A 57,198-nucleotide genomic window follows, 5' to 3' on the forward strand; every position below is an offset into this window, starting at 1 on the left:
GCGCGTGTGGGGTTGCGGGTGACGTCGGGGCAGCGGCGGCGGTGTTTCGGCCTGTTGCGTTCGGCTGGTGACGTGTGGGCGTGTGTGTTGGAGGTCGACGGGTGGCGGCGTCGCCGCCGTGACGCGCCGCTGGTGGGTTATCAGGAGTTGTGTCGGGAGCTGTCGGTGTCGGGGCCGGGCACGTTCGGGGAGTTGGATTCGACGGGTGCCCGGTCGGTGTTGCGCCGGTTCTCCGACGCGTGGTTCGCGGCGGCGAAACGCCGCAAGGCGGGTGACGTGTCGGCGGGGTTCCCGCGCCGGCGGCGGGGGTTGATGCCGGTGCGCTGGTATCACCGCACGTTCACCCTCGACGGTGCTCGGGTGCGGATCCCGACCGCGAGAGGCACCGCGCCGTTGTGGGTGCGGCTGGCGCGCACTCTTCCCTACCCGGTCGAGCAGGTCCGGTCGGTCACGCTGTTGTGTGAGGGCGGCCGGCTGTTCCTCGATATCACTGCTGAAGTGCCGGTGGCGACGTATCGGGCCGGTGAGGGACCGGACCCGGCCAGGGTGGCCGGGGTGGATCTGGGGATCATCCACCCGTACGCGGTGGCGGGTCCGGACGGTGCGGGGTTGTTGGTGTCGGGGCGGGCGATCCGCGCGGAACACCGCATGCACCTCGCGGACACCAAAGCTCGGCGCCGTGCCGTCGCGCGGCGGGCGCCGAAACCGGGGCAGAAGGGGTCACGGCGGTGGCGTCAGTACCGGCGTCGGACGCGGCTAATCGAGGCCGGCACCGGCGGCGGGTGCGTCAGGCCCAACACGAGGCCGCCCGCCAGGTCGTGTCCTGGGCGGTACGCCACCGGGTGGGTGTGCTGCACGTGGGTGACCCGCGCGGCGTGCTCGACCTACCGGCCGGGCGGCGGCACAACCTGCGGCTGCGGCAGTGGCAGATCGGCCGGCTCCTACAGGTCCTCACCGACAAAGCTGTCCTGGCCGGCATCACCGTCCACCTCGTCGACGAGCGTGGCAGCTCCTCGACCTGCCCGGCCTGCCGGCGGCGGGTACCGAAACCCCGCGGCCGGACCCTGTCCTGCCCACACTGCACGTTTTCCGGGCACCGCGACCTCGTCGCGGCCGCCACCATCGCCACCCGCACCCCGGGCGGCGGAACCACCACCCCCACACCCGCTCGGGTGCCCGGGGTGGTCACGCACCGTCGAGCCGGCCGACACCTCCCCGGTGCCGGTCGGTCCCGACGTGACCCCCGCCGCCCAAGCAGGGCGACGCGAGGATCAGTTGGCCCGCGGAGGCCCGCCCCACCACCTTCAGGTGGGGAGTCGCTCGCCCCAAAGGCGAGGATCCACAACACCCACCGCACACCCGGTGAACGTTAGTGGACACCGCACTAGGACCCTCGCCGCCGGTGGCCGCATACGTCGGGGAGCGTACGGATGTACCCGGCCTGGCGTACCGCGAAGGCCGCTCCACGTCGGATGGCACGCCGCCCGCGCGCTGACACCATGACTGGCCGATGGACGCGTGTACCGGCTCGCCCGGCCGTGTCCGGCCATAAGGGAGGGCGGAATGGGACCGAATCGGATCAGCGAGGCGGACGGCGCCGCACCGCCGCGGGCGGCGGATGCCCCGGGTCGGCGCTGGGGCTGGGGCTGGTGGGGCATCGTCTTCGTGGTCGCCTTCGTCGCCAGCATCGTCGCCGGCAGCGCCCTGAAGGTGGGAGCGAGCCTCTACCTGCCCGACGCCTCGGTCGCGCAGCTGCGTGACTTCTACGCCACGAGCGCCGTGGCGGTGCTGGTCCAGTCGGCGTTGCAGATCCTGGCGGCGGCCGCGCTGTACCGGTTCGGGTGGCCGCTGCGCGCCGCCCTGCGGGCGGAAGGAACCCGTGCCGGTGCAGTGCTGGGTTGGGGGACCGCGATCACGGCGGGGTCGCTGCTCGCCTCGGTGGTGTGCGGGCTGGTTCTGCTGCTGGTCGCGGCGCGGGCCGGCGACATGACCGTCTCCGGTCTCGGCCGGGCCGCGCTGGTGCTCGGCGGTGCGGCGCACCTGCTCGGCGCCGGCCTCCTGATCACCGCGGCCTCGGCGGTCGCGCGGCGTTCCCACCAGCGGCCGCGCTGGGTGTTCGCCTATGGAAGGGTGGTGGGACCGCTGGTGGCGGCCTCCGCCCTCTCGATCCTGGTGCCGCCGCTCGTCCGGCCTGAGCCGGCGTTCCGGCTCCTCGCGGCCGTCTGGCTCGTCGGCGTGGGCATCGGCGTCCTGCGGAGGGCCTTCGACGAAGTGGGGCAGGACGTGCCGGCGTAGCGCCTAGGCTGGCGGGAGGAGGTGGGAGCGGTGGCTGCTGGCGGTCCGGACCGGTCGACGGCGAGGCGGAAGCGCCTGCTCCTGGCCGGCCTGCTGGCCGTGGTGGGGCTGATCCTGCTGCTGCTGGGCCTCACCGTCGCCAACGGCGCCGTCGCGGGCGTCGAGGTCGTGCTGGCCCTGCTGCTCCTGATCGGCAGCTACGCGATCCAGTACGCGGCCCGCCGCGACACCCTCTACCGCGAGGGGCGGCGGCGGTGAGCGGGTCGGACCCGGAACCCCGCTAGGCTGGCCGGCGTGGATCAGGAAGACCGGATTGCGCTGTTCCTCGACTACGAGAACCTGGCGCTGGGTGTACGCGACCATCATGGCGGCCGGGCGTTCGACTTCCGCCCGATCGCCGACGCTCTCGCCGAGCGCGGCCGGGTGGTGGTGCGCCGCGCCTACGCGGACTGGTCGTACTTCGACGAGGACCGGCGGATGCTCACCCGGTCGCACGTCGAGCTCATCGAGATACCGCAGCGGATGGGCGCCTCCCGGAAGAACGCGGCGGACATCAAGATGGCCGTCGACGCCGTCGAGCTGGCCTTCGAGCGGGGCTACATCTCCACGTTCGTGATCTGCACGGGGGACAGCGACTTCACGCCGCTGGTGCACAAGCTCCGCGAGCTCAACAAGCGGGTGATCGGCGTCGGTGTGGAGAACTCCACCTCGGCGCTGCTCCCGCCGGCCTGCGACGAGTTCCTCTTCTACGACCGCCTCGAAGGGGTCGACGTGCCGCCCGCGGCCGGCCGCCGGGGTCGGGCGGCCCGCACGGTCGAGCCCGGGACGCCGCCGCCGGCAGAGCCGCGGGCCGAGGTGCCGGCCGAGGTCGCGCCGGCCGGGGAGGAGCCCGCGCGGGACGTCGACACGCTCGCCGTCCTGGTGGCCCAGACCGTGGCCGGCATGCAGGGCAGCTCCAGCGGCGAGGTGACCGCCTCCGGCCTGAAGCGCACCCTGCTTCGCAAGGACCCGACGTTCAGCGAGTCCGACTACGGCTTCCGCACCTTCGGGGAGCTGCTGCGTCATCTGGCGGGGCACAACGTCATCGAGCTGGCCGCGGGACCCGCCAAGGGCGACCCGGAGGTGTCGCTGCCCGAGCGGGGCGACCGGGAGGTGGCCTTCGCGCTGCTGCGGTCCGTGGTGGTGGACCTGGCCGGTGAGGGCGGCGCGGTGGCGTTGTCCGGGCTGAAGGACCAGCTCCGCCGGGCGCGGCCCGACTTCAGCGAGAAGAAGCTCGGCTACCGCAGCTTCCTCCAGTTCTGCAAGGCGGCCGCCACGAGCGGCGCCGTGGCGCTGCGGTGGAGCCCGGAGGCCGAGGACTACCTGCTCACCCCGCACACCCCCTGACGAGCCGGGTCGCCCCGTTCAGGTCCGGCGGCACAGCAGCGGGTCCAGCACCGGCAGCCGGAGCGGATCCAGGCAGATGCCCGCCAGGGCGGGTTCGCTCGGGGACGGCGAGCCGGTCGGGGTCGCGGTGGGGCTCGCGGTCGGGGCGACGGCCGGGGGCGGGCTCCCGGTCGGGCTGACCACCGGCGGAGGGGCCGACGGCGCGGGCGCCGGGGGCGTCGTGGCGCGGGACGGCGCCGGCAGCGCGATCGGCTCCGTGCCGACCCGGACCGAGGGCCCGGCGACCGCCGGCCGCCGGCCGCCGTCGGCCGGCCGGGGGAGTCGGGCGGGCTCGCCGGCGGGCGACCGGGTCGGGCCGGGCTGGTCGGGCGTGCGGAGGACCGGGTCCGGTGCCAGGTCGTCGGGGACCGCGGCGGGACCCTTCGTGGTCGCACCCGCCGGGTGTACGGGCCCGGCCGTCGCCGGCCAGGTGCCCGCGGCCGCCACCCCGAGGAGCACCGCGACCGCCACGGCTCCGGCCGCGACCAGGCGTTCCGGACGTCGCCGTTCCGTCGGGGCGTCCGCGACACCGAGCGGTCGCGGCGGCCGCGGCCGGGCGGCGCGGTGCGCGGCCAGCAGCGCGTCGAGCTGGGTGCCGACCGCGTCGCGGGTCCCGGTGGCGGTGGCGTACGCGAGGGTGAGGTAGAAGCGGAAGTTCGCCGCGCCGGTGACCGGCACCCGTAGCCCGGCCGGGCGCCGGCCGTCACCGGGGTGCAGCAGGGTGACCGGCAGGTCGGGGTGGTGCCCGAGGCCGAGCAGGTCACCGTGGGCCCACTCGCGCCGGCCGGCCGGCCCGGCGAAGGCGACCCGCCGGTCGGTCACCACGGCGGCGCCGGTGTCGACCACCCGCATGCCCGCCGGGAGCGCGCCGTCGGCCGGATCGAGCAGGTCAGCGGTCAGCGCCGGGTCCGGCGCGGGGAGCCCGGGCACGTGCCGGGCCGCCGCCTCGACCAGCTCGACGACCGGCACGATCCGGTAGACCACCTCGCCGTCGTCGAGCTCGACCGGCAGCTCGGTGCCGGGGAGGGTGCACCCGTGGAACCCGGTCGCCTCGATCCGGAGCCGCTCCAGGTGCTCGGTGCGTCGGCGCCACGTCCGGGCCGCCGCCTCGTACGCGCGCCGCCGGCGTTCGTTCTGGCGCCGCGCCCATGCAATCTGCCGTCCCAGCTCCGGGTGACGCCCGGCCGGGGTGGACCGTCTCGTCGTCACACCCGGTACAACGGCCTCCACGCAGGGTGGACACGTGAGGGCGGCTATCGTCCGCTTTGGTGGCGGTACGTCCATGCGAGAATCGGCGCATGCCGCAGATCGTCCAGTTGCTGGCCTCGCCGGTGCACCGCTACGTGGGACGACCGGCCGACGGCCCGGCCCCGGCGCCGCCGGGCGAACTGGTGGAGGAGGTCCGGATCCGGGCCGGCCTGGGCATCGTCGGCGACCGCTACTTCGGCCGGCCGGCGCACCGGGAGGCGAGCGTGACCTTGATCGCGCAGGAGTCGCTGCCCGCCGGCGCCGACCTCACCCAGGTCCGGCGCAACGTGCTGACCCACGGCATCGCCGTGGACGAGCTGGTCGGCCTGGTGCTCACCCTGGATTCCGGCGCCGGGCCGGTCCGCCTGCGGATCCACCGGGCCGCCCCGCCCTGCGCCTGGCTGGACGTCACCGTCGCGCCGGGCACCTGGAAGGCGCTGCGCGGCCGGGGCGGCGTCCGCTGCGCCCCGCTCACCGACGGCGTCCTGCGGGTCGGGCCGGTCGAGGTGAGCGTCGACTCCTGAGGCGGTCCGGGAACTTTCCGGCCCCGCCGGCCGACCAACGTGCGACCGTCCGGTCGGCGGCGGGGTGACGAGGGGGACGGCGGGATGAACCGAGCGAGGCCGGCGCCCGTACCGTCGATCATGACGGTGGTGGACTGGCGGGCCGGTCGCGGATGAGCCCCGAGGCCGACGACGAGCAGGTGACCCGGTGGGCGCACCGGGCCGGCCGGGGCGACCAGCAGGCCGCCGCCGCGTTCGTCCGGGCCCTCCAGGGCCCGGTGTGGCGGTTCCTCGCGCACCTGGCCGGCCCCGCCGAGGCCGACGACCTGACCCAGGAGACGTTCCTGCGCGCGCTGCGCGGCCTGCCCGGTTTCGCCGGCCGGTCGGCGGCCCGTACCTGGGTGTTCACGATCGCCCGCCGGGTCGCCGTGGACCACGTGCGGGCCGCGACGGCGCGCCCCCGGGTGGCCGCGCTGCCCGACTGGCAGGCCGCCGCCGAGGCGGCCGGGGCGGTCACCCCGGGCGGGGACGAGGCCGTGACCCTGCGCGGGCTGATCGCCGGGCTCGCCCCGGAGCGGCGGGAGGCGTTCGTCGCCACCCAGGTGCTCGGCCTCTCCTACGCCGAGGCCGCGGAGGTGTGCGGCTGCCCGGTCGGCACCATCCGGTCCCGGGTCGCCCGGGCCCGCGAGGACCTGGTCGCGGCCTGGCAGGGCGACGCCCGGCCGGCCCGGGGCAGCCGGGTGGTCTGACCGCGGTCCGGCCGGTCAGGCGGCCCGCCGGTCGCGGGCCTGCGCGGCGTACGGCGTGGGCGGCACCACCCGCAGCCGGGCGGGCTCGGCCGGCTCCTCGGTGCGCAGCGACCAGCGCGACCCGGACGACCGCTGCCGGGGCGGCGTGCCGCCCGGACGCCACCGGGGCCGGGCGAGCAGCACCATGACCAGCCAGCCGACCAGCAGGAAGGCGTGGCTGACCAGCCGCTGCACCGCCACCTGCCCGGTGATCAGGTCGTTCACCGACAGCAGCAGGAGGGTGGCGACGAAGGCGCTGAGCATCGGCAGCAGCCCCGCCGGGGCGGAGCGCCGCAGCGCCACGTAGAGGAAGCCGGCGCCCACGGCCACGTTCCAGGCGGCCGACTCGTGCCACAGGTGCTGGCCGGAGGCGTGCGCGTGGTCGATCACGGCCTCCCGGCCGACCTGGGCCAGGCCGAGCACGAGCTGCACGGCGCCGAGCAGCCCGAGCACCCCGCGCAGCCCGAGCGCCGCGCGCTCCCACCGCCCGGGCCGGGCCGGCGGCGCCGCGGCGAGCACCGCGTCGACCAGGTCGGGCACCGGCGGGGCGACCTGGGTCCGGGCCCGCCGGGTCACCGCGACGGCCGACTCGAACCAGCCCCGGCAGCCGGCGCAGCCCGCCAGGTGCGCCTCGGCCGCCGCGCTCTCCGACCGGGTCGCCTCGCCGTCCAGTTCCGCCGACAGGATCTCCCGCCACTGCTCACACGCCATGTACAGGTAGTCGTCCGCACCGGCCGCCTGGTTCCCGGGCCCGGGCTGACCCGTCGCTCGGAGCACGAAGTACGCGGCGGACAGCCGGAGCCGTTCACGAGACGGCCCCCTTCTCGGAGCCCTGGGAATCCAGGAAGAGTCCGAGGGCCTCGACGACGAGGCGGTGGTCGTCGAGTTGGGGCAGGCCGGAGACGGTGACGGTGCCGACCGGGCCGGTGCCCCTGAGGATGATCGGGAAGCAGCCGCCGTGCGCGGCGTACCGGGCCGCGTCGAGGTGGGATTGTTCCTCGAAGGTGGTGCCCCGGTCGCGGTAGGTCTGGCCCACGAGGTAGGAGCTGTGTCCGAACCGGCGGACGACGCGGATCTTGCGTTCGATCCAGTCGTCGTTGTCGGCGGAGGTGCCGGGCAGTGCGTAGTGGAAGAGTTGGTGGTCGCCGAGGCGAATGTCGACGGTGACAGCGTGGCCGCGCTCTCTGGCCAGCCCGACCAGGCGAGTTCCCAGGGCCCAGGCGTCGTCATGGTCAAAGCGGTCGAACTGGAGGCGTTCTTCCTGCTCCCGAAGCTCCGTCATCACGGCGTACCGTTCCCTTCCTCGATCGTCAGAACGATCTAAGCAGAGGAAGAACCGGCGAGCGGAACCTTCATCGCCTGGTGACGGTGTCACGGGCAACGTCTTCGCCAACCCACGCCACGTGCGGTCACGGCAGGGATTTGCCGTCGGGGAGTCCCGGCTGGCCGTTTTACGGCAAATCTCCCCGGTCCGGCGCCGGTCGCGGGCAAGATGAGCTGGATTCGCCAGCGATACGGTGAGCGGGGGTCGGCCGTGAACGACGGATTGGTGACCAGGCGGAGCGCCCACGACGTGGGAGAGACAATCTCTGCGCTGCGGGCTGAGGCGGAACGCGTGGGGGCTGCGGTGGCGGCGGTGGTCGACCATGCGGCGGCCGTGCGCAAGGCCGGGCTCGCCCGACGGTACGGACTGGGCGAGGATCAGCGCGCACCGCTGAACGCCCCGACCAAGATCGCCTCCGCGGTCGACGGCCGCTGAGCACGGCCGAATATTCAGCGGCGCACTCTCCTGCCGCCGACAACGGGCGGACCCCGACGACCCGGCCAGCGGGGCGCGGGTCAGGCGCTGCCCCCAAGCGGGTGGGGGCACTATCGTTCTGACGTGCACATCCGTTTCGACGTCCCAGCCGATCCGGCCTACCCAGGCCGCGTGGCCGCTGCGCTCAGCAGTGTTCGACTGCGCAAGTACGGTTATATCGGCGGGGTGCTGGCGGCGGTAGGGGCAATCGGTTTCGCCCTCTCGCAGGCGTTCGCCCGGGGGGACCGGCTCTCACCGCTGTGCTTGGCGCTGGTCCTGGGTGGCGTGCTGTCCATGCTGTACTCACCGTGGGTGCGGTGGCGCGCCCGGCGCCGCTCCAGTCGCTACGCTGTCGAGGGCGCCTACGACATCACCGACGACAACATCATGATGCGCAGCGGCTCGGAGTCCGGCGGCATCGCCTGGGACGGGGTCGCTCAGGTCAGGGACACCCCTGAGTTCTGGATCGTGTACGTCGGCCGGATGCCGGCCACCGTGATCCCCCGCCGCTTGATGTCCACAGACGACGCTGAGACGCTGCGAGCCTGGATGGCAGAACGCGGGCTGCTCCAGCCTCGGTGAACTCATCACCGCCGGGCACTAGATTCACTCCATGTACTCGACGCAGGTATCCCAACTCGTCAAGGCGCCGCGCTCAGCCGTCTATCGGGCACTGCTGGACCCGGCCGCGGTCGCCAGGTGGCGAGTGCCGACCGGGATGAGCGGCCACGTGCACGAGTTCGACGCGCGCGAGGGCGGGTCGTTGCGCGTCTCGCTCACCTACGAGGCGCCGGACAATACCGGCAAGTCGACGGCACACACGGACAGCTACCACGGCCACTTCGTCAAGATCGTGCCCGACCGGCAGGTGGTCGAGGTCGTCGAGTTCGAGACCGACGATCCGGCGCTCGGCGGCGCGATGACCATGACCACGACGCTCACCGACGTGGACGGCGGCACCGAAGTCGTCGTCGTCCATGAAGGCATCCCGGACGCGGTCCCGGCCGAGGACAACGAGATGGGTACGCGCATGGCCCTGGCGAACCTCGCCAGACTCGTCGAACTGGGCTAGCGCGGCCCGGTCACACCGATGGTCGGTCGTCGCCCAGGCCGTGTGCCATCGTTGGCCTCCGGTCCCCGGCACCGTGGCGGTGCCCGGGGGAGGGAGGGAACGGCCATGGGGGAGGGCTCGTCGGGGCCGCTGAGCGGCATCCTCGTGGCGGACTTCTCCCGGATCCTGGCCGGGCCGTACGCGACCATGCTCCTCGCCGACCTGGGCGCCGACGTGGTCAAGGTGGAGGCGCCGGGCGGCGACGACACCCGGACCTGGCAGCCCCCGGTGCGCGACGGGGCCTCGACCTACTACCTCGGCGTCAACCGCAACAAGCGGTCGCTGGTGCTCGACCTCGCCGATCCCGACGACGCGGTGCTGGCCCGCCGCCTCGCCGCCCGGGCCGACGTCATGATCCAGAACTTCCGGCCGGGCGCGCTGCGCCGCTTCGGCCTCGACCACGACACCGTGACGGCCGCCAACCCGCGCCTGGTGTACGCCTCGATCAGCGGGTTCGGCGCGGCCGGCGGCGCGGACCTGCCCGGCTACGACCTCATGGTGCAGGCGGCGTCCGGGCTCATGAGCCTGACCGGGGCGGCGGACGGCCCGCCGTACAAGGCCGGGGTGGCGGTCTTCGACGTGATCGCCGGGCTGCACGCGGCGGTCGGGATCCTGGCCGCGCTGCACCACCGGGCGGCCACCGGCGCCGGGCAGCACGTCGAGGTGGACCTGCTCTCGTCGGCCCTGTCCGGGCTGGTCAACCACGCCAGCGCGCACGTCGCCGCCGGCGTGGTGCCGCACCGGATGGGCAACGCCCACCCGAGCATCGTGCCGTACGAGCCGCTGCCCACGGCCGACGGCGAACTCGTGGTGATCGCCGCCAACGACGGCCAGTTCCGCACGCTGTGTCAGGTGCTCGGCCTGCCCGGGCTGCCCGACGACCCCCGGTTCCGGCGCAACCAGGACCGGACCGCGCACCGCGAGGCGCTGCGGCCGATGCTGGTGGCCGCCCTGGCCCGGAAGACCAGTGCCGAGTGGTTCCGCGAGCTGCGCGCGGCGGGCGTGCCGTGCAGCCCGATCAACACGGTGGCCGACGGGGTGGCCCTGGCCGCCGGGCTCGGGCTCGACCCGGTCGTCACGGCCGGCGGCGTGCCGGGGGTGCGCCACCCGATCGGGCTGTCGGCCGCCCCACCCCGCTACGACCTGCCGCCGCCCGGGTTGGACGAGCACGGCGCGGAGCTGCGCGCCTGGCTGGCCGGGTGAGGGGTCAGCGTCCCGCGGCGGCCAGCAGGTCGTCGACCAGCCCGGTGGCGGTCTGCGCCGCGGCCGCGGCGTCCGGGCGGCCGGCGCTGCCGTAGAGGCCCTCCACGACCAGCCAGATCCGGTCGGCGAGCCGGCCCGGGTCGGCCACGTCCAGCCGGGCCACCAGGGCGTCGATCTCGGCGCGGGTGTCGCGCAGGTAGTCCCGGGCCACCCGGCCGGGCTCCCCGGCGTCGCCGGGAAACTCCGCGAGGAAGAGGCGGAACGCGCAGCCGCGGAAGTCGACGGCGGTGGCGGTGGCGGCGATCTCCGCGACCAGCGCCCGCAGCCGCGTCGCCGGGTCGTCGGGCAGCCGCTCGGCCGCCGCGGCGCCGGCCCGCTCGCGCTCGCGCCGGCACGCCCGCAGATAGGCGGCCACCAGGTCGTCCTTGCTCGGGAAGTGCGTGTAGAGCAGGTTCTTGCCGCAGCCGGCGGCGTCGATGACCTGGTTCATCCCGACGGCCCGGACGCCGTGGCGGTAGAACAGCTCGCCGGCCGTGCGCAGGATCCGCTCCCGGCTGCCCGGCGCCGCGGTGCGGGCCATCGGTCCTCCTTCGCTCGTCTGTGGCGAGGATAACGGACCGATCGGTCCGACGACGATTGACCGGTTGCCGACCGGAGGCGCAGTATCGGACCACTCAGTCCCGGACCGATCGGTCCGACAATGTTCCCAGGAGGCAGCGATGCGCGACGCGGTCATCGTCGAGGCGGTACGGACCCCGGTGGGTCGGGCGAAGCGGGGCGGGGCGTACCTCGACGTGCACCCGGTGGACCTGCACGCGCACGCGCTGCGCAGCCTGGTCGCCCGGGTGCCGGGGCTGGACCCGGTCGAGATCGACGACGTCATCGGCGGCGCCGTCGCCCAGGTCGGCGAGCAGAGCACCAACACCACCCGGCTCGCCGCGCTCGCCGCCGGCTTCCCCGAGTCGGTGCCCGGCGTGACCGTGGACCGGCAGTGCGGCAGCAGCCAACAGGCCCTCAACTTCGCCGCCCAGGGCCTGGTCGCCGGGGCGTACGACATCGTGGTCGCCTCCGGCGTCGAGTCGATGAGCCGGGTGCCGATCGGCAGCGCCGCCGTGGTCGACGGCGTCCGCACCGACTTCGCGGGGCCCACCGTCGCCGCGCGCTACCCGGGCGGGCTCGTCCCGCAGGGCGTCGCCGCCGAGCTGATCGCCCGCAAGTGGGGTCTGTCCCGCACCCGACTCGACGAGTACGCCGCCACCAGCCACCACCGGGCCGCCGAGGCGTGGCGGCAGGGGCGGTTCGCCGGCCAGGTCACCCCGCTGCCCGGCGTCGACCTCGCCATGGACGAGACCATCCGGCCCGGGACCACGGTGGCCCGCCTCGCCGACCTGCCGCCGGCGTTCGCCTCCGACGCCTGGACCGCCCGCTTCGGCGAGCTGGACTGGAAGGTCACCGCCGGCAACTCCAGCCCGCTCAACGACGGCGCGGCGGCGCTGCTGCTCACCACCGGCGAGACCGCCCGCCGCCGGGGCTGGCGGCCCCGGGCCCGGATCCACACGGCCACCGTGGTCGGCGACGACCCGATCATGATGCTCACCGGCATCATCCCGGCCACCGCCAAGGTGCTCGCCCGGGCCGGCCTCGCCATCGGCGACATCGACGCGTTCGAGGTCAACGAGGCGTTCTCGTCGGTCGTGCTGGCCTGGCTGGCCGAGACCGGCGCGGACCCGGCGAAGGTGAACGTCGACGGCGGCGCCATCGCCATCGGCCACCGGCTCGGGGCCAGCGGCGCCCGGCTCGCCACCACCCTGCTGCACGTCCTCGAACGCACCGGCGGGCGCTACGGCCTGCAGACCATGTGCGAGGCCGGCGGCACCGCCAACGCCACGATCATCGAACGCCTCGACGGCTGAGCGGCCGGGCGCGGTCGGCGCCCATTTGACGATCTATCCGCCCTAGAGGGCGGATATTCCCTCCACGCTGCGCGCGGAACGCGCGGCCTCTGGGCGGATTCCTGCTTCACGGCGCTGCGCCGGCACGCGTGCCGGTCTTACCTGCGCTCCACAGGCGTTTAGGCTCTCGGCGCGTCCCGCCGCGAGGATGTTCTTGGCCGCGTTGACATCCCGGTCGTGGACTGCACCGCACGGGCAGGTCCACGACCGGACCTTCAACGGCTTGGGTCCGTCCAGCCGGCCGCATGCCCAGCAGGTCTGCGAGGTAGGCGTAAATCGGTCGATCTTGGCGAAGGCCCGTCCGGCGCGGACGGCCTTGTACTCCAGCATGCCAACGAACTGCGACCAGCCGGCGTCGTGCACCGACTTCGCCAGTCGGGTCCGGCCGAGGCCCACGACGCACAGGTCCTCGACGTACACCGCTTGGTTGTCGCGGATGATCGTCGTGGAGAGCTTGTGCTGCCAGTCCCGCCGGGAATCGGCCACGCGCGCATGCGCGCGGGCCACCTTCACGACGGCCTTGGTGCGATTCGCGCTGCCCCGTTGCTTGCGGGACAGGTTCTGCTGCAATCGGCGCAGCTTGCGCGCCGCGCGGCGCAGGAACTTCGGCGCCGCGACCTTCGTGCCGTTGGACAAGACCGCGAAGTGGGTCAGCCCCAGGTCGATACCCACCTCGGTGCCAGCCGGGGGTAGCGGCTGGTCGGGGGCGGCCACCACGAACGAGGCAAAGTACCGCCCGGCGGCATCCTTGATGATCGTGACCGAGGTGGGCTCTGCCGGCAGCGACCGCGACCACCGCACCACCAGGTCGCCAATTCTCGGCAACCGCAGCCGATCGTTGTCCAGCACCTTGAATCGGGCGTTGGCGGTGAACCGGATGGCCTGCCGGTTGTCCTTGCGTGAACGAAACCGGGGCGGAGCGACCTTACGACCCTTGCGCTTGCCGGCGATCGAGGCGAAGAAGTTGCTGTACGCGGCGTTCAGATCCGCGAGGGCTTGCTGGAGCACGACCGCCGACACCTCACCCAACCACGCCCTCTCTGGGCAGCGCTTGACCTCGGTGATCAATCGCTTGGACAGTTCGCCGTCGGAGACGTACGGCAGCCCGGCCCCCCGGGCTTCCTCCCGTACGCGCAGCCCGTCGTTGAACACCACACGCGCACCCGAACGCCCGAGCCAGCGCCTCCTGCTGGGCGGGCGTCGGGTAGACGCGATAGTTGTAACGCAGCCGCACAGTGGACAGCTTGCCATCGACCTATGACACGGATTGCGGGCCTTCGGAGCGGCAGGCACGGAGCTAGTCCTGCACGCCCATTTGGTATTCGTGACCAAGTTTCGGCAGCGCGCCCGAGAATCGCGGAGAAGGTAGCGCCCCTTCAGGTTGCCGAGGCCGGTGTTGAAGACGGGCTCGCACGGTGGCGAGCTTCCCGGTCCGGGTGCCGGAGGTGACGAAGGCCCGCCACTGGTCGTCGCTCATCCGCTGCACCATGCGCCCGTTTTGTCCCACCACCCCGACGCCCCCGGCCGGCGCCCGCTCCCAGCCAGTTCACAGCCGCGTGCCCTGTCCGGCCGGTCGGGCCCGGCATACCCTGGACCGGCTCGTCACCCCCTCTGACCTGGGAGATCACACGGTGTCGTACCCCATCACTGCTGGACCGGCAGGTCCGGTTCCGCCGCGCCGGCGGCCCTGGCCGCGGTGGGCCCGGTGGTGCGTGGCGGCCGGCACCACCCTCATGACGCTGAGCGGCGTGGCGCTGGGCGGCAGCGCCTACCTGCTGCACGCGGCGACCGGCGAGGTCACCCAGCAGAACCTCCTGGGTGCCGCCGCCGCGCCCGCCGAGCAGCACCGGATGATCACCGGGGCGAAGAACATCCTGCTCGTCGGCGTCGACACCCGCGCCAACCAGGACCCGAGCCAGCTCACCCGCGCGGACTCGATCATCCTGCTGCACATCCCGGCCGACCACACCGAGGCGTACCTGGTCTCGCTGCCCCGGGACTCGCTGGTCACCATCCCCGCCTACGACAACGGGGCCACGCCGTTCCGCGGCGGGCAGAACAAGATCAACGCTGCCTTCGCGTTCGGCAGCAGGGGGCTGACCGGCTCCGCGGCGCTCTCGCACGGCTTCGAACTGCTGGCGCTGACCGTCCGCGACCTGACCGGCATCACCCCTGACGCCGGCGGGACCATCGATTTCGAGGGCTTCAAGAAGATCGTCCAGGTGCTCGGCCACGTCTGCATGTACGTCGACGAGACCACCACCTCGATCCACGTCGGGCACGACGCCGCCGGCAAGCCCGCCGCGCCGTACGTGATCAACCCGGACGGCACGGTCAACCACCGCATCCCCGGCGTCACCCCGAACGTCTACACGAAGGGACAGCACTGCCTCGATCCCGCCCAGGCGCTGGACTTCGTCCGGCAGCGGGACCTGCTGGCCAACCACGACTTCGACTACGGGCGGCAGCGCCACCAGCAGCAGTTCGTCAAGGCCGTGCTCGCCCAGGTGGTCAGCCAGGGACTGGACTCGCCGACGAAACTGCCCGGGCTGCTGTCGGCGGTCGGGCGGACCATGACTGTGGACGACGGCGGCAACCCGCTCGCCGACTGGGGGTTCGCCATGCGCGGTGTCCATCCCGACGTCATCACCACGCTCAAGACCAACGGCGGCACCTTCAACAGCCGTACCGTTCCGGGGGTCGGCAGCGCCGAGATCCTCAGCCCGACCAGCGTGCAACTGCTGCACGCGGTACGCGACGACACGGTCGCCGCGTTCGTCGCGGCCCATCCGACCTGGGTGGCCGACTCCGGCCCGACCCCCGCCGACCACTGACACCGGCGGGAGCGGGAAGCCTGCCCGGTACTCTGGCGATCATGGGGCGGCCGTGCTGCGCGGGCTGCTGGAGCGGTGCGACCGCGATGGCAGCCTGGTCCGGCTGAACGTGCTGCATGACGGCCCTTCGGTGGCCGTCAGCTGAGCTGCTCGGCCAGTGCGACGATGATGCCCTCCGGCCCGCGGACGTAGCAGAGCCGGTAGATGTCCTCGTACCGCGCCACCTCGCCGACGAGTTCGGCGCCGTGGGTCCGCAGGCGGGCGACGACGTCGTCGATGTCGTCGACGGCGAACATGATGTTGCGGATGCCCAGCGTGTTCGGCGGTGCGACGGACGGCTCCGCGCTGACCGCCGCCGGCGAGCGGAACTCCGTCAGCTCAAGCTTGCTGTGGCCGTCGGGGGTCCGCATCATGGCCATGTCGACCCGGACATCGTCGAGCCCCACGACACGGTCCACCCACCGTCCCTCGACCGGCGCCCTGCCCTCCAGCTCCATGCCGAGTTCGACGAAGAACGCCACCGCAGCCTCAAGGTCGTCGACGACGATGCCGACGTGGTCCATCCGCTGAATCGTCACGTCCGCGAGCATAATGACGGCCTCGTACGGATCACCGTCCGAGTGCGTCCCGGGCGGCGGCGGAACTGGCGGGCATCACCCGGCCCGCAGTGGCCGAGACGGCGTTACGCACCTCGTCCGCCAGTCGCGCTGAGCTGCCACCCGCCGCTCGCAGCTGCTCCAGGCCCATCCGGCCGAGGACTGCGGCAGCGACGAGGTAGCCGGCGGTCAGCCCGGACGCGGCCAGCCGCCGAGGCAGAAACGACTCCAGCATGCGCAGCGCAGTCGTCGAGGCCGCCCCGACGCCCAGCACAAGACAGCCTCCGGCCGTAGCCAACAGTGCGAGGCCGACTCCTGCGGGCAGGGCGGCATCGGCGAGTTGTTGGCGAACCTCCCGCACCTCCTCGCGGACCACGTCGGCCACGTCCGCCGCCAGACGATCAGTGGGACTGGCCGTGGCCCGGGCCCGTCCTGGCAGGTCTGCCGCCTCTTCCGTCATCGCTCATTCCTCTCCCGCGCGACCAAGCGGCACCCGCATACCCTCAGGCTCTCCCGACACACCCGAGGTCCGGGTGCTGCCCGAACAACCCTCGGCGGGTGGCTGCGGCGTGACGCGGGCGTGACGGCGGGGCGACGGCCGCGCGGGACCCTCGGCGGCGTGAGCAGCTTCCCGGGCAGCCCGCGTACCCTCCGCGGCGCCATCATCGCCGTGGACCCGCTGGGGCCGCTGTCCCGGGTGGTGGTGTTCCAGTACAACCCGGACCAGGTGCAGCGCACCATCGCACCCCGCTCCGGCGGGGAGTCCGGGCAGCGTGCCGCCGACGCGCACCGGGCCTGGGGCGCGCCCACCGAGACGATCACCATGACGGTCGACGTCGACGCCGCCGACCAGTTGGAGACCGGCGATCCGGTCGCCGCCACCGTGGGCGTCCTGCCCCAGCTGTCGGTGCTGGAGATGCTCCTGCACCCGGGCAGCGTCCGGGTGATCGCCAACTCGGTGCTGCTGGCCGCCGGGACCATCGAGATCCTGCCGGTGGAGCTGCCCATGGCGGTGCTGGTCTGGGGGCCGGCCCGGGTGGTGCCGGTGCGGATCACCCAGCTCGGCGTCACCGAGCAGGCGTTCAACCCGGCGCTCAGCCCGATCCGGGCCACCGTGGACGTCTCCGCCCAGGTGCTCACCTACGACGACCTGTCGCTGACCGACGTCGGCTACGGGCTCTACCTCGCGCACCTGGTCGCCAAGGAGGTCCTCGCCGTGGTGGGCGCGGTCTCCGGTGCCGTCGACGCCGTCACCGACCTGGCCGGAGCGTGAGATGACCGGGCGCTACGACTCCGTACCCGTCGCCGGAACGACCGTGCCCGACGGCGCCGGCGGCCTCCGCGAGGTGCGCTACCTGCGGCGGCGGCCGCTGCCGGAGCTGCGCGACGTGCGGGCCGCCGCCACCCACCGGGTGACCGCCTCCGACCGGCTCGACCTGGTCAGCCACCGTTACCTCGGCGACGCCACCGCCTGGTGGCGGATCGCCGACGCCAACGGGGCGCTCGACCCGGATGCGCTGACCGGCCCGGACGCCGAGGGCGAGCTGATCGTCATCCCGCTGCCGGGGGTGTGACGTGCTGCTCGGGTCCGGGCTGCGGCTCACCGTCCTGGCGGGACGGACCGTGCCGCTGCCGCTGTCGGTGGACCTGGCCCAGCGGTGGCGCTCCACCCGGGTCACCGAGAGCGACGCCGAGCGCAGCGCCTTCTCGCTGGTCTTCGACGCCGGTCGGGCCGGGCCGCTCGCCGCCGTGGACAGCCCGTTCGGGCCCACCGGGCCGCTGGTCCCGTTCGCCCGGGTGGTGCTGGTGCTCACCTTCGGCGTGGTGCCGGTGGTGCTCTTCGACGGGATCGTCACCGAGACCCGGCTCGACCCGGGCACCGGCGCCGGGCGGGCCACCTTCACGGTCACCGGGGAGGACGTGGGCAACCTGCTCGACCGCGAGGACCGCGACGTCGAGCATCCCGCCCTCGACGACTACCTGACCGTGCTGAAGATCCTCGCGCCGTACGCGGCGCGCGGCATCCTGCCGAAGGCGCTGCCCGCCCCGGTCACCGACCCGCCGCTGCCCATCGACCGGATCCCCACCCAGCACGGCACCGACCTGGAACACCTGGCCGAACTGGCCGAGCGGCACGGCTACGTCACCTACGTCGACCCCGGCCCGGTGCCCGGAATCAGCTCGTTCTACTGGGGACCGCCGGTGCGGCTCGGCCTGCCGCAGCCCGCGCTCGCCGTCGACCTGGGCTCGGACAGCAACGTGCGGGAGGTCTCCTTCCGTACCGAGGCGACCCGGCCGGCCACCGTCACCGGGGCGGTGCACGACCGGCGGACCGGGGTCACCCTGCCGGTCGCCGCGGTGGCCAGCACCCGGCCGCCGCTGGCCGCCGTGCCGTTCGCGCTGGCCAACGCCGGGGACGTGCGGCGGCGGCGGCTGCGCGAGGGCAGCAGCGACGCGGTCTCCGCCTTCGCCCGCGCGCAGAGCGAGGTGGACCGCGGCGCCGACGCGCTGGTCGCCGAGGGCACCGCCGACGGCGCCCGGTACGGGGCGGTGCTGCGCCCCCGCGGCCTGGTCGGCATGCGCGGCGCCGGCTGGAGCCACGACGGCCTCTGGTACGTCCGCCAGGTGGAGCACGACCTCGCCCACGGCAGCTACCGGGTCGGCTTCACCCTCTCCCGGGACGGCCACGGCTCGGTCACCCCCGCGCTGCCCCGGAGCCCACTGTGACCACCCGGGAGGAGCCGCGATGACCCGGCAGTTCTTCGGCGTCTACCGGGGAAAGGTGGAGCAGAACCTGGACCCGATGCTGCGCGGGCGGGTGCAGGTCTCCGTCCCGAAGGTGCTCGGCGACGGCCGGCTGGCCTGGGCCGAACCGTGCGTGCCCTACGCCGGCAACGGCGTCGGCGGTTTCAACCTGCCGCCGGTGGGCGCCGCCGCCTGGGTGGCGTTCGAGGGCGGCAGCCCCGACTACCCGGTCCTGCTGGGCTGCTACTGGCAGGTCGGCGAGTCGCCCGCGCCCGGGCTGCCGCAGCAGCGGGTGTTCCAGTCCGACTCGGTCAGCGTCACGGTCAGCGACCTGCCCATGGTGGGCGGGCTGACCATCGAGGTCGGGCCGCCGGCCGTGCTGATCCCGCTCAAGGTGGTGCTCGGCCCGGGCGGGATCGAACTGTCCACCGGCGCCACCAAGGTCGTCCTCGACGGCGTTCGGGTCTCGGTCAACGACGGCGCGCTGGAGGTGATGTGATGCCCGCACCCCTCGTCCACCAGGGCGCCGTGGTGATCTGCGCGCACGGAGGCCAGGCCATGCCCACCGTGCCCAACCCCCGGGTACGCGTCGGCGGGCAGGCCACCGTGCTGCTCGCCGCACCGTGGACGGTGGCGGCCTGCCCGTTCCCGCCGGTCTCCGGCGGCCCCTGCGTGACCAGCGTGTGGAGCGTCGGCAGCGTCCGTGTCCGCTCGATGGGCCAGCCCCTCGTGCTGGCCTCCGGCCTGGCCACCTGCGCGCCGACCGGCGTGCCCCTGGCGGTTACCGCCAGCCAGTTCCGGGCGGTGGCCACGTGATCCCCGGCCGGCACGTCGGCTTCCCGCTGCGCGTCGGCGGCCGGGGCCGCACCGCCCTGGTCGGCGACGAGGACTACCTGCGCGGCCTGGTCGAGGCGGTGCTGTTCACCCGCCCCGGCGAACGGGTCAACCGGCCCGACTTCGGCAGCGGCGTCGACCGGCTGGTCTTCGCCCCGGCCGGCGACGAGATGGCGCACGCCACCCGGGCGCTGGTGCACGGCGCCCTGCAACGCTGGCTCGGCGACCTCGTGCAGATCGACGACGTACGGGTCGAGGCGGTTGACGCCCAGTTGCGGGTGACCGTCAGCTACGTGCCGCTGGTCGCCGGGGCGGCCGTCGGCGAGCGGCGCACCCTCACCGTCGTGGGCGGCGCCCCGTGACCGCGCCGCTGCTCGACCGGGACGCCCGCCGGGCGCTCGTCGAGGGGGAGAGCGCCCTCGACGGGATCGACCACGTCGAGGTGCTGTCGAATCGGCCCGGCACTCCGGGCCACGTGCCCGGCGCACCCCGCCAGCGCACCCTCCTCGTGCACCTGATGCGCGGCCCGGTCCCCGCCGACCTCGACGCCGGCCGGGTCCGCGTCCTCGGCGGGGTGCGCGTCGACCCGCGGGTCAACCCGGTGCGGGTGCTCTGGGCGTACCCGGCGAGCGTGGTGGCGGCCGGACCGCCGCCGGGAGTGACCGCGGCCGACCGGACCCTGGTGACCGGGGCGGTGCCGGCGCCCGCGCGCGGCCGGGTGCTGGTGGTGCGCACCTCCTCCAGCGGGGACTGGTCCAGCTACCTGCTCGCCCTCACCGGCCCGGGCGGCGAGGGCCTCCCGGCCGGCTTCGACGAGCCCCTGTCCACGTGCCCGTTCGCCTTCGCCGTCGACTGCCCCGACGAGCTGGACTGCCGGCCCGACGACGGCTGTCCGCCGGTGCCCGCCACCACGCCCGCCCTGGACTACCTGGCCCGCGACTACGCCGGCCTGCGCACCCGGCTGCTCGACCGGCTCGCCGTGCTGCTGCCCGGCTGGACCGACCGCAACGCGGCCGACCCGCTGGTCACCCTCGCCGAGCTGTTCGCGTACGTGGGGGACCGGCTCACCTACCGGCAGGACGCGATCGCCGCCGAGGCGCACCTGGCCACCGCGCGGCTGCGCCCGTCGGTGCGCCGGCACGCCCGGCTGCTCGACTACCGGATGCACGACGGCTCCGCCGCCCGGACCTGGCTGGCGTTCCGCACGGCCGCGCCGCTGACCCTGCCGGCGCGTACCCCGGTCGCCGGGGCCGAGGACCCGCTGCCGCCGGACGCGGGCGTGGCGGAGGCGGTGGACGCCGGCGCCACCGTCTTCGAGACCGTCGCCGCGGTGGCGCTGCGCCCGGCCCGCAACCAGCTCGACCTGCACGCCTGGGGCGACCCCGACGCCTGCCTGCCGGCCGGCGCGACCAGCGGCTGGCTGCGCCACCCGGCCGGCGCCGACCCGCAGTTGCGCGCCGGTGACGTGCTCGTCCTCGCGCCGGTCGACGAGACCGGCGCCGTGGTCGGCGACGAGGCGCGCCGGCAGGCCGTCCGGCTCGACCGCGACCCGGTCACCCGCGCCGACCCGCTCGCCCCCGCCGGCACGGTCGTCCGCGAGCTGCACTGGGCCGCCGAGGACGCCCTGGCGGTTCCGCTGCCCGTGGCCCGCCGGGCCGCCGACGGCACGGCCGCCCCGGCCGCCGCCGCGCTCGCCAACGTCGCGCTCGCCGAGCACGCCGCCGCGCTGCCCCCGCGCGGGCTGCTCCCGCCGCAGGCCCCCGCCGACGGCCCGTACCAGCCCCGGCTGCCCACCGGGCGGCACCCGGTGGCCTGGACGGACGTGGTCGTGGACGGGCGCAGCGCCGCCGCCGCGCTGCGGCCTGACCCGCGCCGCGCGCTGCCCGCCGTGCTGCTCGACGACGGCAGCCGCACCTGGACGCCGGTGCCCGACCTGCTGGCCAGCGGCCGGCTGGACCCGCACGTGGTGGCCGAACCGGAAACCACCGGCGTGCTGCGGCTGCGCACCGGCGACGGGATCAACGGCCGGCGCCCGGCGCCCGGCGTCACGCTCACCGCCTGGCCCCGGGTTGGCGGCGGCACCGCCGGCAACGTCGGCGCGGACGTGCTCACCCTGCTGCTGCCCACAGCCGCGTGGTCGGTGCCGGCCGGGGTGAGCGTCAGCAATCCGCTGCCGGCCACCGGCGGCGTCGACCCCGAGCCGGTCGACGAGGTGAAGGAGCTGGCCCCGTACGCGTTCCGCACCCAGCTCCGCGCGGTCACCAGCGCCGACCACGCCGCCGCAGCCGAGGAGAACCCGGGCGTGCAGCGCGCGGTGGCCCGCCGCCGCTGGACCGGTTCCTGGTACGCCCAGGAGGTCACCCTCGACCCGGTGGCCCGCCGGGCCGACGACCCCGCGCTCGCCGCCGAGGTGGCCGCCCTGCTGGACGTACGCCGGCTGGCCGGCACCGACGTGGAGCTGGCGCCGCCCGCGCACGTCCCGCTGGAGATCGTCCTCGGCATCTGCGTCGCCGACGGCCACCTCGCCGCCGACGTGGAACGCCGGCTGCGCGCCGAACTGTCCGTCCGGGTGCTGCCCGACGGCCGGCTCGGCTTCTTCCACCCCGACCGGCTCACCTTCGGCCAGTCCCTCTACGTCTCCGACCTGGTCGCCGCCGTCATGGCCGTGCCCGGCGTCGGCTACGTCGAGGTGGCCGACGACGACGCCACCGGCCTGCGGTTCCGCCGGCTCGGCCGGCCACCCGCCGGGGAGGTGGCCCGCGGCCGGATCGACGCCGCCGCCCGCGAGGTGCTGCGCGCCGACAGCGACCCGAGCAACCCGGAGTACGGCCGGGTCGCCTTCCACCTGCGCGGTGGCGCGTGAGCTGCGGGTGCGGCGGCGGGTGCGGGTGCGACCCGCTGCACCCGCCCGCGCCCGAGGTGACCAACCCGCCCGGTCAGCCCGCCCTGGCCTGGCGGGTCTCCCCGCACAGCCACGCCCTCGCGCGGATGCGGGCCGCGCTAGCCGACCCGGGCCTGCCGGCCGGCGTGCGGGCGGCGGCCGGGCAGGACGCCGACGACCCGATGCTGGCGCTGCTCGACGCCGCGGCCGTGATGACCGACGTGGTCTCCTTCTACACCGAGCGGATCGCGCAGGAGGCGTACCTGCGCACGGCCACCGAGCTGACCTCGGTGCGGCACCTCGCCGGCATGATCGGCTACCAGCCGCGCCCCGGCGTCGCCGCCGCCGTCGACATCGCCTTCGACGTGGAGGACGCGCCGGGCGCGCCGTCGCAGGTGGACGTGCCCGCCGGCACCCCGGTGCAGTCGGTGCCCGGGCAGGGCGAGCTGCCGCAGACCTTCGAGACCGGCGCCGACCTGCGCGCGTACGCGGCGTGGAACGCGATCCCCGGCGCCACGGCCGGGCCGCAGGAAATCGACTTCGCCACCGACGAGATCTGGCTGCGCGGCACCGCCCTCGGCCTGCGAGCCGGCGACGGGGTGCTCGTGGTCGGCGCGGAACGCCGCCGCTACGGGCGGACCCCCGCGCACAGCCGGGCCGCCGGCGACCGGCGGCGCGACGACGAGCGCTGGGACTTCCGCGTCGTCACCGCCGTCGAGGAAGGACCGCCCGGCCTGGCCGGCTGGACCCGGCTGGCCCTCGCTGAGCGGATCGGCTGGCGGCGGTCGACGCCGCTCACCGCCGAGGAGGACGTGCAGGTGCACGCCTTCGCCACCCGGACCAACCTGTTCGGCTGGAACGCCCCGATGGCCGGCCTGCTCGCCGGGAACGACCCCCCGCCGCCCGGCATCACCAACGGCGAGTGGGACGACATCGACAACCCGTTCCCGCCCGGCGACCCGGCCCCCGGCGACCCGGCCCCCGCCGACGTGGTCGAGGTCGACGGCGACCACCCCCGGATCGTGCCCGGCTCCTGGCTGCTGCTCGAACGCCCCGACTACCGCGAGCTGTACGCCGTCGAGGCGGCCGACCCGGCCGGCGACTCCCGGTTCGGGATCAGCGGCCGGACCACCCGGCTGCGCGTCGACATCACCGAGAACCTGGACACCTTCGGCCGCCGGGACACCCTGGTGCGCGGCGAGTCCCGACCGCTGCCGGCAGCCGAGCGGCCCCTCGTGGAGCCGGTCGGCGGCCGGCGGCTCACCCTTGTCGCCACCGACCCGCCGCTGCCCGCCGGCCGCCGGGTGGTGGTCACCGGGTTCCCGCCCGGCGGCCCGCCCGCCGACCCGCTCGTCGCGGCGGCCACCGCGCCGCCGCTGGCCGAGACCGCGGTGGTGCTGGCCTGCGCGGTCGCCGCCGACGGCCGGAGCATGACCGTCGACCTGGACCGCGACCTCACCCTTCACTACGATCCGCGCGGCCTGCGGGTGCGCGGCAACGTCGCGCCGGCCAGCCACGGCGAGACCGTCGTCCAGCCACTCGGCAGCGGCGACCCCACCCTCGCCTTCCAGCGGATGCGCACCCGGCGCGGCCCGCTCACCCACCTCCGCGACGACAGCCCCGCCGGCGCCCGCAGCACCCTCGAGGTCCGGGTCGACGGCGTGCGCTGGGACCCGGTGCCCGCGCTGGACACCGCCGGTCCGCGCGACCGGGTGCACACCGAGCGGCTCGACGACGAGGGCCTGGCCACGGTCACCACCGGCGACGGCCGGCACGGCGCCCGCCTGCCCGGCGGCGTGGAGAACGTGGTGGCCACCTACCGGGTCGGGGTCGGCGGCGCCGGGGCGGTCCGGGCCGGCCAGCTCAGCATCCTGCCCCGCCGCCCGTACGGGGTGCGCGCCGCCGGCAACCCCGCCCCGGCCCGGGACTGGGCCGACCCGGAGCAGCTCGACGCGGCGCGGGCGCACGCCCCGCTGCGGATCCGCACCCTGGACCGGGCCGTCTCGGTGGCCGACCACGAGGACTTCGCGGCCGGCTTCGCCGGGGTCACCCTGGCCCGCGCCGACGACGTCTGGGACGGCCGGGAGCAGGTGGTCGTCGTCTCCGCGCTCGGCGCCGCCGCCGGCGGCGGGGCTGCCCCGGCCGGGCCGGAACTGCTCGCCGCGCTGCGCGCCGCCCTGGTGGCCGCCCGGGACCCCGGCACCCGGCTCGCCGTGCTCGCCGGCGAGACCGTCCCGTTCGGACTGCACGTCGATCTCGCGCACGACCCGGCGTACCCGCGCGCCGACGTGGAGGCCGCCGTGCGGGCCGCCCTCGCGGCCGCGTACACGCCGCCGGCGCTGGGCTTCGCCACCGGCGTGGTGGCCTCCCGGGCCCTGGTCACCGTCCGGGCCGTGCCCGGGGTACGCGCCTGCACCCTGCCCCGGCTCGCCGCGCCGCCCGGCGGCGCCGCCGTCGACCTGCTGGCCGCGCTGCCCGGCCGGTTCGCCGGCACCCTGCGCCCCGCCCAGGTGCTCACCCTCGCCGAGGTGACGATCGGGGTGATGTCATGACCGAGCCCGCCCTGCACCGCCTGCTCGACCTGGTTCCCGTGCACCTGCTGGCCCGCGACGCCCAGGCCGACGGCGGCACCGGCCCGCTCACCGCGCTGCTCGCCGCCGTGGCCGGCGAGCTGGACCTGCTGGAGGCCGACCTCGACCGGCTGCACGACGGGTTCTTCGTCGAGACCTGCGCCGAGTGGCTGGTGCCGTACCTCGCCGACCTCGTCGGCCTCGCCGAACTGCCCCCCGACCTCGGCGTCACGGTGAGCCGGCGGGCCCTGGTCGCCAACACCGTCGCCTACCGTCGCCGCAAGGGCACCGTGGCCGTGCTGGAACAGGTCGCCCGGGACGTCACCGGCTGGCCGGCCCGCGCCGTCGAGCACCACCCGCTGCTCGTCGGCGCCACCCACGTCAACCACGTCCGCCCCGACCGGCCGGCCACCGTCTCGCTGCGCGGCGCCGCCCGGATCGAGGCCGCCGCCGTGGTCAGCCCACCCGGGCCGCGCGGCGCCCTCGACCCGCTCACCCACACCGCCGAGGTACGCCGCATCCCCACCCGCCGCGGCCGCTACGGCATCGACCACGTGGCCGTGCACCTGTTCCCGACCCAGGCGTACGAGGTGGGCGCCCCCGAGGCCGACCCGCCGGCCGGCCCGAACGGCGGCTGGTCCGCCGCCCGCGCCGCCGGTGACCACTGGACGTTCGACCCGCTCGGCCGGACCGTGCCCCTGTACGCCCCGCCCCGCCGCGAGGAGGCCGTCGAGCGGCTCGCCACCGAAGTGGACCTGCCCGTGCCGCTGCGCCCACGCCGGCTGCTCGACCTGCTCGGGCAGGCCCGCGCCGGCGCCCTGGCGGCGACCGCGCTGCCGCTCGGCATACGGCTGCAGGTCGGCGGCGTCGACCAGCCCGACCTGACCCCCGACCGGATCCGGGTCTGCCACCTGGAGGACCTGGCCCCCGGCGCGGCGCCGCAGGTGATGGTCGACCCGGTCACCGGCCGGCTGCGGGTCCACGCGGCGGCCGCCCCCGACGCGGTCTTCGTCCGCTACGCCTACGGCGGCCTCGCCGACGTCGGCGCCGGCACCTACGACCGGACCGCCGCTCACGAGGCGCTGCTCGCCACCGACCCCGGCGCCCCGGTCACCGCCGGCGGTCCGGACGCCCCGCCCGCCGCCGGCCAGACCCAGGTGTGCTCCGGCACGCCCGCCCCCGCCGGCAGCGTACCCACCCTCGCCGCCGGCCTGGCCGCTGCCGAGGCGTCCTGGGCGGCCCCCGGCAGCACCACCCGCGGCGGCACGTACGTGGTCTCGGTCGCCGACAGCGCCAGCTACCCGGGGGACGTGGCGGTCACCGTGCCCGCCGGCACCCGCCTCGTGCTGGTGGCGGCCGGCTGGCCGACCCGCCGGCTCCCGGACGGCGAGGTGCTCGCCCCCGTCCCCGGCCGGTACGCCCCCGACGGGCTGCGCCCGCACCTGCGCGGCAGCCTGCGGATCACCGGCGAGCCGGGCAGCAGCGTCATCGTCGACGGGCTGCTCGTCGAGGGCGACCTGGTCGTCGCACCCGGCCAGCTGGGGCACCTCACCGTCGCGCACGCCACGGTCACCGGCGCGGTACGGGTCGACTCGGCCGCCGGCCGGCCCAACAGCCGGCTGCAGCTCCGGCTCAGCCGGGTGGTGGCCGGCGCGGTCACGCTCGCCGCCACCGTGCCGATGGCCACCGTGGACACCTGCGTGCTGGACGCCACCGCCGGCGGCGGCACCGCGCTCGCCGGCGAGGGCGTGCACGCCTGCCTGGAGGGCAGCACCGTGCGCGGCGCGGTCCGCGTCCGCAGCCTCGACGCCAGCAGCTGCGTGCTCGACGGGCCGGTGGAGGTGGCCCACCGGCAGGTCGGCTGCCTGCGGTTCAGCTACGTCGCCCCCGGCTCGCGCACCCCGCGGCGCTACCGCTGCGTGCCGGCCGACGGCGAACCCGGCCCCCTCCCGGTGTACGCGGCCACCGACCCGGCCTCGCCCGCGTACCCGGCCCTCGCCGGGTCCTGCCCGCTGCCCATCCGGGAGGGCGGCGAGGACCGGGCCGAGCCGGGCGTGCACCACCACCTCAGGCGACCGTTGCGGCTCCGGGCGGCGCAGCGGCAGCTCGACCCCTACCGGCCGGTGGGCATCGAGCTCGGGATCTTCGGGAGTTGACGTGCACGGAGACTTCACCCGCTGGACGTTCGACCCGCGCGACGGCTACCGCCAGGTGCTGTTGCAGCAGGGACGGATGCTGCTCGACGCCGAGTGGAACGAGCAGACGAAGATCACGGCCTGGCACGACGAGGAGCGGACCCGCGACATCGTCGGCGCGGCCGGCGGGCCGCTCGACGGGGCCGGCTTCGCCGTGGTGGACACCGCAGGCGCCAGCCCCACCGCGACCGCCTGGGCCGACCTGCGGATCACCCCCGGCCGCTACTACGTCGACGGGGTGCTGGTCGACGCCGCCGCGCCGGCCGGCGGTGGGGCCGGGCACAAGCTCGCCGACCAGCCCTACCTGCCCAAGGTCGGCGACCTGCCCGGCCTGCCCGAGCCGGCCGCCGACGGCCGGTACGCCGTCCTGCTCGACGTCGCCGACCAGCACGTCACCGCCGACCAGGCGCCCCGGCTGCGGGAGGCCGCCCTCGGCGGCCCGGACACCACCACCCGGGCCCGGACCGTCTGGCAGGTCCGGTTGGTCAAGGTGGCCGCCGGCACGGCCTGCGCCGACGTGGTCGACCCGGTGTGGGGGGACCGGACCGCCCCGACCATGACCGCCGCGCTGCGCGAGGTGGACCCCACCGCCGACCCGTGCCGCCTCAGCGGCTCCGGGGGCTACCGGCGGCTGGAGAACCAGCTCTACCGGGTCCAGGTGCACGACGTGGCCGGCGACGGCACCGCCCGCTACGTCTTCTCGCGCGAGAACGGCAGCGTGGTGGCCCGGCTGACCGCCATCGGCCCACCCTCGGCGGCCGCCGCGGCCGCCGGGATGGACGCCGAGCTGAGCCTGGACCGGGTCGGCCGGGACGAGGAGCTGTCCTTCCGCGAGGGTGACCTGATCGAGGTGACCAGCCCCGACCGGGAGCTGCACGGCCGGCCCGGCCACCTGGCCACCGCCGGGGCCCCGGACGGGACCGCGCTGCCGGTGACATGGGCGGCCGGCGCCCCGGCCGGCCTCGCCGCGCTCGGCCGCACCCCGATCGTCCGCCGCTGGGACGGCCCGGCCCAGGTCGCCAACGCCAGCCCCGACGAACTGGACGACGCAGGCATCGAGGTCCGCTTCGGCGCCGGCGACTTCCGGGTCGGCGACCACTGGCTCATCCCGGCCCGCACGGTCCGCCTCGTCTACGGCGTCAGCGCCCTCTCCGGCACCATCGACTGGCCCACCGACGACCTCGGCAACGCCCTCGCCCGCCCGCCGCTGGGGCCGGTGCACCACGTCGCCGTGCTCGGCATCCTCCGCCGCACCACCGTCGGCGGCGCCGGCCGTTGGGCGCTCGACGAGGACTGCCGCCGGCTCACCCCGCCGCTGACCGACCTGGTCACCCTCGACCTGTTCGGCGGCGACGGGCAGCAGGCCCCGCCCGGCCAGCCGCTGCCCGAGCCGGTGCGGGTGGTGGTCCGCAACGGCGGCCGGCCGGTGCACCGCGCCCGGGTCCGGTTCACGGCCGTCGACGGGCATCTGTCCGCCGGCGTACCCACCGCCGCCGACCCGGCCCAGGTGATCCTGGAGACCGACCCGCGCGGCCAGATCGACGTGCGCTGGCTGCTGCCCAGCACCGGCCCGGCCACCCGCGTGCTCACCGCGGTCCGGCTCGACGACGCCGACGCCCCGGTCGACGCCGAGGTCCGGGTCACCGGCCGCCGCGACGAGGGCGGCACCGTCTGCCTGGTGGTCCGCCCCGAGACCGACCTGGTGCGGCTGTTCGCCGACCTGTCCGGGGTCACGGCGCTGGCGCTCTGCCTGACCGCGGGAGAGTGGACGCTGGACGAGCCGGCCCTGCTGTCCGGGGTGTCCTGCGTACTGGTCACCGGGGTCGGCTCCGCCACCCGGATCGTCTCCGCCGCCGAGTCGGCGCTGCGCTTCACCGACTGCGGCGAGGTGCAGGTCCGCGACCTGTCCGTGGCGGCCGTGCCCGTCGAGAGCGACCAGCGCAACGGCGCCCTCGACATCCAGCGCACCGGCCTGGTCCTCGTCGAACGGGTCCACGCCGAGATGGGCGACGCCCCGGCCGCCGTGGCCAGCGGCATCACCGTCCGGGGCGACGACACCGAGGGTGGCCGGCCGGTGGAGCGCGCCGTGGTCCGCGACTGCCGGGTCGAGGCGGGGCACGCGCAGACCGGCGTACTGGTGCTGCACAGCCGGCGCACCGACGTGACCGGCTGCGACGTGCTGGCCACCGCCGACCCGGGCGCCGACCCGGAGAAGCGGTTCCTCGACTGGCTGGGCGACCCCCGCTTCGCCCGGCGGATCGCCCGGCGGGCCGTGCACCCGCTGCTCGCCGGGGAGGACGGGCTCGGCCTACGGCGCGGCTGGTCGTCGCAGGTGGAGACCCGCAACCTGCGGTTCGGCTCCGAGATCGACGACCCGAAGGGCTGGACCGCGTACCTCGGCGACCAGGAGGTCAAGACCGTCGAGGAACTCCAGGACGTGGTCCGCGACGACCTGGTCCGGCACAACCCGGACTCCCGGTTCTTCGACGAGCGGACACGGTTCGCCGCCTGGCTGCGCCGGGTCGCCGAGGAGTTCGCCACCGTGGCCACGGCTACCGCCGGCATCACCGTGGCCGGGACCACCGCCGCCGACGTGCGGGTCCGCGACAACACCGTGACGGGCGCGCTCACCGGCATCAGCGTCGCCCTCGGTGACCCCGACGAGGAGCGCGAGACGGTACGCCGGGCGTGGATCACCGGCAACACGATCGCGCCGCCGGCGCGGGCCGCCACCGCCTTCCTGCACCAGGGGATGTACGTCGGGGACTGCCACCGCCTCGACGTGTCGTCCAACGTGGTCGACCTGGCCGACGGCAAACCCGGGTACCCGGCACAAGGGCTGCTCTGCGCCGGCCGGCTCGGCCCGCACGCGGTCGCCGCGGCGAACACCTTCGACGGCACGGCGCTCGGGATCCGGGTGGTTCCCGGCCCGTCGGGCTCGCCCGCGCTGTGGGTGGCGCGCGACAATGTCTGCACCACCGGCCCGGTGCTGGTCGACGGCACCGGATTGTGGCGGGACGAGAACTGATGGCCGCCGGGGGTATAACATCAAGCCTGGTCGAAGCCTACGACAGGTCTGTTCGCCTCGATGGCGACTACTCCGAGGCGGCACCGGCGGCGCAGAGACGTGTGACGGCGGGAGTAAGCGGCGTGAGGACGATTCAGGCGTACCGGTTTGCGCTAGACGTTACGCCGTCGCATGAGCGGATGCTGCTGGCGCATGCGGGCGCAGCGCGGGTCGCGCACAACTGGGCGCTTGCGCACGTAAGAGCTGTGATGAACCAGCGAGCTGCCGAGCGCAGCTATGGGATACCTGACGTCGAGCTGACACCTGCGATCGGATGGACGCTGCCGGCGCTGCGAAAGGCGTGGAACACGGCGAAAGCGGACGTCGTGCCTTGGTGGGCGCAGTGTTCCAAGGAGGCATTCAACACAGGTCTGGACGCGCTGGCGCGAGGCTTGAAGAACTGGTCCGACTCGCGGACCGGCAGGCGCGCGGGACGGCCGGTCGGTTTTCCGCGATTCAAGTCCCGTCGCCGCACCACGCCGAGCGTGCGATTTACAACAGGTGCGATCCGCCTGGAGCCAGACCGCAAGCATGTGACTTTGCCGCGGTTGGGACGACTGAAGACCCACGAATCGACCCGCAAGCTAGCCCGGCGGCTTGAGGTTGGCTCGGCGCGGATCCTGTCCGCCACCGTGCGCAAGGGTGGCGGGCGCTGGCATGTCGCGTTCTGCGTCGAGGTCGACCGTGTCGATCGAACCCCTACCCGCCCACAGGCAATAGTCGGCGTGGACGTGGGAGTGCGGTGCCTCGCAGTGCTATCCACTGGCGGTGTGGAGCCGAACCCCCGCCACCTCGACCACGCAACGCGGCGCCTGCGCAGCCTTGCGCGGCGGATGTCTCGCCGCGTCGGCCCTGACCGGCGCACTGGACAACGGCCTTCGAATCGATGGGAAAACACACGGTTGCGGCTGATGCGGGCGAACGCCCGCGTGGCGAACTTACGCCGCGACGGCCTGCACAAGCTCACCACCCGCCTCGCCTCCGAGTACGGCACTGTCGTCGTCGAGGGCCTCAACGTGGCCGGCATGCTGCGCAACCGCCGGCTCGCGCGGCACATCGCCGACGCGGGGTTCGGCGAGCTGCTCCGACAACTGAACTACAAGACAGCCTGGAACGGCGGCCGGCTCGTCGTGGCCGACCGTTGGTATCCGTCCTCCAAGAGATGCTCGGCCTGCGGCACGGTGAAAGCCAAACTGTCCCTGTCCGAGCGTACCTACAACTGCACATCCTGCGGCCTGGTCTTGGATCGGGACCTCAACGCCGCACATAACCTCGCTGCGCTCGCATGTGAGGTTGTCACCGCCGGGAGTGGCCCGGTGGCAGGACGTGGAGCCGACTGTAAGACCCGCCCTAGCGGGCAGGTGGCTGAGAAACGTCAACCCGGCACTACTGAGTCGGTAAGACCGGGACCGTCCCGCCGAAAGGCAGGACTGCATGAGCGCAATCTCCTGCAACGGAACGTGGGCGTGTGAGGGTCGCGGAGGCGGCCCCGCCGTCCCGGTCGGCCGACCGGGACGAGCCCGAGCGCGCCCGCCCGGCGGGGGATCGGCCGGCCGAGCGGTCGAGCCGGCCCGCCCGCAGCACCCACAGCGTCGCCCGCATTCCGGTGCACGCCCCGCCCGACCCGGCCGCCGAACACGACGCCCACGCCACCGCCGCTCGTCTCGTCGCCGCCCGGCCCGCGCCGCCGCCCGCCCCGGCCCGTTCGGCCCGGCCGGCCGCCCGGCTCGCCACCGTGCCGGATCCCCGGCTGGGCGCCGGTCGGCCGCTGAGCGGCGCCGAACGTGCCCGCTACGAGCCGGCGCTCGGCATGGACCTGACCGGGGTACGCCTGCACGACGGCCTCGCCGCGAAGCTCGCCGCCGGGGAGCGGCGGGCGCACGCCTTCACGTACGGCAACCACGTGGTCCTCGGCGCCGGAGCCGGGCCGAGCCGGGACCTGGTGCTCGCCCACGAGCTGGCCCACGTCCGCCAGCAGGCCTGCCCCGCGCCCGTCCCGGCCGGCGCGGCGACCGAGCATCCCGGTCGCGGCCCACCGGCCGCCCCGGCCCGGTCCGCGCCGCTCGGCGTGCAGTGCTTCGCGCTCGCCGACACCCCCGTGGGCCGGTTCGTCTCCGACACTGCGAGCGACGCCGCCGCCCTGGGCCGTGGCGCGCTCGACACCGCCCTCGACGTGGGCGGGGAGATCGCCGGGACCGCCCTGGAGGCGGCCTCCGCGGTCGTCGACCGGCTCGCGCCCGGCCTGCTGGAGTTCCTCCGCGGCGGCGCGCTGGTCCGGCTGCGTGAGCTGCTCTGCACCGGCGTCAACGCGCTGCTCGGCCGGCTGCTCGCCGGCCTCGCCGACTTCGATCCGATGTCCGCGATCGAGTCGACCTTCACGGGGCTCGCCCAGGGCGTCCGGGACGTCCAGGCCCGCCTCGGCGGCGCTGCCCGGTCGGCCGTCGGCGCCCTGCTGCGCCCGGTGGTGGCCGCCCTGCAGGAGTGGGACGGCCCGATCATTCGGAACCTGCGGACTGTCGCGGACACCGTCAACGAGGTCTTCACCGGGCTCTGGGACCACCTCGCGGTCCCCGCGCTGGACCTGCTCGGCGCGGCCGGGGGCGCGGTCTGGGAGTCGTTCACCCGCCTCGGCGGCTGGCTCTGGGACCTCACCGCGCCGATCCGGGCCGGCGCGTCGTACGCCTGGGACTGGCTCAGCACCCAGTTCGGCCTGGCCTGGGACAGCACCAAGGGCGCCCGCAGCTGGCTCGGCAACCTCGCGAACTCGGCCTGGGAGAACCTGCGGGCCACCATCGAGCCGATCCGTACCCCGCTCATGGTGGTCGGCGGCATCCTGGTCCTGCTCTCCCCGCTCGGCCCCGTGGTGGTGCTCACGCAGGTGCTCCCGCCGCTGTGGGACGGCCTGACCTGGCTCTGGGAGAACTGGAACACCCGCGAGATCCTCGTCGCCGCCCGGCAGGTGCTCCAGGAGCGCATCCTGCCCACGGTGATCAGCGCGGTCACCGGCGCGGCGGGCACCCTGGCCGCCGCGGCGGCCTGGCTCGCCGACGTGGCCGGGCAGATCGGCACCGCGATGGGCGGCGTGCTCGGCGCGTTCGGCGCGAGCACCTGCCTCACCGCGGTGTCCACGCTGCCCGCCGGCGTGGCCAACCAGTTCACCCGGATGGCCGCCTGGGCGCGCGGCGGGTTCAGCGGGCTCACCGAGGCCCTGCACGCCGTCTTCGACGCGCTGGTCGCCATCTTCCAGCCCATCCTCGACTTCCTGGTCCGGCTGGCCGTGGTGGTGGCCAACCCGCTCATGCTGCCGGTCGTCATCGGGGCGGTGATCTGGCTGCTCTGCCCGGACGACCTCAAGCCACCGGTGATCAACTTCGTGCTCGACCTGCTCATCGTGGCGATCGGCGCGCTGCCCACCCTGCTCACCGGCCTCGGCCCGCTCGGCGCGCTGCTGCGCGAGGGCGTGGTCGGCTTCCTCACCCAGCTCCGGTACGGCGAGCGGATCGGCGACCAGCAGCGCATCGACGCCAGCAACAAGATCGCCAACCTGGCCGCCGGCGGAGGACTGTCCTTCGTGGCCGGCATGGCGTGGGGCATCGTGCAGGGCGTGGTCGACGGCATCATCGACCCGTTCCGGCTGCTGTTCATGCTGGCCCAGCTCCTGGTGGCCGCCGCCCGCGCGGTGGCCCGGGTCGTCCAGTCGTACGCCCCGGGTCTGCCCCTGGTCCGGGGCCCGCCGGCCGCCCGTCCCGCCGGGCCGACAATCCCTGCGGCCTCGCCTGCCGCGGTCAGCGCTCCGGCGGCCCCTGCTCCCGCCACCGCCGGACCGGCGGCGTCCACCCTGGCCACGACGGCGCCCGCCGTCAGCGTGGGGGCGGCCTCGACAGTGGCCTCGGGGTTCAACTCGGCCAGTGCCGGCGCCACCGGGGCGACCGCTGGTACCGCCGGTCCGACGGCCAGCGCGGTTCCGGCCGTCACCGCCGCGGGCCCGACGGCGGCCGGCGGTGGTGGTGCGGCCGGCGCGGCCGTCGAGCTGGCGGCGGTGCCCGGGGAGCCGACCGACGCGCAGATCGTGGCGGCGCTGCCGGCCGGCGCCCTCGCGCAGGCCGCGGCCGGCGCCGTGGAGGCCAATCTCGACCCCGCCACCCTCGAAACCGACATGCGCGGCGAGGTGCAGAGCGAGGGCGCCACGGTGGGCGGGCTCGCGCAGCTGCTCGGCGACGCCTGGGCGGCGATGGTGGCCGGCGCCCAGTCGCTCGGCGCGCGGGCCGCCGACGCGCTGCTCGAATTCATCATGCTGCCCGACTTCGAGCTGGGCCGGAAGATCGGCTTCGTGGCCGGGTTCCTGCTGCTCCAGGCCGCCATCATCTACTTCAGCGCCGGCGGCTACGCCGCCCTCGAGGCAGCCGGGCCGATAATGCGCCCCCTGCTGATCTACCTGTTGCGCTTCCTCGACCTCGGCGGCGAGCTGCTCGGAGTCCTCGGCCGGGCGCTGCGCCCGCTGCGCGGACCGCTCCTGCGCGGCATCGGCGCGGCGCGCGGCTTCCTCAGCCGGTTCCGTTTCGCCGCCGGGCTCCTCGAACGGGTCGAGGGGCTGGCCGGGCGGATGCTCGGCCTGGGCGACGAGGCGGCCCTCGCCGCGAGCCGGGCCGCCCAGGGCGCCGAGGCAGGCGTGTCCCGCACCGGCCGGGAGGCGGTCGAGGCCGGGGCCGCCCGGGAGGCCACCGAGGCCGGCACGGCCCGGGCCGGCCGGGAAGGGGCCGAGGGCGCGGCCACCCGGGAGGCCGACGAGCTGGGGGAGGGGGCGGTCCGCGCGGCCGACGAACCGGGCACCCCGACCCTGGCCGACGACGCGGCCAAGGCGGCGCAGCTGCCCGAGGCGATGGCCGAGGCCCGCATCATCAAGGAGGCGAACGATGTGGTGGACGCCCCGATCCCCGTCCTGCTCGCCGAGCTGATGGCGCTCAAGACCCGGTACCGCTGGATCGAGACGTTCGCGGCCACCCCCGTCGGGCCCGGCCGCTTCCACATCGAGCTGATTGCCAGCCGCAACGACCTCGGTGACTACACCACCGGATTCCGGTCGACCCGCGACTCGCTGTCGCGCATTACCGAGAACTTCCAGAGTGTGCTGGACGCCGACCCCGCCGTGCGGGCCCGGTTCCGCCGGATCGCCCGGATGGCCGAGACGGATGCAGAAGGCGCGGCGCGAGCCGCGGCGGCTCTGGAGGAGGAGCTGACCAACCGCAGCGGACGCGGTGTGGCTGACCTGTTTGACGAGGCGGCGGCGGGCGAGCACTTCGGGCCCGGACACCAGGGCCCGGGCCGGCCGCGTCCGGAGTTCTCGGTGGCGGAGAGCCAGGCCGTCGCCCGGGAGGTCGGGGTGCCCGAGGCGATCCTCGGCGACGCCACCCCGGTGACCCGGGCCGACTTCGAGGGCGTCCTGCCCGCCACCGGGCCGGGATTGACCCGCCCCGCGCCCGCCGCCATCCCGATCCGTGACGCGTCCGGGCAGTTCACCAGCCGTGGGGTGGGGCGCAGCAGCGTGCAGAACATCGACGTACGGCACGACATCGAACTGCTGGAGGCCGCGGGCGCCAGCGACTTCCGGATCAACCAGACCCAGGTCGACGTCAGCGACAGCTTGCGCCTCGGCACCAACCGCCCGGACGTGCAGGCGACGTTGAACGGCCGGCGGATCCACATCGAGTACGACCGGGCGCCCGGCGACCGGGCCCGGGAGCACGCGCGGCGGATCCTCAGCAACGACCCGGACGCGATCGTCCTGCTGAAGATCGTGGACTTCTGACCCGAGGGTAGCCTCGGGCCATGATCGAAAGCGCGAAGGTCGCAGTCGTCGGCGTGGGCAACAACACGTCAGCGCTGGTGCAGGGGATCAACTTCTATCGCCACACCGGCAGCCTGGTGGGCATCCACCGCTCCGAGTTGGCGGGGCTGGGCGTCGGGGACATCGACGTCGTCGCGGCGTTCGCCATCTCCGAGGCCAAGGTGGGCCGGGACCTGCACGAGGCGATCTTCCTGCCGCCCAACAACTTCCCCCGGCTCGACGCGGACCTGCTGCCGTCGGGCGTGACGGTGCAGCGTGGTCTCGTCGATGCGACGGAGATCGAACGGGTGGCACATGCGCTGAAGGGCGCCGAGGTGCTGCTCTACTCCGCGCCGAGTGGCCGGCCGGAGACCGCTCGCGCCTACGCCGAGGCGGCTCTGCTGGCAGGGGTGGCGTTCGTGAACACCACGTCGGACGCGGTGGCCCGGGAAGCGTCCTTGCTCGAGCGGTTCGAGGCCGCCGGCCTGCCGCTGCTCGGCGATGACCTGGCCAGCCAGTTCGGCACCTCCGTGGTGCATCACGCGCTGCTGCGCCTGCTCGAGGAGCGCGGCCTCACCCTGGTCAGCTCCTACCAGGTCAATCTGGGCGGCACCGAGGACTTCCGTAACCTGGTCGAGAACCCCAACACCAAGAAGCAGTCGAAGTTGAACGCGGTGGGGTCCGACAAGGTGCAGATGGCTCCCCTCGGCTACCTTCCGCACCTGGGGTCTCAGAAGATCGCGCACCTCAACGTCGAGGCGCAGGGCTGGGGTGGAACGGCGGTGAGCCTGGACGTGCGGCTGAGGGTGCATGACCCGAGCGGCGCGGCCGGCGTCAACATCGACCTGATCCGCATGGCCGCCGCCGCTCTGCGTGCGGGGCGCGGCGGGTACCTGTCGGAGGCGGCGGCACTGCTGAAGTCTCCACCGGGGACGGCGATCTGAGACCGGAGGAGAGATGGAGGACGAGGCGAGCCCCGAGGTGCGGGAGCGCATCACGGCAAGCTTCGAACGCCAGGGGCTGATGCGCCACCTCGGTGCCCGCCTGGCGCACATCGCGCCCGGACGGGTGCACATCGTGCTCGCCAGCCGGCCCGAGGTGACCCAGCAGCACGGCTACCGGCATGCGGGCCAGTGCTCCGCCCTTCAGGGCGGGGGTGAAGGCCCGCGCGGGGAGGGCCGCCAAGGCCCGAGCCGTGCCGTTGACGTAACGTCGGCAGGCGGTGGTACGGTCACCGCGTGCGGGGCGAAGGGTAGTTCCGGAAGCTCCGAAGCGTCACGACGGACACAGCGTGACATTGTCGCCGCAGGGCATGTGGAGACGAAAAACGCCTGTGGAGCGGACGTAAGACCGGGGCAACCTCCGGCGGATCGCGGTGAAGCAGGAACCCGCCCGGGCGTTGCGCGTTCCGCGCGCGGCGCGGAGGGAGTCCCCGCCATTCATGGCGGTGGAGGAAGTCAAATCCACGCGGGCGCCACGAGCGCCATCGCGGACAGCGCGGGCGGCTATGCGGCGCTCACGTTGTTCCCCGCCGACGCCGACGTCCTCACGGTCGAATACAAGATCAATCTCCTGGCGCCCGCCGTCGGCGATTACATCGAGGCAATCGGAACCGTGCTCAAGTCCGGCGGGACGCTGACCGTGTGCCGGCTGGAGGTGTTCGGCGTGCAGAGCGGGCAGAAATCGCTCGTGGCGACCGGGCAGCAGACGCTCTTCTGCCTGAGCTGAACTCACCGTGGTCAGCGACCGCCGAGCGAGCGCCCGTTCCTGGCCAGCTCCCACCGGGTCTCCACAGCCACCTGCTCACCCGCGATCCGCTCCCCGTCCGCCGCAGGTAAGCCGCGGTCAGCGTCGCCGGCGCGGTCGCCGCGGCGACTGACGGGTCGTGCGAACCGGGTCAGAAGGGCGGTGTGGCGGGCTCCGGTGGTCGCCCGCGGGCGCGGCGGGCATCGGTCACGGCGACGGCGAGCAGCACCGCGGCGGCGACCGCCGTCGCGGCGAAGGGCGGCGCGAACGCCAGCGCCGGATAGGGCAGTGTCAATGCGGCCAGGGTGATCAGTCGGGCGGGGGAGACCCGGCCGAAGACCTCGTACTCGAAGCGGGCTCGGCCGGCGATGAACAGAGCCGGGCCGAGCAGGATGGGCGCAATCCAGGTCGCCGGAGCGCGGCCGAAGGGGTGTTCGATGGTGATCTCGTAGCCGAGGGCGGTAGTCACCACCCCGATGATCATGATGAGGTGGGTGTCGGCGGCGGACCGGCCGATGACCGAGGGCTTGTCCGAGCGGGCGATGGCCTCGGGAAGGATCCGCCCTGCGCGCTGGTAGTAGATGCGCCAGAGCAGCACCGAGGTGATCGCGGCGACGGCGAAGGCGAGGGTGTGGTCGCGGTCGAAGGGTCCGGTGCTGTAGGTCACGCCGATGACCAGGATCGTCTCGCCCAGGGCAATGAGGAAGAACTGCTGGTACCGCTCGGCGAGGTGTTCCCCGGCGATTTTTCACCCGGTGGAGGTGGAATGACCCAGTCCGGGCACGGGCCAACCCCAGCGTCTGGCCGCGTACTCGGTGCCGAGCGCGAGCACCCACAGCGGAATGAGCGACCGACCGTCGACGATCGCCCCGGTGATCCACAGCACGCTGGTGAAGCCGTAGGTGGCAAGCGTCCGCCACTTCAGCTGCCGGCGCTGTCGATCGCGCAGGGCGAACTGGAGCACCAACGGCCGGGTGAGCTGGCCGACGACGTAGGCGAAGGCGAAGGCTTCGGCGTAGCCGCTGAACGCCCGCGTGGCGGCCACCCCCATCACCAGGCCGGAGCCGAGCGCTACGCCGACCACCGCCTGGATCGTGATGGATTCCGGGTCGTAGCGGCTGGTCGTCCAAGCGGTGCCCTGCCACAGCGCGTACAGGGCCAGCAGCAGCAGGAGAGTCTTTCCGGCGCCGGGCAGCGCCCGGTGCCACGCGCTGCCACCGGGCTCGACCACCAGGTCCTCGAACGCGCGGGCGACGATCCGCGTCAACGCGAACACGAACACCAGATCGAAGAACAGCTCAAGGAACGTCACGCGAGCCTCACGGGGCTGCGCGGGCGCCGGCTCGGCAATCCTGCCTCTGCCCATGACCACCAGACCCCTCGACGCGGTGAGCCAGTCGTAACACGTCGAGCAACGGCCGAACTGGCAAACCGGCCGACCCAGGTCCCCAGCGGCCTTGATGCGGACACACGCGCGAGGCTCGGAAATCAGCCGTTCTCGCTGGCCGTGGCTGTTGAGCGGTTGACTGGTTCCAGCGCGACCATCCGGGCAAGGGGCGGTTCAGTGGGTGGCGACGGCGTCGGTGAGGGCGGCGAGGAGGGCGGCGGTCGCGGGTGGATCGGGTGGTTCGCCGTAGGTGGCCGCGAAGACCCGGCGGGGTGGGACGGGGAGCCGGGTAGCGGTGACGGCCGGATGGCGGTGGGCGCGCAGGGCCAGGCCCGGGATCGTGGTGACGCCCATGCCGGCGGCGACGAGGCTCTGCATGACGACCATGTCGTCGGTGGTGCAGGCGAGATTCGGGGAGAAGCCGGCCTTGTCGCACATCTCGACGAGGTGGCTGCGGCAGCGTTCGCAGCCGGCGATCCAGGGTGTGCGCGCGTGCTCGGCGACGGTGGTTCCGCCGCCGGTGGTGAGCAGATAGAGCGGGTCGTCGAGCAGGTGGATCAGGCGGACACCGTCGTCCTCGGGGGTGGTGTCGTCGTACCGGAAGATCACGGCCACGTCGACGTGACCGGCTCGTAGCTGCGTCAGCGCGTCCTCCGGATGCGCGTCGGTCAGGCCGAGGTCGAGGCCCGGGTGCTGCTGGGCGAGGAGGGACGCCGCCTGCGGGACCAGCGAGCTCATGACGGAGTTGAAGCCGGCCAGCCTGACCCGTCCCGTGTTCAGCCCCACCAGTGCGGCCAGCTCCGCCGTCGCCGAGTCGACCCGTCCGATGATCTCGGCCGCCCGGTCGGCCAGCAGGCGGCCGGCAGGGGTGATCCGGACACCGCGGCCGACCCGTTGGACCAGCCGGGCGCCGAGCTGGGCCTCCAGCCTGGACAGGTGATGGCTGATCGACGGCTGGGTGTAGCGCAGCTCCTTGGCGGCGGCGGTGACCGACCCGTGCCGCCGGACGGCATCGATGACGCGAAGCTGCACCAGAGTCACCATTCATAGATTCTAGGCATGCAAGTTCGCATAGATTGGCATTGGATTTATCAATTGGCGGGCGGCATGGTCGTTCTCAGAGGTGAAGGGAGAGGACGATGATGACGTTCGCGATCGCGGCGCTGGTGCTGATCATGCTGCCGGGCCCGGACCAGGCCCTGATCACCCGCAACGCACTGGTCGGTGGCCGGTCTGGCGGGGTGCTGACCGTGGTCGGTGGCGTCCTCGGACTGTCCGTGCACGCCGGAGCCGCCGCACTCGGGCTGTCGGCGCTGCTGCTCGCCTCGGCGACGGCGTTCACCATCCTGAAGATCGTCGGGGCGGTGTACCTGCTGTGGCTCGCGGCGCAGATGCTGTGGTCGTCGGTGACGCGTTCGCCTGGCCCGTCGGTGGCCGAACCGGCCGGCGTGGCGCCCGTACGCCGGTTGGCGTACCTGCGGCAGGGAGTCCTGTCCAACGCGCTCAACCCGAAGGTGGCACTGTTCTTCGTCACCTTCCTGCCCCAGTTCCTCAGCGCCGACAGCGGCTCACCGCGGGCCGAGGCGCTGCTGCTGTCCGCGGTCTTCGCAACGCTCTACCTGGCCTGGTTCGGGCTGTACGTCTCCGCCGTCGAGCGGCTCGGCCGCTGGCTACGCCGCCCGCGGGTGAAGGCGCGCATCGAGCAGGTCACCGGGCTGGTCCTGGCCACTGTCGCCGTCCGCTTGGCCACCACCAGCCACTGATCTCGGAACAACTGATGTAAGGAGAACAGCACCACCATGATCAAACGGATGGAAAACGTGGGCATCGTTGTCGACGACCTTGCGGCGGCAACTGCGTTCTTCGTCGAACTCGGTATGGAGCTGGAGGGTGAGGCGCCTATCGAGGGACCTTGGGTGGACGCCGTCGTCGGGCTCGCCGACGTGCGCGTCGACGTCGCCATGGTGCGGACGCCGGACGGCCACGGCCGGCTCGAGCTGATGAAGTTCCGCAACCAGACGGCGATCAGCGCCGAGGCGGAAAACGCACCGGCGAACGCGATGGGCATCCGTCGCATCATGTTCGCCGTCGACGACATCGACGCTGCCGTCGCGGGCCTGCGGGCGCGCGGCGTGGACCTCGTCGGCGAGGTGGCCCAGTACGAGGACAGCTATCGGCTCTGTTACGTCCGTGGCCCGGAGGGGATCATCGTCGCCCTGGCCGAGCAGCTCAGCTGACGGTCCGCCACGGACAACAAACGACAGGAGGAACGACGTGCAACCGAACGGGGGCGGGCCGAGCTGGACGTCGTCGACGGCATTCCGGGCGAGTATCTGAAGACGACCGGCGCCTACGAGATGACGCCCGAGCAACGGGTCGAGTGGGAGGCGGGTATCCGCTTGCTCTACGACGGCATGGTCCGGATCGTCGTGACGCCCAATGGGCCAAGCTGAACGACTTCGAGACGACTCTGCCGAGCGCCGTCGAGGAGCTCGTCCGGCAGCGTGACGAGCGGCAGCACGCCTGAGCGCCGCCCAGGCTTCGGCAGCTGTCCGCACTGGATCACCGTCGGTGGCCGCGTGTGGCCCTGCCGTATCGGGTGAGGACGGCCGCACCGACGCGCTCGACCGAGACGGTTCCCAGGTCCGCCGGCGGGCTGCCGGCAGGGAAGAGCCGCTCGCCGGTGCCGAGGACGGCAGGGAAGGTGAGCAGCCGGTACTCATCGATCAGATCCTCGGTCCTCAGCGCGTGCACCACGCTGAGGCTGCCGGTGACGATGACGTCCCGCTGTTCGTGCTTGACAACGTCGGCGAGGTCGCCGTCGATAATCCGGGAGTTCGCCCACGCCGAGGTGTCGGTCAATGTACGAGAGGCGACCAGTTTGGGCACGGCGTTCATCCGCGCGGAGAACGGGTCGGAGCGTCCTGGCCAGATTCGGGAGAACAGCTGCCAGGTGGTGCGGCCCAGCAGCATGACTCCGTAGTCCAGCGCGCTGCCGAGGCGGAACTTGTCTCCGGCGACGGTTTCGGGGCCGTACCGGAATGCCCAGCCGCCGGTCGGCGTGTCTCCGGACCCGTCGGGGTCGGACACGATCCCGTCCAGGGTGATGAACTGAATGACGATGACGCTCACGACAGCTGTCCCTTCGGTCGACGCTCACCGGTACATACCGGCGGCACCGACCGGACTCATCGTGGCGGGCGAAACTCGTCGGGAAAAATCTGCGTGGGCAGGTCGAACGCCGTGAGCGCGGCCGGGTCGGCGAACACGACGTTGCGCGTGACCAGACCGCCGGCGACGGTGAGGACCTGCAGCGTGTGCAACTGGTGCCCGCCGCCGGGTTGCGGCGCGTACGCGGCGAGCGCGGGTTGCCCGTTGGCGGTGAGTGGTGTCATGGCCCAGCCCGTCCCACGCATCTGGAAGACACGGTCCATGAACCGGCCGTAGTCGCGGCTGCCCCGATACCACAACGGCACCGGCGGCATCTCCAGGACGGCGTCGTCGGTCAGAAGCCGCACGAGCGCGGGAACATCTGCCGCTTCGAACGCTCGGACGTAGCGGTCGATCACCGCGCGCACCTGCGGATCGTCCGGCTCGGTGACCTCGTCCACGTCGCCGACCTCGGCGAGAGCGGAGCGGGCGCGTTGCAGCGCGCTGTTGATCGCAGGGACCGTGCTCCCCATCTGCGTGGCGACCTCGGCGGCGCTGAACTCCAGCACATCGCGCAGCAGCAGCACGGCCCGCTGACGGGCCGACAGGGCCTGCATCGCCGCCACCAGCGCGAGCCGGATTCCCGCCCGGACCTCGACGTCAACCCGCGCGTCGGGAAACGGCTGCAGCCAAGGGACGTCCAGCGCCGGCGCGAGCGGCGCTGCAGTGTCGCGGCTCGGCGCGCCCAGGCCCGACGGCAACGGCCGCCGCGCACGTCCCTGCAGCGCGGTCAGGCACACGTTGGTGGCGATGCGGTACAGCCACGTCCGTACCGACGCGCGGGCGTCGTCATACCGGTCGCGGGCCTTCCACGCCCGCAACATCGTCTCCTGCACCAGATCCTCGGCCTCGTGGAACGAGCCCACCATCCGGTAGCAGTAGGCGATCAGCTCACCCCGGTAGGTCTCGAACTCCACCCGCCCATCCTGGCAGGCGCGGTGACACAACTCGAGGCACGGCACACCGCACTCCGCCGACCTGACCGCCCAGCCCGAACCCCCGCCGCCCGCGCCCGCATCCGCGAGCAACTCACCACCATCATGGCCAGCGGCACCGCCACCGAACGCAAGGCCGCCATCGAAGCCCTCATCGCCGAAGTCCAACTCACCAACCAGGGAGTCGTACCCGGGTTCAAGCTCCCCACTGACACGACAGCGCTCCCGCCCGAGACGGACGGGGGCACGTCAGAAGACCCACCGGCTCGCACAATGGCTCGGTTGGTGGGCCGGAGGCATCACCACGCGAACGAACTCAACTACGCCGGTGCGGCGCTTCCGCTACCTCTGACCAAGGCACCGGCCCGAGGTGATACCCAAACAGATTCATCGAAGCCGCATCGAACGCCGCCATGGACTTGAGCTGCGGCGTGATGCGGCGCGCAGCTGAAATTGCGGCTCACCATCGACCTGGACAGGTACGAACGTGAGCGGCTCCCCGGGCCCGGGGAGCCGCTCACGTTCGCGCGGGAAGTCAGGCGATGAAGCCCTCTTCCTTCAACCAGTCCGCGGCGACCTGCGCCACCGGCTCGCCCTTGACGTCGACGCGCTCGTTGAGCTTGCGGATGGTGTCGTCGTCGAGCTTGGCGGTGATTGGTTCAAGGATCTTGGTCAGGCTCGGATACTTGGCGGCAGTTGCGCCGTTGACCGTCAGCGCCGGGTTGTAGATCGGGAAGAACTTCTTGTCGTCCTCCAGCACCACCAGGTTGAGGTTGCTGATCCGGCCATCGGTGGTGAACACCTCACCGAAGTTGCAGGACTCGCCCTTCTTCGTCTCGGTGTAGACGACTCCGGTGTCGACGCTCCTAATGTTGGACTTCGGCAGGTTCATGCCGTACATCTTGGTCATGCCGGGCCACCCGTCGTTCCGTCCGGCGAACTCGCTCTCCAGGCAGAAGGTCGCGTCGGCCGGGTTGCTCTTGGCGAACGCGGCGAGGTCGGACAGGGTGCGGAGGTTCCACTCCTTGGCCTTCTCCGCACGCACCGCCATCGCGTAGGTGTTGTTGGCCGGCGCGATGGCACCCCAAACGACCTGGTTCTTCTCCTTGTCCTCTTTGACCACCGCGTCGTACTGCTGCTTCGAGTCCGCGATCGGGTCGGTGTGGTTCAGGTAGGTGATCCAGGTGGTGCCGGTGTACTCCCAGTACACGTCGACTTCACCAGCGAGCAGACCCTTGCGGACGTTGACCGACCCCTTGATGTTGGTCTTGTCGGTCACGTTCGCGCCCGCCGCCTTCAGCGCCAGCATGGTGATGTGGCCGAAGACGATGTTCTCGGTGAAGTCCTTGGAGCCGACCACGATCGTCTGGCCGGCGAGCGCATCATCCTGCTTGATCGACCCCGCCCCGACCGCCACCTTTCCACCGGAGTCCTCGGTGGTGACTGAGCAACCGGTCAATGCCATGGCGATGAGTGCGGCGCCAGCAGCCGCCCGGAAAAGGGGTGTGCGCGTACGCATTGACGACCTCCATGGCGCACGGGGCGCCGGTTGGGGAAAGGGGACGTGAACCTATGGATCAATGGAGCCCGGGCGGGCGCAGCAGATCGGCGATCACACCGCCGAGCCAGTCCAGCGTCAGGGCGAGAGCGGCGGTGAGTACCGCGCCGGTGATCAGGACGGGATCACGCTGAAGCTTGATCCCGGTCACGATCAGTCCGCCGAGTCCGCCCGCGTCGATGAAGGTGGCGAGCGTGGCGACCCCGACCGCGAGAACGAGCGCGGTGCGCACGCCGGCGAGAATCACCGGCACCGCCAGCGGCAGCTCGACCCGCAGCAGCACCGCGAGCGGGGACATGCCGATGCCCCGACCCGCCTCGATCAGATGCCGGTCGACCTCGTTGATCCCGACGATCGTGTTACGCAGCACGGGCAACACCGCATAGGCCACCAGCCCGATCAGCGCAGTGCCGGTGCCGATGCCCAACCAGATGCTGAGCAGTACCAGCAGCCCGATGGCCGGCATCGCCTGACCGACGTTGGCCAGAGCGGTGACGAACGGCGCCAGCCAGCGCAGCGCCGGGCGGGTGAGCAAAACGCCGGCGCTGACCGCGATCACCACCACCAGCAGGGTGGTCATCGCGGAGATCGAGACGTGCTGGCCGGTCACCCGGAACAGCTGCCCGGCGTTGAGCGAGCGTCGCTCGATGTCGTCCAGGGCAAGCGAGCTCACCCAGAGGTATGTGGTGAGCAGCGCCGCCGCGAGCACCAGCGGCATGGTCGCGTGTCGGCGCAACAGGCCCCGCCACCGCGAGGGTGGGGCGGCGTCCGCGAGCTGACCGGAGCCGAGCGTGCCGACGCTCACGGCGTCTCCCGATCCGTCGTCGACCCGGCGCCACGGCCCTGCACGGGCACCGCTGCGGCTTTCGGCCCGTCCACTGTCTCAGGCGCCTCCGCCACCGGCCGATCGCGGCGCCGCTCGGTCTCGCGCATCTCACCGATCGCTCGCATCAGCCGGTCGATGGTCACCGTGCCGCGGTACCGGCCGGCGTCGTCGACCACCACCGCAGCACCGCTGCTGCTGGTGAGCATCGCGTCGAGCGCATCATGCAGCGTGGCACGAGGTTCCACCACGGTGGCCGGCCCGCCCATCCCGTGCAGATTGTCCTGATGCGGATCCAGGTCCCGGGCGGTGATCCAGTGCACGGGGCGCCGCTCGCTGTCGATGCTCAGTACGGCCCACTCGCCGGTCTCGTCCAGCCGGCGCAGCGCCGACGTCGGCGAGTCGTCCAGCCGGACCAACTCGGCCTCGTCCCAGTCGACCTCGTCGACCCGGCGCAGGTTGAGCTGCTTGAGTGAGGCGCCGGCACCGATGAACTGGGCCACCGTCTTGTCCGCAGGGTTACTCAGGAGCCGCTCCGGGGTGTCGAACTGCCGGATGCTCGACCGGTCACCGAGCACCGCGATGCGGCTGCCCATCTTGACCGCCTCGTCGAAGTCGTGGGTGACGAAGACAATCGTCTTCTGCAGCTTCTCCTGCAGCCGGAGGAACTCGTTCTGCAGCCGGTCCCGGGTCAACGGATCGGTAGCGCCGAACGGCTCGTCCATCAGCATCACCGGAGGGTCGGCAGCCAGCGCCCGGACAACCCCGACGCGCTGTTGCTGGCCGCCGGAGAGTTGACGTGGCAGGCGGTGCCGGTACTGGCCGGGTTCCAGCCCGACCAGGTGCAGCAGCTCGTCGACCCGGGCGTCAATCCGCTTGCGATCCCAACCGAGCATCTTCGGCACCAACCCGACATTGGTCGCCACGTTCATGTGCGGAAAGAGCCCCACCTGCTGGATGACGTAGCCGATGCGCCGACGCAGCTCGGTCGGGTTGAGCGAGGTGACGTCGGATCCGTCCACCATGATCCGCCCGGAGGTGGGCTCGATCAACCTATTGATCATCTTCATGGTGGTGGTCTTGCCGCAGCCGGAAGGGCCGACCAGCACGACAATCTCGCCCCGCCGGATGGTCATCGAAACGTCCTCGACCGCAGGGGTCTTCTGTCCCCGGTAGAGCTTGCTGACCTGTTGCAGGTCGATCATCACGTCAGCGGTCATCGTTGACCTCCCTGGGCGGTGGACGGGGCCGCGAGGGCCGGCGGGCCGGCGAGCGCCAGAACGGAATCTGGTTGCTCGGCGAGGGACGGCGCGGTTGACCTTGATCGGGGCCGCCGGGTGCCCCGGCCGGCCCTGGTCAGCACGCCAAGCAAGCCCAGGCAGATGTCCACGACGAGGGCGAGGACGACCACGCCGAGCGTGCCGATCAGAGCCTGGTTCAGCGAATTCACGCCGCCGAGGTTGGCCAGGCCCGAGAAGATCTGGTTGCCCAGGCCCGGCCCGCCGACGTACGCGGCGATCGCCGCGATGCCCATGGTCATCTGGGTGGAGACCCGGATACCGGCCAGGATAACCGGCCAGGCCAGCGGTATCTCGACCGTGCACAGCGACCGTATCCGGCTCATCCCGATCCCGCGGGCGGCCTCGGTCAGCGCGGGGTCGATCTCGGTCAGTCCCACCACCGTGTTACGGATGATCGGCAACAGCGCATACAGGGTCAGCGCGACCAACGCGGGGAGGTACCCCAAGCCCAGCGGCGTGATCAGCAGGCCGAGCAGCGCGAAGGAAGGAATGGTCAGCACAGCGGCGGCGACCGCGACGGCGATTCCCCGGGCGCGCCGGTGGCGGTAGGTGAGGACGGCGATGGACATGCCGATGAGCGTCGCCAGCGCTATCGCCATCAACACGATCGTGGCGTGCTCAATGGCCTGGGCGATCAGCAGGTCGCGGCGGCTTTCCAGGTATTCGAAGAACGTCATCTGACACGTCCCCTCGGCGGCTGGCAGGCCCCTGGCCAGAGATAGCCGCGACGGTGCTGGACCTGCCATGGCCGGTTGGCCATCACATTTCGGGCGTAGGCGTTCGGCAAAGGCCCTCCGTGTGGGACGTGGAGTCGGTTGGAGAAGTCAGCAGGGAAGCTCTGACGGGCACGCCGAGCGACACGGAGTGTCGGCGCGCCACCACCTTGGCCGTCTCCTCCTTCCGGACAGAAACTTCTGTACAAGGCGATCATGGGGGTGCCACGGTACGCCATGGGCTCCTCGTCAGTTCGGCCGGCCCGGGACTGGAGCCTCAAATGGGTCCGATGCAGGGACAGCGAGACAACGACGTGGGAGGCGGCCAGGTGACCGCCATCAGCTCGGCGCCCGGGGCGTGGCTCCATGGCGTTCGCACGAAGGATCAAAGTGGGCCGCCATGGACTCGAACCCGCGGACCAAGAGTCAACGACCGCCCAGGGAGCGGCCGTTCTTGGCCAGCTCCCACCGGGTCGCCGTGGCCACCTGCTCCCCGGTGATGCGGTCCCCGTCCGCCCCCAGGTACGCCGCGGTCAGCGCCGCCGCGGCGATCCCCCCGCCGGGCAGGTCCACGGCGGCCATCCGCTCCGGGTCGACGTCGGCCGGCACACCGGCCGGGAACGCCCGCCGCCACAGGGTCTCCCGGGCGGCCCGGTCCGGGTAGGGGAAGGTCACCACGATCCGCAGCCGGCGCAGGAACGCCTGGTCCAGCACGGATCGGGCGTTGGTGGTGAGGATGGCCAGCCCGGTGAACGACTCCATCCGCTGCAGCATGTAGCCGACCTCGAGGTTGGCGTACCGGTCGTGGCTGTCGCGCACCTCGGTGCGCTTGCCGAACAGGGTGTCCGCCTCGTCGAAGAGCAGCACGGCCGCGCCGTCCTCGGCGGCGTCGAAGACCCGGCTGAGGTTCTTCTCCGTCTCGCCGATGAACTTGCTGACCACCTGGCTGAGGTCGACCACCACCAGGTCCAGGCCCAGCTCCTGGGCGATCACCTCGGCGGCGAGGGTCTTGCCGGTGCCGCTGGGCCCGGCGAAGAGGGCGGCGGTGCCGAGGCCGCGGCTGCTCCGGTCGGCGAACCCCCAGTCGTGCAGCACCCGGGTGCGGTGGTGCACGGCGGCGACCAGCGACCGCAGCTGCGTCACGTGCGTGTCGGGCAGCACGAGGTCGGCCCAGCCGGCGCGGGGCCGGACCACCCGGGCCTGCCCGCCGTAGCGGCTGCGGGAGCGGGCCCGGCACGCCTGCCACAGCGGTGTGCCGGCGGCGGCGTCCCCGGCGGCCAGTTCCAGGTCGGGCAGGGCCAGGTCGAACACCCCGGCCACTGCGGCCGTCTCGCCCGTCGCCCGGTCGGCAAGGTGCCGGTGGAGCGCGGCGTCCAGCGCCGCCGCCCGTTCCGCGATGGGCAACCGGGGTACGCCGACCAGCACGCCGTCGGCCAGCACGGTGTCCACGGCGCCGAGGACGGCGACCGGGGCGGGCAGCGTGCCGAGGGCGCGGATCAGGGCGCGGGCGTCCTCGGGGCGGGCCCCGTCGGCGTCGAACGCCCAGGCGGCCGGCGCGAGCAGGCTCTCCCGCCCGATGAGGCGTAGCAGCCGGTCGCGGTCGCGTACCGCGGAGGGCAGGTCGGCCACGGCGACCAGCCGCAGCTCGCGGCCGGCGGCGTCGGCCGCGGCGGCCGCGACCACCGGCAGGTTGGCCGGCTGGGGTCCCTGGAGCACGGCGGGTCGGCCGTGTTCCCAGACGGTGCGGATGGTGGCGGCGACGGCGGCGAACGCGGGCGGCAGCGCGGCGGGCGCCGGGACGGGCCGGGCCACGGCGGCGAGGTCGGGTTCCAGGTAGCGGACGCCCATGAGGTGGTGCAGCACGCGTTCCTCGGTGACCAGGGGGCTGCCGGTGGGGGTGTCCGGGTCGAGCAGGCGGAGCAGGTCCCAGCGGCGCAGCGGCCCGTCCGGGGTGACCGCGCTCCAGTGCGGGCCGGGCAGCGCGGCCAGGGCGAGGCCGAAGGTGGGGCGGGGCTGCCCGTGCGCGGCGGTGAGCTCGTCGGCGACCTCGCCGGCCAGCTCCGGGCCGGTGGCCAGCAGCAGCACGGCCCGTTCGAAGCCGGTGAGGCGCAGCGCGGCGGCCAGCCCGTCGAGCGCCGTGGGCCGGTCGAGCAGCGCGCGGGCCGCCGCCAGCCGCCCCTCGGCCGCGGCGAGGTCCGCCCCGTCGGGTTCCCCCGGGTACGCGACGAGCCGCACCCGCAGCACGTCCAGCTCGGCGACCAGCGCCAGCCGGTTCGCCTCGTCCCACGGCACGGCGGGCGGGCCGGCCGGGCGGGCCCGGCGGTCGGCGGCGGTCACGGCACGGTCAGGGCGGGCGCGCCGTAAACCTCTCCGACCAGGTCGGGCAGGCTGTCCACGCCGTCGACCTGCACCCGGACCAGCCAGTCGCCGGTGGGCACGTCCCCGGCGGCGAGGGCGAGCCGGTCCTGCGGGGCGGCGTCCGTGGCGAGCGGGGCGAGCCGGATGGCCAGCGCGTCCGGCTCGCCGGCCGGGCCGGGGGTGAGCCGGGTGAGCAGGACCGTGGCCCGCTGCCGGGGCATCAGCGGCGGGTCGACGCCGAGCACGATGTCGGGCGGGCCGTCCACCACCGACGCGGTGGGGCGCACCAGCAGCGGCAGCGCGTTGGAGCCGGCGGTGACCCGGGCGGGCGCGCCGCCGGCGGCCGGCGTGACGTGCGCGACCCGCACACCGTGCAGCCCGGCCGGCACGGTGCCGTCGAGGGTGACGGCCAGGGTGGTGTCGGTGCCGCCCGGCTCCGGGTTGAGGACGGCCGGTCCCACGTGGACGCGGGTGGTCTGCCCGGGCCGGCCGCGCAGCCCGGCGCCGCGCAGCTCGACCCGGTCGCCGGTGGCGGCGGTCCCGCCGGGCGGGTCGGTGACCAGGGCGGTCAGCACGGCGGGGCCGCCGGCCAGCACGGTGACGGTGCGCTGCCGCACCGGCAGGGCCCGGCGCGGGGTGACGTCGGCCTCGACCAGCGCGGCCGTGGCCACGTACGTCTGGGAGAGCTGGTGCGGGGTGGCGAAGGTGGCCCACAGCTTGGATATCTCCTCCACCGACAGCGTGTACGGGGCGACCTTGACCCGCTCCACCTGCTCGGCCAGGTCGGACTCGGAGAGGAACGCGGTCGGCACGTCGTCGGCGTACAGGTCGATGGCGGCGGTGACCAGGTCGCGGGTGAGCGTCGGGGTGACCGCGAGGGCCAGCACGGCCCGGCCGAGCAGCCGCTGCGCGTCGAGGGACTCGGCCTCCCCGTAGCAGGTGAGCAGGTAGTACAGGTCGAGCGCGGCGACCGGCCGGCGGGTGAAGCCGCCGTCGCGGCTGCGGGTGGGCAGGTCGGTGAGGTTCCAGGCGTGGTTGGGGCGTACGTCGTACAGGTAGATGTTGATGCCGGGCGTGGAGACCAGCGTGGTGTCGGAGAGCTGGTTGGGGCGCAGGGTGGTGACGGTGGCGCCGCCGACCGGCCCGGGGTGGGTGGCGTCGAGGGCCCGTTCGAGGACGTACCGCAGGGTCGAGGTGACCGCGGCGATGGCCAGGCCGTTGCTCATCGGCCCTCCCGGCGGCGGGCGAGGTACGCCGTGTGGTCCACCGTGGACGGCGGCGGAGTGGGCGGCGCGGGCGGTGGCGGCGCGGGCGCCCGGGTGACCACCACCCGGTCGATGTGCAGGTGCACGTCGCCGGCCGGCGGGGCGTCCTCGGCCGTCCCGGGCGGGGTGGGGGCGGGACGGATCGGGCCGGGGCGCACCTCGGCGGTGCCGGGCCGGGGCGGCGCGCCGGCCCGGGCCGGCCGGTCGACGAAGACGAGGCGCTCCCCGGGTTCCACGGCGCGGCGGGCGATCAGCGCGGGGCCGAGGCGTTCGCGGAGCAGCCGGGCCAGGTCGGGCGCGGCGGCGCGTACCGGAGTGGGGGCGGGCCGGCGGGCGACGGGCGACGGGGCCGGCGGCGCGGGCGGGACGACGGCGGCCGGCCCGGTGGGGTCGGGTGGCGGCTCGGCGTCGGGCGGTCGGATGACCGCCGGGGGAGCGGTGGTGGTCGGGACGGCGGCATCCGGCTCGGGGCCCGCCGGGCCGACGGGCGCGGTCCGCGCGGCGGCCCGGTCCGGGGCGGCTGGGGTGGCCTCGGGCGGCCTGGCCGGCGGTTCCCGGTCGGTCGGCGACCGGTCCGGGGCGGCCGGCGTCCCCGGTACCGGTGTCGTGCGGAGGGCAGCGGGGCCGGGCGGCGCGGCCGGCCGGTCCGGGATCCCGCGGGACGGCGCCGGCGTCGGCGTGGTCGACGCGGGCACCTCGACCGGCACGTCGGCCGGCGGGTCGGGCAACGCGACCTCGAAGGGTTGCGGGGCGCGGAGCCGCACCAGCGGTTCCCGGCCGGTGGCCCGCTGCGCCATCCGGGCGAAGAACCCCTCGGCGCCGCTCACGCCGCCCGCTCCGCCGCGAGGGCCAGGTACGCGCGCCGCCGCCCGGCCGGCAGGGCGAGGATGTCGGCCTCGGCCCACCCGTACGCGGCGGCGAGGGTGGCCACCTCGGCCAGCACGGCGGGGGCACGGCCGGCGACCCGCTCCCACAGCAGCTCGGCTACGTCCAGCGCGGCGACCACGGGGTCCCCGCAGCCGGGGCAGCGGGTCCGAAGCACCACGGCGGCGGCGCCGGCCAGTTCCTCGGCGGCGGCGTCGACGGCCCGCCGCTGTTCGGCGGTCAGGTCGCCGGGTGCGACGGGCCGGCCGCCGGCGTCGCGGACGCAACGGGCCAGCAGCGTGCCGAGCGGGTCCCCGGACCGCCCGGCGGCCAGCAGGTCCCGGGCGGTGGGGGCGCGGACCCGCAGGGTGCCGCCGGCGACCGCACCGGCGTCACCGGTCGGGAGCCCCGCGACCGGGTCCAGGGGCAGCGCCACGTCGAGGACCTCGCCGCAGCCGCAGGTGAGCACGGCGTCGACCGGGTCGCCGAAGCTGTCGACGCTCAGCCGGGCGGCGAGCGCGGCGACCGTCCCGACCGGCAGGTCCAGGGCGGCGTCGAGGTCGGGCAGAAGCCCGGCGGCGTGCAGCAGCACCGGGCCGCGGGCGGCCGGCGGGGCGGTCGCGGCGGCCTCCCAGACGGCGAGGAGCCGGCCGGGGTCATCGAGCGTGGTCATGGCGGTCAGGGTTCGACGAAGGACGGTTCGGCGGGCTCGGCCACCGTGTAGTCGCGTTCCCAGCCCTCGTTCTCCAGCTTGATGCTCTGGATGGCCACGGCGTTGGCGTTGGCGTCCAGTTCTGGCAGCGCCACCCACTCGGACACCCAGCACCGGTAGACCTTGTACGCGATGACCAGCTGCCCGGCCTCGTTGTACATCTCGATGATGATGTCCTTGCGGAAGTCCGCCAGGGAGGTCTCCGCGCCCAGCCCGGAGCCGTAGTTCCACACCTTGTTGGCCCACTGCTCGAAGTCCGGGTCGTGGGTGACGCCGCGCTCCAGCATGATCGCGTCGTACTCGGTGCGGCCCGGGGACTTGCGGCTGCTGCTGGGGTCGCCGCCGTGGCGGTGGGTGACCACCTCGGTGCTCCGCTTCAGCGTGCCGATCTTGCTGATCCCGGCGACGTATCGCCCGTCCCACTTCGCCCGGAACTTGAAGTTCTTGTACGGGTCGAAGCGCTGCGCGTTGACCGTGAACTCGGCCATGCCCGCTCCTCCTAGGTCGCCGCGGCCGCGGTCCGCTGCTGGATGCCGATCACCACGAACTCGGCCGGCTTGACGGCCGCGAAGCCGACCAGGATGTTCAGCACCCCCCGGTCGATGTCGTACTGCGTGGTGGTCTCGCTGTCGCACTTGACGAAGTACGCCTCCCGCGGGGTGCGGCCCTGGAAGGCGCCCTGCCGGAACAGGTCCTGGAGGAACCCGCCGATCGACGCGCGGACCTGCGCCCACAGCGGCTCGTCGTTGGGCTCGAACACCACCCACTGGGTGGCCCGCACCAGCGTCTCCTCCAGGAAGAGCGCCAGCCGCCGCACCGGCACGTAGCGGTACTCGTCGGCGAGCACGTCCGCCCCGCGCAGCGTCCGCGCGCCCCAGACCAGGGTGCCGGTGGCCCGGAAGGTGCGCAGGCAGTTCACCGCGTAGGGGTTGAGGTTGCCGTTCTCGCCGTCGGTGAGCGCGAGCGCCGGCCCGGTCACCCCGGCGAGGGCCGCCTCCACCCCGGCGGGCGCCTTCCACACGCCGCGCGCCGCGTCGGTGCGGGCCATCACCCCGGCGACCGCGCCGCAGGGCGCGAACTCGCGGACCGCGCCGTCGCGCAGCGGGTCGGGCCGGCGCACCCGGGGGAAGTAGAGCGCGCCGTTGCGGCCGTTGGCGGTCAGCCCGCGCGCGCCGAGCCAGGCCCGGACGGTGTCGGAGGTCTCGGTGGGCGGCGGGTCGACCAGCAGGAAGGCCCGCTGGCGTACGCAGAAGTCCAGCGCGTCGGCCCACACGGCGTCGTCGAGGGCCTGGTCGGGCACCGACGGCGGCAGGCAGAGCAGGGTGAACAGGTCGGCGTCGCGCAGCGCGTAGATGCCCTGCTTGGTGGCCTCCAGCGCGCCGCCGTCGGTGAACTCGGCGGCGGTCAGGTGGGTGCCGTCGGTGCCGGTGGCCGCCGGGTCGGTGGTGTCCACGTCGTAGCCGCCCGCGTCGGGGCGGCCGGTGCCGGGCAACGCCGGTGCCGCGCCGACCCGGACCAGCCGGGAGGCGGCCAGCACGGTGTCCACCCGGCGCGGCCCGTCCACCAGGGTCACGTTCGGGTACGTCTCGACCAGCACCGGGTTCTCCGCCGGGCCCTCCCGCACGGTCAGGTGGAACAGCTCGTCGGCGTCCACCCCCTGCTGGTCGGCGACCGTAGCGGCCTCCTCGCCGCTCGCGTGGGTCACCTCGGCGTGCAGCGCGTTGCCCCAGCCGCCCGGCCCGAGCGCGTCGAGGGTGAGCGCCCCGTTGAGGTCGAGTTGCGCGCTGGTGGCGTCGCGGGCCAGCCGGACGATCACCGCCTGGTTGCCGCCGTTGAGGTAGAAGTCGCGCACCGCGTAGCCGAGGCCGCTGTCCCGCCACAGGCCGCCGAAGGTGCGTTCGAACTCCGCGTACGAGGAGATGGCCACCGGCACGTCGACCGGCCCACGCAGCGCCCGCCCGACGAACGCGGCCACGGCCGTGGCGACGCCGGTGATAGTGCGACTGCCGCCGGGTATCTCCTGGATGTAGACCCCGGGATGGCTGAGCGTTGCCGCCATGACGACTCCTCGACTCCACGGGCGTGCCGTACGCCGCTGGCGCGACTGTGCCGCCCGCCCGTCACCGCGCCGTCACCCGGCCGTGTCGGCCCGATGTCGGTGGCTGCCGCTACCGTCCGCGCCGTGACAGCGCCACTGTGGGACCTCCGGACGATCGCGGGCGCGTTCCACGGAACGGCCCTTCAGGACCATCCCGTGGAGGAAGGGATCGGCGGCGCCGTCCTCGTCGGCGATGTGGATCCGGGCCGCCTGCTCGAGGCCTGGCGCGCGGCCCGGACGGCCGCGCCGGTCACGGGCCGGTGGCCGGTGTTCACTCTGCCCGGCGACCTGCACCACGAGCCCACCGCGGTCGAGATCGACGACCTGGAGCGGGCGGCGCGGGAGGTCGACCCGTGGACGGTGTACCGGCGGCACCGGGACGAGCATCCGATGGAGCCGTGGCAGGTCGAGAGCTACGTGCGGACCTTCCTTGGTGCCGAGCGGCTGCCGCTGGCCGACGGACTGCTGACGGTGCCCACGAGCGAGGCGGCCCTGGACCGGTGGACCTACGAGACCCTGCTGGCGGACCCGGCCCTCGCGGAGAACGCGCGCCGCTGGTATGAGTCGCTCGTCGGCACCCGCACCTGGCACCCGGTGCGCGAGGCGCAACTGGTGTTGCTGCCCACGACGTCCCCGTGGCTCGCGCCCGCCTGGATCGGCTATTTCGGCGCGAGCTTTCCCGGCGGGCCGGAGGCGTGGGCCGCGGCGATGCGGCAGTGGCACCGGCACTGGGGGGCCGAACTGGTGGCCGCCTTCAGCACCACGCTGCAGTTCGTCGTGTCCCGGCAACCGCAGCCGGGCATGCCGGCCTGGGAGCTGGCCGGTCAGCTCCTCGCCGTCGGCGGCAGCCTCCAGCACGAGCAGTGGCAGCTCGCCATGGCCGTTGCCCGCAGCGACGCCTGGTTCCTGCACGACCGTCCCTAGTACGGCCGCCGCCGTCCAAGATGACGCTGGCGGTGCGGGGTAGCCGCGGCGCGGCACCGCGTGATCGTCTGTAGGCCGTCCATGGGCCCGTGCGTAATGCTCCAGGTGGTGCGGTGCGTCGGGTTTTCTCCAAGACGCGTCGCGTGGAGTGCAGATCCGCTGGGATGGGCGAGTGATGGCCGATCGGCGATGGGGACGGGGACACGCGGTAAGGCTGCTGCGCGGCAAGGAGAGCGTGCAGCAGGCGACCTACGTGGAGTTGTTCTTCGACCTGGTGATGGTGTTCGCGCTCAATCGGTTGGTGGCGTTCGCGGCGCCATCGGTGGGCGGCGGCGACCTGGCGGCGCAGTGGACCGCGATCGGACGCATCTTGTTGCTGTTCATGCCGCTGATGTGGCTGTGGATCATCACTTCGTACATCACCGCCCGGTTCGACCCGCGGGCCGCCCACACCCAGTGGACGATCGTGGTGACGGCGTTCGCGCTGCTGGTCATGGGAGCGACGGTGCCCCACGCGTTCGGCGGTGCGGGAATGACCTTCGCGGTGGCGTACGTCCTCGCTCAGGTCAGCCGCGCGATGGTCTTCGGTTACGCGCTGGGCCGGCACGCGCTGGCCCGACTGTACTTTCGGGCCTTGATCTGGTTCCTGGTGGCCGGGGTGTTCTGGATCGGCGGGGCGTTGACCTCGGGTGGGACGCAGGCCGCCTGGTGGCTCGCGGCGGTCCTAGTTGATCTCGGCTCCGCGTGGCGGGGATGGCCGGTACCAGGCCTGGGCAAGGGGCGAGCGACGGCATGGGCCACCGCGCCGCGCCATCTGGCGGAACGGTACCAGCAACTGCTGCTGATCGCCCTGGGCGAAACGATCCTCGCTGTCGGCGTCACCTACGCCACCGGGCTCGGCCGTGTCGGCGGCTACCAAAGCTTCGGCCTGCTGCTGGCGTTCCTCACGACCGTCCTGCTATGGCGCATCTACTTCCACAAGGCCGGCCAACTTCTCGGCGACGCCGTCGCCGACGCCGAGGACCCGGCCGGACTGGGTCGCTTCGCCGCGTCCGCCCACGTCGTGATGATCCTCGGCATCGTGGCAACCGCCATCGGCCACGAAATCGTCCAAACCCACCCCGTCAAACACAGCTACCCCACGTGGCTGATCATGATCCTCGGCGGGCCGGCCTGCTACCTCACCGGCCGGGGCGCTCTGGAACGGGCCGTCTTCTCCCGAGCGTCCCCGCACCGCTGGATAGGGGCCTTGGCCCTCCTGCTGGCAGTCGTACCACTGACCGCCGCGCCGCCACTAGCCGCCGCGATCACCGCCACCGTGATCCTGGGCGGCATCGCAGCCATCGACACCCGCCGCTCGGCCCACCGCCCACCGGAACAACCCCGACCCGGCGACCGAACAACCGGGTGGCCGCCGCGACGCCTCTAACACGAC

General features: G+C 73.8%; 50 protein-coding genes and 2 pseudogenes. 30 read left to right on the forward strand and 22 right to left on the reverse strand.

Features of this window, described 5'->3' with window-relative positions; translation table 11 throughout:
- Nucleotides 1-875: 875 nt before the first annotated feature.
- From ABZS80_RS22335 to ABZS80_RS22350, 4 genes are all read left to right on the forward strand, one after another.
- The gene (locus tag ABZS80_RS22335) at nt 876-1,373 is read left to right on the forward strand and encodes a transposase (RefSeq protein ID WP_355058859.1); all 498 of its coding nucleotides are present in this window, start codon (nt 876-878) and stop codon (nt 1,371-1,373) included.
- A 190-nt stretch (nt 1,374-1,563) separates the two neighbouring features.
- Nucleotides 1,564-2,295, forward strand: coding sequence for a hypothetical protein (locus tag ABZS80_RS22340; protein ID WP_355058607.1), 732 nt, complete (start codon nt 1,564-1,566; stop codon nt 2,293-2,295).
- Nucleotides 2,296-2,325: 30 nt separating this feature from the next.
- Nucleotides 2,326-2,553, forward strand: coding sequence for a hypothetical protein (locus ABZS80_RS22345; protein WP_355058609.1), 228 nt, complete (start codon nt 2,326-2,328; stop codon nt 2,551-2,553).
- Between the two features lie 36 nt (nt 2,554-2,589).
- Nucleotides 2,590-3,681 (forward strand): PIN domain-containing protein, encoded by a 1,092-nt coding sequence (locus tag ABZS80_RS22350; protein ID WP_355058611.1) that lies wholly within the window; start codon nt 2,590-2,592, stop codon nt 3,679-3,681.
- 18 nt (nt 3,682-3,699) lie between these two features.
- Here the strand turns inward: ABZS80_RS22350 and ABZS80_RS22355 are convergent, their stop codons facing one another.
- On the reverse strand, nt 3,700-4,929 hold the full coding sequence (locus ABZS80_RS22355) for a hypothetical protein (protein WP_355058613.1): 1,230 nt from the start codon (nt 4,927-4,929) through the stop codon (nt 3,700-3,702).
- 89 nt (nt 4,930-5,018) lie between these two features.
- Here ABZS80_RS22355 and ABZS80_RS22360 point away from each other — a divergent pair, with 89 nt between their 5' ends.
- Together ABZS80_RS22360 and ABZS80_RS22365 are read left to right on the forward strand one after the other, a co-directional pair.
- Nucleotides 5,019-5,492 carry a molybdenum cofactor biosysynthesis protein gene (locus tag ABZS80_RS22360; protein WP_151465054.1) on the forward strand — a complete coding sequence of 158 codons (474 nt, stop codon included), beginning with the start codon at nt 5,019-5,021 and terminating at the stop codon, nt 5,490-5,492.
- Between the two features lie 152 nt (nt 5,493-5,644).
- The gene (locus ABZS80_RS22365) at nt 5,645-6,220 is read left to right on the forward strand and encodes a sigma-70 family RNA polymerase sigma factor (RefSeq protein ID WP_355058615.1); all 576 of its coding nucleotides are present in this window, start codon (nt 5,645-5,647) and stop codon (nt 6,218-6,220) included.
- A gap of 15 nt (nt 6,221-6,235) precedes the next feature.
- Here ABZS80_RS22365 and ABZS80_RS22370 read toward each other — a convergent pair whose 3' ends face one another.
- Together ABZS80_RS22370 and ABZS80_RS22375 are read right to left on the reverse strand one after the other, a co-directional pair.
- Complete coding sequence (locus tag ABZS80_RS22370) at nt 6,236-6,970, reverse strand: zf-HC2 domain-containing protein (protein ID WP_355058616.1); 735 nt, start codon at nt 6,968-6,970, stop codon at nt 6,236-6,238.
- A 94-nt stretch (nt 6,971-7,064) separates the two neighbouring features.
- Nucleotides 7,065-7,541 (reverse strand): heme-degrading domain-containing protein, encoded by a 477-nt coding sequence (locus ABZS80_RS22375; RefSeq protein WP_355058618.1) that lies wholly within the window; start codon nt 7,539-7,541, stop codon nt 7,065-7,067.
- Between the two features lie 333 nt (nt 7,542-7,874).
- Between ABZS80_RS22375 and ABZS80_RS22380 the strand changes: the two genes are divergently transcribed.
- The 4 genes from ABZS80_RS22380 to ABZS80_RS22395 all read left to right on the forward strand — a co-directional run bounded on the left by ABZS80_RS22380 (nt 7,875) and on the right by ABZS80_RS22395 (nt 10,371).
- Entirely contained in the window at nt 7,875-8,018 is a 144-nt protein-coding gene (locus ABZS80_RS22380) for a hypothetical protein (protein WP_355058620.1), read from the forward strand.
- Between the two features lie 123 nt (nt 8,019-8,141).
- A complete protein-coding gene (locus ABZS80_RS22385; RefSeq protein WP_355058622.1) occupies nt 8,142-8,639 on the forward strand; it encodes a YcxB family protein in 498 nt (165 codons plus the stop codon).
- 31 nt (nt 8,640-8,670) lie between these two features.
- Nucleotides 8,671-9,129 (forward strand): SRPBCC family protein, encoded by a 459-nt coding sequence (locus ABZS80_RS22390; protein ID WP_355058624.1) that lies wholly within the window; start codon nt 8,671-8,673, stop codon nt 9,127-9,129.
- 105 nt (nt 9,130-9,234) lie between these two features.
- Nucleotides 9,235-10,371: a CoA transferase gene (locus tag ABZS80_RS22395; RefSeq protein WP_355058626.1), complete on the forward strand. Its 1,137-nt coding sequence runs from the start codon at nt 9,235-9,237 to the stop codon at nt 10,369-10,371.
- A 4-nt stretch (nt 10,372-10,375) separates the two neighbouring features.
- Here the strand turns inward: ABZS80_RS22395 and ABZS80_RS22400 are convergent, their stop codons facing one another.
- Nucleotides 10,376-10,951, reverse strand: a complete 576-nt coding sequence (locus tag ABZS80_RS22400) for a TetR/AcrR family transcriptional regulator (protein ID WP_355058628.1) — start codon at nt 10,949-10,951, stop codon at nt 10,376-10,378.
- A 139-nt stretch (nt 10,952-11,090) separates the two neighbouring features.
- On the opposite strand from ABZS80_RS22400, the gene ABZS80_RS22405 reads away from it, so the two are divergent.
- The gene (locus ABZS80_RS22405; RefSeq protein ID WP_355058629.1) at nt 11,091-12,284 is read left to right on the forward strand and encodes an acetyl-CoA C-acyltransferase; all 1,194 of its coding nucleotides are present in this window, start codon (nt 11,091-11,093) and stop codon (nt 12,282-12,284) included.
- 42 nt (nt 12,285-12,326) lie between these two features.
- On the opposite strand, the gene ABZS80_RS22410 is transcribed toward ABZS80_RS22405, so the two are convergent.
- Together ABZS80_RS22410 and ABZS80_RS22415 are read right to left on the reverse strand one after the other, a co-directional pair.
- Entirely contained in the window at nt 12,327-13,478 is a 1,152-nt protein-coding gene (locus ABZS80_RS22410; protein WP_355058631.1) for a transposase, read from the reverse strand.
- A 10-nt stretch (nt 13,479-13,488) separates the two neighbouring features.
- Nucleotides 13,489-13,557 (reverse strand): annotated as a pseudogene (locus ABZS80_RS22415) (helix-turn-helix domain-containing protein); the annotation flags it as partial.
- A 478-nt stretch (nt 13,558-14,035) separates the two neighbouring features.
- Between ABZS80_RS22415 and ABZS80_RS22420 the strand changes: the two are divergent.
- A complete protein-coding gene (locus tag ABZS80_RS22420) occupies nt 14,036-15,157 on the forward strand; it encodes an LCP family protein (RefSeq protein WP_355058633.1) in 1,122 nt (373 codons plus the stop codon).
- A gap of 137 nt (nt 15,158-15,294) precedes the next feature.
- Here ABZS80_RS22420 and ABZS80_RS22425 read toward each other — a convergent pair whose 3' ends face one another.
- Together ABZS80_RS22425 and ABZS80_RS22430 are read right to left on the reverse strand one after the other, a co-directional pair.
- The gene (locus ABZS80_RS22425; protein WP_355058635.1) at nt 15,295-15,735 is read right to left on the reverse strand and encodes a VOC family protein; all 441 of its coding nucleotides are present in this window, start codon (nt 15,733-15,735) and stop codon (nt 15,295-15,297) included.
- Between the two features lie 31 nt (nt 15,736-15,766).
- Nucleotides 15,767-16,213 (reverse strand): phage holin family protein, encoded by a 447-nt coding sequence (locus ABZS80_RS22430; protein WP_355058637.1) that lies wholly within the window; start codon nt 16,211-16,213, stop codon nt 15,767-15,769.
- Nucleotides 16,214-16,372: 159 nt separating this feature from the next.
- On the opposite strand from ABZS80_RS22430, the gene ABZS80_RS22435 reads away from it, so the two are divergent.
- From ABZS80_RS22435 to ABZS80_RS22500, 14 genes are all read left to right on the forward strand, one after another.
- Nucleotides 16,373-17,026: a hypothetical protein gene (locus tag ABZS80_RS22435; protein ID WP_091261540.1), complete on the forward strand. Its 654-nt coding sequence runs from the start codon at nt 16,373-16,375 to the stop codon at nt 17,024-17,026.
- Nucleotide 17,027: 1 nt separating this feature from the next.
- On the forward strand, nt 17,028-17,327 hold the full coding sequence (locus ABZS80_RS22440; protein WP_355058639.1) for a LysM domain-containing protein: 300 nt from the start codon (nt 17,028-17,030) through the stop codon (nt 17,325-17,327).
- Nucleotide 17,328: 1 nt separating this feature from the next.
- Nucleotides 17,329-18,480, forward strand: coding sequence for a hypothetical protein (locus tag ABZS80_RS22445; protein ID WP_355058641.1), 1,152 nt, complete (start codon nt 17,329-17,331; stop codon nt 18,478-18,480).
- Nucleotides 18,481-18,499: 19 nt separating this feature from the next.
- A complete protein-coding gene (locus tag ABZS80_RS22450; protein ID WP_355058643.1) occupies nt 18,500-18,997 on the forward strand; it encodes a phage baseplate assembly protein V in 498 nt (165 codons plus the stop codon).
- Nucleotides 18,997-19,314 (forward strand): hypothetical protein, encoded by a 318-nt coding sequence (locus tag ABZS80_RS22455; RefSeq protein ID WP_212836485.1) that lies wholly within the window; start codon nt 18,997-18,999, stop codon nt 19,312-19,314. Before ABZS80_RS22450 ends, ABZS80_RS22455 begins: the two co-directional genes overlap by 1 nt.
- Complete coding sequence (locus ABZS80_RS22460; protein ID WP_355058645.1) at nt 19,311-19,694, forward strand: GPW/gp25 family protein; 384 nt, start codon at nt 19,311-19,313, stop codon at nt 19,692-19,694. The genes ABZS80_RS22455 and ABZS80_RS22460 overlap by 4 nt, the downstream gene beginning before the upstream one ends.
- Nucleotides 19,691-22,195 carry a putative baseplate assembly protein gene (locus ABZS80_RS22465; RefSeq protein WP_355058647.1) on the forward strand — a complete coding sequence of 835 codons (2,505 nt, stop codon included), beginning with the start codon at nt 19,691-19,693 and terminating at the stop codon, nt 22,193-22,195. Before ABZS80_RS22460 ends, ABZS80_RS22465 begins: the two co-directional genes overlap by 4 nt.
- The gene (locus ABZS80_RS22470) at nt 22,192-24,765 is read left to right on the forward strand and encodes a baseplate J/gp47 family protein (protein ID WP_355058649.1); all 2,574 of its coding nucleotides are present in this window, start codon (nt 22,192-22,194) and stop codon (nt 24,763-24,765) included. The genes ABZS80_RS22465 and ABZS80_RS22470 overlap by 4 nt, the downstream gene beginning before the upstream one ends.
- Nucleotides 24,762-26,939, forward strand: a complete 2,178-nt coding sequence (locus tag ABZS80_RS22475; RefSeq protein ID WP_355058651.1) for a phage tail protein — start codon at nt 24,762-24,764, stop codon at nt 26,937-26,939. The genes ABZS80_RS22470 and ABZS80_RS22475 overlap by 4 nt, the downstream gene beginning before the upstream one ends.
- Before the next feature lies 1 nt (nt 26,940).
- Entirely contained in the window at nt 26,941-30,006 is a 3,066-nt protein-coding gene (locus tag ABZS80_RS22480; RefSeq protein WP_355058653.1) for a DUF6519 domain-containing protein, read from the forward strand.
- Nucleotides 30,007-30,128: 122 nt separating this feature from the next.
- The gene (gene tnpB, locus ABZS80_RS22485) at nt 30,129-31,517 is read left to right on the forward strand and encodes an IS607 family element RNA-guided endonuclease TnpB (protein ID WP_355058655.1); all 1,389 of its coding nucleotides are present in this window, start codon (nt 30,129-30,131) and stop codon (nt 31,515-31,517) included.
- Complete coding sequence (locus ABZS80_RS22490; protein ID WP_355058657.1) at nt 31,514-35,851, forward strand: DUF4157 domain-containing protein; 4,338 nt, start codon at nt 31,514-31,516, stop codon at nt 35,849-35,851. Before tnpB ends, ABZS80_RS22490 begins: the two co-directional genes overlap by 4 nt.
- 20 nt (nt 35,852-35,871) lie before the next feature.
- Complete coding sequence (locus ABZS80_RS22495; RefSeq protein WP_355058659.1) at nt 35,872-36,813, forward strand: inositol-3-phosphate synthase; 942 nt, start codon at nt 35,872-35,874, stop codon at nt 36,811-36,813.
- A gap of 13 nt (nt 36,814-36,826) precedes the next feature.
- The gene (locus ABZS80_RS22500) at nt 36,827-37,597 is read left to right on the forward strand and encodes a PaaI family thioesterase (RefSeq protein WP_355058661.1); all 771 of its coding nucleotides are present in this window, start codon (nt 36,827-36,829) and stop codon (nt 37,595-37,597) included.
- Between the two features lie 169 nt (nt 37,598-37,766).
- Here the strand turns inward: ABZS80_RS22500 and ABZS80_RS22505 are convergent.
- Both ABZS80_RS22505 and ABZS80_RS22510 read right to left on the reverse strand, forming a co-directional pair.
- A pseudogene (locus tag ABZS80_RS22505) lies at nt 37,767-38,981 on the reverse strand (low temperature requirement protein A).
- A gap of 195 nt (nt 38,982-39,176) precedes the next feature.
- A complete protein-coding gene (locus ABZS80_RS22510; protein WP_355058663.1) occupies nt 39,177-40,046 on the reverse strand; it encodes a LysR family transcriptional regulator in 870 nt (289 codons plus the stop codon).
- Nucleotides 40,047-40,141: 95 nt separating this feature from the next.
- Here ABZS80_RS22510 and ABZS80_RS22515 point away from each other — a divergent pair, with 95 nt between their 5' ends.
- Both ABZS80_RS22515 and ABZS80_RS22520 read left to right on the forward strand, forming a co-directional pair.
- A complete protein-coding gene (locus ABZS80_RS22515) occupies nt 40,142-40,765 on the forward strand; it encodes a LysE family translocator (protein ID WP_355058664.1) in 624 nt (207 codons plus the stop codon).
- A 36-nt stretch (nt 40,766-40,801) separates the two neighbouring features.
- Nucleotides 40,802-41,239, forward strand: a complete 438-nt coding sequence (locus tag ABZS80_RS22520; protein WP_355058665.1) for a VOC family protein — start codon at nt 40,802-40,804, stop codon at nt 41,237-41,239.
- Nucleotides 41,240-41,564: 325 nt separating this feature from the next.
- On the opposite strand, the gene ABZS80_RS22525 is transcribed toward ABZS80_RS22520, so the two are convergent.
- The 12 genes from ABZS80_RS22525 to ABZS80_RS22580 all read right to left on the reverse strand — a co-directional run bounded on the left by ABZS80_RS22525 (nt 41,565) and on the right by ABZS80_RS22580 (nt 54,800).
- Nucleotides 41,565-42,134 (reverse strand): dihydrofolate reductase family protein, encoded by a 570-nt coding sequence (locus ABZS80_RS22525; protein ID WP_355058667.1) that lies wholly within the window; start codon nt 42,132-42,134, stop codon nt 41,565-41,567.
- Between the two features lie 56 nt (nt 42,135-42,190).
- Nucleotides 42,191-43,129: a sigma-70 family RNA polymerase sigma factor gene (locus ABZS80_RS22530; RefSeq protein ID WP_355058669.1), complete on the reverse strand. Its 939-nt coding sequence runs from the start codon at nt 43,127-43,129 to the stop codon at nt 42,191-42,193.
- 553 nt (nt 43,130-43,682) lie between these two features.
- Complete coding sequence (locus ABZS80_RS22535; protein ID WP_355058671.1) at nt 43,683-44,666, reverse strand: glycine betaine ABC transporter substrate-binding protein; 984 nt, start codon at nt 44,664-44,666, stop codon at nt 43,683-43,685.
- A gap of 58 nt (nt 44,667-44,724) precedes the next feature.
- Nucleotides 44,725-45,510 (reverse strand): ABC transporter permease, encoded by a 786-nt coding sequence (locus ABZS80_RS22540; protein ID WP_355058673.1) that lies wholly within the window; start codon nt 45,508-45,510, stop codon nt 44,725-44,727.
- Nucleotides 45,507-46,748 carry a betaine/proline/choline family ABC transporter ATP-binding protein gene (locus tag ABZS80_RS22545; protein WP_355058675.1) on the reverse strand — a complete coding sequence of 414 codons (1,242 nt, stop codon included), beginning with the start codon at nt 46,746-46,748 and terminating at the stop codon, nt 45,507-45,509. The genes ABZS80_RS22540 and ABZS80_RS22545 overlap by 4 nt, the downstream gene beginning before the upstream one ends.
- Nucleotides 46,745-47,506 (reverse strand): ABC transporter permease, encoded by a 762-nt coding sequence (locus ABZS80_RS22550; RefSeq protein ID WP_355058677.1) that lies wholly within the window; start codon nt 47,504-47,506, stop codon nt 46,745-46,747. Before ABZS80_RS22550 ends, ABZS80_RS22545 begins: the two co-directional genes overlap by 4 nt.
- A 462-nt stretch (nt 47,507-47,968) precedes the next feature.
- Nucleotides 47,969-49,879 (reverse strand): ATP-binding protein, encoded by a 1,911-nt coding sequence (locus ABZS80_RS22555; RefSeq protein ID WP_355058679.1) that lies wholly within the window; start codon nt 49,877-49,879, stop codon nt 47,969-47,971.
- On the reverse strand, nt 49,876-51,126 hold the full coding sequence (locus tag ABZS80_RS22560; RefSeq protein ID WP_355058681.1) for a DUF4255 domain-containing protein: 1,251 nt from the start codon (nt 51,124-51,126) through the stop codon (nt 49,876-49,878). The genes ABZS80_RS22555 and ABZS80_RS22560 overlap by 4 nt, the downstream gene beginning before the upstream one ends.
- Nucleotides 51,123-51,992 carry a hypothetical protein gene (locus tag ABZS80_RS22565; protein WP_355058683.1) on the reverse strand — a complete coding sequence of 290 codons (870 nt, stop codon included), beginning with the start codon at nt 51,990-51,992 and terminating at the stop codon, nt 51,123-51,125. Before ABZS80_RS22565 ends, ABZS80_RS22560 begins: the two co-directional genes overlap by 4 nt.
- Entirely contained in the window at nt 51,989-52,702 is a 714-nt protein-coding gene (locus tag ABZS80_RS22570) for a hypothetical protein (RefSeq protein ID WP_355058685.1), read from the reverse strand. The genes ABZS80_RS22565 and ABZS80_RS22570 overlap by 4 nt, the downstream gene beginning before the upstream one ends.
- A gap of 5 nt (nt 52,703-52,707) precedes the next feature.
- Nucleotides 52,708-53,229 carry a phage tail protein gene (locus ABZS80_RS22575; RefSeq protein WP_262285740.1) on the reverse strand — a complete coding sequence of 174 codons (522 nt, stop codon included), beginning with the start codon at nt 53,227-53,229 and terminating at the stop codon, nt 52,708-52,710.
- An 11-nt stretch (nt 53,230-53,240) separates the two neighbouring features.
- Nucleotides 53,241-54,800 (reverse strand): phage tail sheath subtilisin-like domain-containing protein, encoded by a 1,560-nt coding sequence (locus tag ABZS80_RS22580; protein ID WP_355058688.1) that lies wholly within the window; start codon nt 54,798-54,800, stop codon nt 53,241-53,243.
- 123 nt (nt 54,801-54,923) lie between these two features.
- On the opposite strand from ABZS80_RS22580, the gene ABZS80_RS22585 reads away from it, so the two are divergent.
- Together ABZS80_RS22585 and ABZS80_RS22590 are read left to right on the forward strand one after the other, a co-directional pair.
- Nucleotides 54,924-55,763, forward strand: coding sequence for a DUF4253 domain-containing protein (locus tag ABZS80_RS22585; RefSeq protein ID WP_355058690.1), 840 nt, complete (start codon nt 54,924-54,926; stop codon nt 55,761-55,763).
- Nucleotides 55,764-55,998: 235 nt separating this feature from the next.
- Nucleotides 55,999-57,192 carry a low temperature requirement protein A gene (locus tag ABZS80_RS22590; protein ID WP_355058692.1) on the forward strand — a complete coding sequence of 398 codons (1,194 nt, stop codon included), beginning with the start codon at nt 55,999-56,001 and terminating at the stop codon, nt 57,190-57,192.
- Nucleotides 57,193-57,198 lie beyond the last annotated feature (6 nt).

It is taken from the genome of Micromonospora sp. NPDC005305 (genome assembly GCF_040607315.1).
In the GTDB taxonomy this organism is placed as follows: Bacteria; Actinomycetota; Actinomycetes; order Mycobacteriales; family Micromonosporaceae; genus Micromonospora.

Bases quoted from the DNA above. Each gene is read 5' to 3' on its own strand.
- ABZS80_RS22405 (WP_355058629.1), top strand. From the start codon at position 11,091: ATGCGCGACGCGGTCATCGTCGAGGCGGTACGGACCCCGGTGGGTCGG.
- ABZS80_RS22510 (WP_355058663.1), bottom strand. From the start codon at position 40,046: ATGGTGACTCTGGTGCAGCTTCGCGTCATCGATGCCGTCCGGCGGCAC.
- ABZS80_RS22365 (WP_355058615.1), top strand. From the start codon at position 5,645: ATGAGCCCCGAGGCCGACGACGAGCAGGTGACCCGGTGGGCGCACCGG.
- ABZS80_RS22395 (WP_355058626.1), top strand. From the start codon at position 9,235: ATGGGGGAGGGCTCGTCGGGGCCGCTGAGCGGCATCCTCGTGGCGGAC.
- ABZS80_RS22375 (WP_355058618.1), bottom strand. From the start codon at position 7,541: ATGACGGAGCTTCGGGAGCAGGAAGAACGCCTCCAGTTCGACCGCTTT.
- ABZS80_RS22390 (WP_355058624.1), top strand. From the start codon at position 8,671: ATGTACTCGACGCAGGTATCCCAACTCGTCAAGGCGCCGCGCTCAGCC.
- ABZS80_RS22440 (WP_355058639.1), top strand. From the start codon at position 17,028: ATGACCGGGCGCTACGACTCCGTACCCGTCGCCGGAACGACCGTGCCC.
- ABZS80_RS22575 (WP_262285740.1), bottom strand. From the start codon at position 53,229: ATGGCCGAGTTCACGGTCAACGCGCAGCGCTTCGACCCGTACAAGAAC.
- ABZS80_RS22455 (WP_212836485.1), top strand. From the start codon at position 18,997: ATGCCCGCACCCCTCGTCCACCAGGGCGCCGTGGTGATCTGCGCGCAC.
- ABZS80_RS22500 (WP_355058661.1), top strand. From the start codon at position 36,827: ATGGAGGACGAGGCGAGCCCCGAGGTGCGGGAGCGCATCACGGCAAGC.
- ABZS80_RS22580 (WP_355058688.1), bottom strand. From the start codon at position 54,800: ATGGCGGCAACGCTCAGCCATCCCGGGGTCTACATCCAGGAGATACCC.
- ABZS80_RS22570 (WP_355058685.1), bottom strand. From the start codon at position 52,702: ATGACCACGCTCGATGACCCCGGCCGGCTCCTCGCCGTCTGGGAGGCC.
- ABZS80_RS22495 (WP_355058659.1), top strand. From the start codon at position 35,872: ATGATCGAAAGCGCGAAGGTCGCAGTCGTCGGCGTGGGCAACAACACG.
- ABZS80_RS22515 (WP_355058664.1), top strand. From the start codon at position 40,142: ATGATGACGTTCGCGATCGCGGCGCTGGTGCTGATCATGCTGCCGGGC.
- ABZS80_RS22370 (WP_355058616.1), bottom strand. From the start codon at position 6,970: ATGGCGTGTGAGCAGTGGCGGGAGATCCTGTCGGCGGAACTGGACGGC.
- ABZS80_RS22400 (WP_355058628.1), bottom strand. From the start codon at position 10,951: ATGGCCCGCACCGCGGCGCCGGGCAGCCGGGAGCGGATCCTGCGCACG.
- ABZS80_RS22475 (WP_355058651.1), top strand. From the start codon at position 24,762: ATGACCGAGCCCGCCCTGCACCGCCTGCTCGACCTGGTTCCCGTGCAC.
- ABZS80_RS22360 (WP_151465054.1), top strand. From the start codon at position 5,019: ATGCCGCAGATCGTCCAGTTGCTGGCCTCGCCGGTGCACCGCTACGTG.
- ABZS80_RS22340 (WP_355058607.1), top strand. From the start codon at position 1,564: ATGGGACCGAATCGGATCAGCGAGGCGGACGGCGCCGCACCGCCGCGG.
- ABZS80_RS22535 (WP_355058671.1), bottom strand. From the start codon at position 44,666: ATGCGTACGCGCACACCCCTTTTCCGGGCGGCTGCTGGCGCCGCACTC.
- ABZS80_RS22450 (WP_355058643.1), top strand. From the start codon at position 18,500: ATGACCCGGCAGTTCTTCGGCGTCTACCGGGGAAAGGTGGAGCAGAAC.
- ABZS80_RS22560 (WP_355058681.1), bottom strand. From the start codon at position 51,126: ATGAGCAACGGCCTGGCCATCGCCGCGGTCACCTCGACCCTGCGGTAC.
- ABZS80_RS22520 (WP_355058665.1), top strand. From the start codon at position 40,802: ATGATCAAACGGATGGAAAACGTGGGCATCGTTGTCGACGACCTTGCG.
- ABZS80_RS22430 (WP_355058637.1), bottom strand. From the start codon at position 16,213: ATGACGGAAGAGGCGGCAGACCTGCCAGGACGGGCCCGGGCCACGGCC.
- ABZS80_RS22550 (WP_355058677.1), bottom strand. From the start codon at position 47,506: ATGACGTTCTTCGAATACCTGGAAAGCCGCCGCGACCTGCTGATCGCC.
- ABZS80_RS22545 (WP_355058675.1), bottom strand. From the start codon at position 46,748: ATGACCGCTGACGTGATGATCGACCTGCAACAGGTCAGCAAGCTCTAC.